The organism is Microvirga massiliensis, assembly GCF_001006805.1.
GTDB classification, from domain to species: domain Bacteria; phylum Pseudomonadota; class Alphaproteobacteria; order Rhizobiales; family Beijerinckiaceae; genus Microvirga; species Microvirga massiliensis.
In genome coordinates this window covers 563296-610653 of sequence record NZ_LN811352.1, presented here as the reverse complement: position 1 = coordinate 610653, position 47358 = coordinate 563296, and the positions used below count along the sequence as shown (strand labels likewise).

General features: G+C 64.1%; 42 protein-coding genes and 1 tRNA gene. 25 read left to right on the top strand and 18 right to left on the bottom strand.

Annotated elements, in window-relative coordinates; translation table 11 throughout:
- Window positions 1-140 precede the first annotated feature (140 nt).
- Both BN1233_RS11800 and BN1233_RS11795 read left to right on the top strand, forming a co-directional pair.
- Complete coding sequence (locus BN1233_RS11800; protein ID WP_425311705.1) at window positions 141-1259, top strand: Ppx/GppA phosphatase family protein; 1119 nt, start codon at window positions 141-143, stop codon at window positions 1257-1259.
- Window positions 1256-1963, top strand: a complete 708-nt coding sequence (locus BN1233_RS11795) for an RlmE family RNA methyltransferase (RefSeq protein WP_046863702.1) — start codon at window positions 1256-1258, stop codon at window positions 1961-1963. The genes BN1233_RS11800 and BN1233_RS11795 overlap by 4 nt, the downstream gene beginning before the upstream one ends.
- 102 nt (window positions 1964-2065) lie before the next feature.
- On the opposite strand, the gene BN1233_RS11790 is transcribed toward BN1233_RS11795, so the two are convergent.
- Window positions 2066-2962 (bottom strand): dienelactone hydrolase family protein, encoded by an 897-nt coding sequence (locus BN1233_RS11790; RefSeq protein WP_425311713.1) that lies wholly within the window; start codon window positions 2960-2962, stop codon window positions 2066-2068.
- A 22-nt stretch (window positions 2963-2984) separates the two neighbouring features.
- Complete coding sequence (locus BN1233_RS11785) at window positions 2985-4409, bottom strand: DHA2 family efflux MFS transporter permease subunit (protein WP_046863700.1); 1425 nt, start codon at window positions 4407-4409, stop codon at window positions 2985-2987.
- 254 nt (window positions 4410-4663) lie between these two features.
- Here BN1233_RS11785 and guaB point away from each other — a divergent pair, with 254 nt between their 5' ends.
- The 4 genes from guaB to guaA are packed head-to-tail and all read left to right on the top strand — an operon-like array spanning window position 4664 to window position 9551.
- On the top strand, window positions 4664-6157 hold the full coding sequence (gene guaB / locus BN1233_RS11780) for an IMP dehydrogenase (RefSeq protein ID WP_046863699.1): 1494 nt from the start codon (window positions 4664-4666) through the stop codon (window positions 6155-6157).
- A 47-nt stretch (window positions 6158-6204) separates the two neighbouring features.
- Entirely contained in the window at window positions 6205-6633 is a 429-nt protein-coding gene (locus BN1233_RS11775) for an MAPEG family protein (protein ID WP_046863698.1), read from the top strand.
- Window positions 6630-7934, top strand: a complete 1305-nt coding sequence (locus BN1233_RS11770) for an RsmB/NOP family class I SAM-dependent RNA methyltransferase (protein WP_046863697.1) — start codon at window positions 6630-6632, stop codon at window positions 7932-7934. The genes BN1233_RS11775 and BN1233_RS11770 overlap by 4 nt, the downstream gene beginning before the upstream one ends.
- A gap of 60 nt (window positions 7935-7994) precedes the next feature.
- A complete protein-coding gene (gene guaA, locus BN1233_RS11765) occupies window positions 7995-9551 on the top strand; it encodes a glutamine-hydrolyzing GMP synthase (protein WP_046863696.1) in 1557 nt (518 codons plus the stop codon).
- Window positions 9552-9569: 18 nt separating this feature from the next.
- Here guaA and BN1233_RS11760 read toward each other — a convergent pair whose 3' ends face one another.
- Together BN1233_RS11760 and BN1233_RS11755 are read right to left on the bottom strand one after the other, a co-directional pair.
- On the bottom strand, window positions 9570-9983 hold the full coding sequence (locus tag BN1233_RS11760) for a type II toxin-antitoxin system VapC family toxin (RefSeq protein ID WP_046863695.1): 414 nt from the start codon (window positions 9981-9983) through the stop codon (window positions 9570-9572).
- A 5-nt stretch (window positions 9984-9988) separates the two neighbouring features.
- Window positions 9989-10246, bottom strand: a complete 258-nt coding sequence (locus BN1233_RS11755; RefSeq protein WP_046863694.1) for a type II toxin-antitoxin system Phd/YefM family antitoxin — start codon at window positions 10244-10246, stop codon at window positions 9989-9991.
- 174 nt (window positions 10247-10420) lie between these two features.
- Here BN1233_RS11755 and BN1233_RS11750 point away from each other — a divergent pair, with 174 nt between their 5' ends.
- The 3 genes from BN1233_RS11750 (at window position 10421) to der (ending at window position 13134) form a co-directional block, all read left to right on the top strand.
- Entirely contained in the window at window positions 10421-11011 is a 591-nt protein-coding gene (locus BN1233_RS11750) for an NnrU family protein (protein ID WP_046863693.1), read from the top strand.
- Window positions 11012-11100: 89 nt separating this feature from the next.
- On the top strand, window positions 11101-11775 hold the full coding sequence (locus BN1233_RS11745; protein ID WP_046863692.1) for a tetratricopeptide repeat protein: 675 nt from the start codon (window positions 11101-11103) through the stop codon (window positions 11773-11775).
- A gap of 18 nt (window positions 11776-11793) precedes the next feature.
- A complete protein-coding gene (gene der, locus BN1233_RS11740) occupies window positions 11794-13134 on the top strand; it encodes a ribosome biogenesis GTPase Der (RefSeq protein ID WP_046863691.1) in 1341 nt (446 codons plus the stop codon).
- 85 nt (window positions 13135-13219) lie between these two features.
- Here the strand turns inward: der and BN1233_RS11735 are convergent, their stop codons facing one another.
- The 10 genes from BN1233_RS11735 to rpsF form a co-directional block, all read right to left on the bottom strand.
- Window positions 13220-13966 (bottom strand): SDR family NAD(P)-dependent oxidoreductase, encoded by a 747-nt coding sequence (locus BN1233_RS11735; protein WP_046863690.1) that lies wholly within the window; start codon window positions 13964-13966, stop codon window positions 13220-13222.
- Between the two features lie 3 nt (window positions 13967-13969).
- A complete protein-coding gene (purF, locus tag BN1233_RS11730; protein ID WP_046863689.1) occupies window positions 13970-15451 on the bottom strand; it encodes an amidophosphoribosyltransferase in 1482 nt (493 codons plus the stop codon).
- Between the two features lie 114 nt (window positions 15452-15565).
- The gene (locus BN1233_RS11725) at window positions 15566-16180 is read right to left on the bottom strand and encodes a CvpA family protein (RefSeq protein WP_046863688.1); all 615 of its coding nucleotides are present in this window, start codon (window positions 16178-16180) and stop codon (window positions 15566-15568) included.
- 77 nt (window positions 16181-16257) lie between these two features.
- A complete protein-coding gene (gene radA, locus BN1233_RS11720; protein ID WP_046863687.1) occupies window positions 16258-17673 on the bottom strand; it encodes a DNA repair protein RadA in 1416 nt (471 codons plus the stop codon).
- Entirely contained in the window at window positions 17673-18803 is a 1131-nt protein-coding gene (alr, locus tag BN1233_RS11715; protein ID WP_046863686.1) for an alanine racemase, read from the bottom strand. The genes radA and alr overlap by 1 nt, the downstream gene beginning before the upstream one ends.
- Window positions 18804-18847: 44 nt before the next feature.
- Window positions 18848-20341: a replicative DNA helicase gene (locus tag BN1233_RS11710; RefSeq protein ID WP_046863685.1), complete on the bottom strand. Its 1494-nt coding sequence runs from the start codon at window positions 20339-20341 to the stop codon at window positions 18848-18850.
- A gap of 215 nt (window positions 20342-20556) precedes the next feature.
- Window positions 20557-21126 (bottom strand): 50S ribosomal protein L9, encoded by a 570-nt coding sequence (gene rplI, locus BN1233_RS11705; protein ID WP_046863684.1) that lies wholly within the window; start codon window positions 21124-21126, stop codon window positions 20557-20559.
- 23 nt (window positions 21127-21149) lie between these two features.
- Window positions 21150-22103 carry a DUF2232 domain-containing protein gene (locus BN1233_RS11700; protein ID WP_046863683.1) on the bottom strand — a complete coding sequence of 318 codons (954 nt, stop codon included), beginning with the start codon at window positions 22101-22103 and terminating at the stop codon, window positions 21150-21152.
- 130 nt (window positions 22104-22233) lie between these two features.
- Complete coding sequence (gene rpsR / locus BN1233_RS11695; protein WP_046863682.1) at window positions 22234-22488, bottom strand: 30S ribosomal protein S18; 255 nt, start codon at window positions 22486-22488, stop codon at window positions 22234-22236.
- Window positions 22489-22490: 2 nt separating this feature from the next.
- Window positions 22491-22886: a 30S ribosomal protein S6 gene (rpsF, locus tag BN1233_RS11690; RefSeq protein ID WP_046863681.1), complete on the bottom strand. Its 396-nt coding sequence runs from the start codon at window positions 22884-22886 to the stop codon at window positions 22491-22493.
- Between the two features lie 318 nt (window positions 22887-23204).
- On the opposite strand from rpsF, the gene BN1233_RS11685 reads away from it, so the two are divergent.
- The 9 genes from BN1233_RS11685 (at window position 23205) to BN1233_RS11645 (ending at window position 32993) form a co-directional block, all read left to right on the top strand.
- The gene (locus BN1233_RS11685; RefSeq protein WP_046863680.1) at window positions 23205-23963 is read left to right on the top strand and encodes a pyridoxine 5'-phosphate synthase; all 759 of its coding nucleotides are present in this window, start codon (window positions 23205-23207) and stop codon (window positions 23961-23963) included.
- The gene (gene acpS, locus BN1233_RS11680; protein ID WP_046863679.1) at window positions 23960-24361 is read left to right on the top strand and encodes a holo-ACP synthase; all 402 of its coding nucleotides are present in this window, start codon (window positions 23960-23962) and stop codon (window positions 24359-24361) included. Before BN1233_RS11685 ends, acpS begins: the two co-directional genes overlap by 4 nt.
- 161 nt (window positions 24362-24522) lie before the next feature.
- Window positions 24523-25278, top strand: a complete 756-nt coding sequence (lepB, locus tag BN1233_RS11675) for a signal peptidase I (protein WP_082145402.1) — start codon at window positions 24523-24525, stop codon at window positions 25276-25278.
- A gap of 5 nt (window positions 25279-25283) precedes the next feature.
- Entirely contained in the window at window positions 25284-25997 is a 714-nt protein-coding gene (rnc, locus tag BN1233_RS11670; protein ID WP_046863949.1) for a ribonuclease III, read from the top strand.
- Window positions 25984-26901, top strand: coding sequence for a GTPase Era (gene era / locus BN1233_RS11665; RefSeq protein ID WP_046863677.1), 918 nt, complete (start codon window positions 25984-25986; stop codon window positions 26899-26901). Before rnc ends, era begins: the two co-directional genes overlap by 14 nt.
- Window positions 26902-27047: 146 nt before the next feature.
- Window positions 27048-27791 carry a DNA repair protein RecO gene (gene recO / locus BN1233_RS11660; RefSeq protein ID WP_046863676.1) on the top strand — a complete coding sequence of 248 codons (744 nt, stop codon included), beginning with the start codon at window positions 27048-27050 and terminating at the stop codon, window positions 27789-27791.
- A 52-nt stretch (window positions 27792-27843) separates the two neighbouring features.
- On the top strand, window positions 27844-30087 hold the full coding sequence (gene parC / locus BN1233_RS11655) for a DNA topoisomerase IV subunit A (RefSeq protein ID WP_046863675.1): 2244 nt from the start codon (window positions 27844-27846) through the stop codon (window positions 30085-30087).
- Window positions 30088-30454: 367 nt separating this feature from the next.
- Complete coding sequence (gene ilvD / locus BN1233_RS11650; RefSeq protein WP_046863674.1) at window positions 30455-32185, top strand: dihydroxy-acid dehydratase; 1731 nt, start codon at window positions 30455-30457, stop codon at window positions 32183-32185.
- Window positions 32172-32993, top strand: coding sequence for a tetratricopeptide repeat protein (locus tag BN1233_RS11645; RefSeq protein ID WP_046863673.1), 822 nt, complete (start codon window positions 32172-32174; stop codon window positions 32991-32993). Before ilvD ends, BN1233_RS11645 begins: the two co-directional genes overlap by 14 nt.
- Before the next feature lie 188 nt (window positions 32994-33181).
- Here BN1233_RS11645 and xth read toward each other — a convergent pair whose 3' ends face one another.
- Entirely contained in the window at window positions 33182-33967 is a 786-nt protein-coding gene (gene xth / locus BN1233_RS11640; protein WP_046863672.1) for an exodeoxyribonuclease III, read from the bottom strand.
- Window positions 33968-34051: 84 nt separating this feature from the next.
- Here xth and BN1233_RS11635 point away from each other — a divergent pair, with 84 nt between their 5' ends.
- The 4 genes from BN1233_RS11635 (at window position 34052) to BN1233_RS11620 (ending at window position 38169) form a co-directional block, all read left to right on the top strand.
- On the top strand, window positions 34052-34756 hold the full coding sequence (locus BN1233_RS11635; RefSeq protein WP_046863671.1) for a ceramidase domain-containing protein: 705 nt from the start codon (window positions 34052-34054) through the stop codon (window positions 34754-34756).
- A 100-nt stretch (window positions 34757-34856) separates the two neighbouring features.
- On the top strand, window positions 34857-36668 hold the full coding sequence (recJ, locus tag BN1233_RS11630) for a single-stranded-DNA-specific exonuclease RecJ (RefSeq protein WP_046863670.1): 1812 nt from the start codon (window positions 34857-34859) through the stop codon (window positions 36666-36668).
- 83 nt (window positions 36669-36751) lie between these two features.
- Window positions 36752-36827, top strand: a tRNA-Glu gene (locus BN1233_RS11625).
- Window positions 36828-36903: 76 nt separating this feature from the next.
- Window positions 36904-38169 (top strand): DUF6538 domain-containing protein, encoded by a 1266-nt coding sequence (locus BN1233_RS11620; protein WP_046863669.1) that lies wholly within the window; start codon window positions 36904-36906, stop codon window positions 38167-38169.
- A gap of 580 nt (window positions 38170-38749) precedes the next feature.
- On the opposite strand, the gene BN1233_RS11610 is transcribed toward BN1233_RS11620, so the two are convergent.
- The 3 genes from BN1233_RS11610 to BN1233_RS11600 form a co-directional block, all read right to left on the bottom strand.
- Window positions 38750-40129: a hypothetical protein gene (locus tag BN1233_RS11610; RefSeq protein ID WP_048707819.1), complete on the bottom strand. Its 1380-nt coding sequence runs from the start codon at window positions 40127-40129 to the stop codon at window positions 38750-38752.
- Window positions 40129-40791, bottom strand: a complete 663-nt coding sequence (locus BN1233_RS11605) for a hypothetical protein (protein ID WP_046863667.1) — start codon at window positions 40789-40791, stop codon at window positions 40129-40131. Before BN1233_RS11605 ends, BN1233_RS11610 begins: the two co-directional genes overlap by 1 nt.
- Before the next feature lie 306 nt (window positions 40792-41097).
- Window positions 41098-41646: a recombinase family protein gene (locus BN1233_RS11600; protein WP_046863666.1), complete on the bottom strand. Its 549-nt coding sequence runs from the start codon at window positions 41644-41646 to the stop codon at window positions 41098-41100.
- 232 nt (window positions 41647-41878) lie between these two features.
- Here BN1233_RS11600 and BN1233_RS11595 point away from each other — a divergent pair, with 232 nt between their 5' ends.
- The 3 genes from BN1233_RS11595 (at window position 41879) to BN1233_RS11585 (ending at window position 47351) form a co-directional block, all read left to right on the top strand.
- Window positions 41879-44650: a TIR domain-containing protein gene (locus tag BN1233_RS11595; protein ID WP_046863665.1), complete on the top strand. Its 2772-nt coding sequence runs from the start codon at window positions 41879-41881 to the stop codon at window positions 44648-44650.
- Between the two features lie 372 nt (window positions 44651-45022).
- Window positions 45023-45331, top strand: a complete 309-nt coding sequence (locus BN1233_RS11590) for a hypothetical protein (protein WP_046863664.1) — start codon at window positions 45023-45025, stop codon at window positions 45329-45331.
- A gap of 337 nt (window positions 45332-45668) precedes the next feature.
- Window positions 45669-47351: a site-specific integrase gene (locus BN1233_RS11585; protein ID WP_046863663.1), complete on the top strand. Its 1683-nt coding sequence runs from the start codon at window positions 45669-45671 to the stop codon at window positions 47349-47351.
- The last annotated feature ends 7 nt before the right edge of the window (window positions 47352-47358 follow it).

The window sequence follows — 47358 nt, the reverse complement described above, 5'->3', positions numbered from 1 at the left end:
TCTCAAGTACCAAAGCATCGGACCCAAAAGTGGATTCCACTTTTGGGTCCGATGCTAAAGCGCCCTTTGCAGATCGATAAGGCCACGGTTACGATCAAGGGGAGTGGCGCATCGCGGCGCCACGCCGGAGGACATTGCGTTTGGCGAGCCGGAGTGACACCGCGGCCGATGTCGAGGAGCAGGATGAAGGCCCGGCGTTGCCGAGGTCACCATCTCTCTCTGCACAAGCGACTGCCTCGAGCGGGTGGCGGGGAAGGCACGGCCCGGGGAGATCCGGAAGCTACGCGGCTCTCGACCTCGGCACCAACAATTGCCGGCTCCTCATCGCGGAGCCGACCCCCCGCGGATTTCGGGTCGTCGATGCCTTTTCGCGGATCGTGCGTCTGGGTGAGGGCCTCGGGCGCGGAGCGCGGCTGAGCGAGGCTGCGATTGGCCGCACAATCGAGGCGCTCGCGATCTGCCGGGACAAGATGATGGCTCGCGGTGTCACGCGCGCGCGGCTCGTCGCAACCGAGGCATGCCGCTTCGCGGAGAACGGGCCAAATTTCATTGCCCGGGTCCGGAGTGAGCTCAACCTCCAGCTCGAGGTCGTCGATCGCCGCACGGAAGCCTTTCTGGCGGTGACCGGCTGCGCCTCCCTCGCGGATCCATCAGCTCAATCGGTGGTTGTCTTCGATATCGGCGGTGGGTCTACCGAGATCGCCTGGCTCGAGGGACCTGCACCCGGCGTGCTGGCCGATCCGAGCAAGCGCATCCGCGCCTGGGATTCGCTCCCCGTCGGAGTCGTGACGCTGGCCGAAAGATATGGGGGCGTCGAAGTCAGCCCCACGGTGTTCGAGGCTATGGTCGAGGAGGTGGCGGAGCTTCTCCTGAGCTTCATGACGGTCGCGGCGCGGGCCGGAGATGGCGCGCGCTTTCATCTGCTCGGCACTTCCGGCACGGTTACGACCATTGGTGGAATTCATCTTCGATTGCCGCGCTACGACCGTCGGCGTGTGGACGGGCTCTGGATGAGAAATGAGGACATCACCGATGTCGTGGATCGCCTGCTCGGCACGCCATACGAAGCAAGGGCTTCGAATCCGTGCATCGGCCGCGAACGAGCCGATCTGGTGCTCGCGGGATGTGCGATCCTCGAATCAATCCGCCGTGCTTTTCCGAGCGAGCGCCTGCGCATTGCGGATCGCGGCCTGCGAGAGGGTATCCTCATGAACCTGATGCGTGAGGACAGGGTCTGGCGTGATGGGGGGCACTCGTGAGCGGAGGCGGCGAAACCGGCGCTCGCAACCTGAAGCAACGGCTGAAGACCGCGCGCAAACGGACCCTCTCGTCCCAGAAGTGGCTGGAACGTCAGATCAATGATCCGTATGTCGCTCGGGCGAAGCGGGAAGGGTATCGTTCCCGTGCCGCCTACAAGCTGATCGAAATCGACCAGAAGTACAAGGTCCTCAGGCCCGGGCAGCGCATCGTCGATCTCGGCGCCGCCCCGGGCGGCTGGTCCCAGGTCGCGGCCCGCAAGATCGGCCTGGGTGAGGGGAGAGGTCGGATCGTCGCGATCGATCTCCTTCCGATGGAGCCACTCGCAGGGGTCGACTTTCTCGAGCTCGACTTCCTCGACGAGAAAGCGCCGGAGATCCTGGTGTCCAGACTGGGCGGCGAGGCGGATCTCGTCATGTCGGACATGGCGGCCAATACCACCGGGCACAAGAAAACCGACCACCTTCGCATCATGGGGCTCGCCGAAATGGCGGCAGATTTCGCGAGACAGGTCCTCGCGCCCGGAGGGGCATTTCTCGCCAAGGTTTTCCAGGGAGGAACGGAGGGGAGCCTTCTGACCGCCCTGAAGCAGGATTTCGCGCAGGTCCGGCACGTCAAGCCGGCGGCCAGCCGAGCGGACTCGGCGGAGCTGTATGTGCTCGCGACAGGGTTCCGAGGCAGGCAGGACACTCGAGCCGAGGCTTGAGCTCGGCTCCCGAGCCTTCCAGCAGGGGAGGCCGGTGTCGACGGGCCTCCTAAGTGTTGGAGCCGTCCGTTTCCTCGAGACTCGAGCGGCCTTGGCCGATCGTCAGGCCACGTATTTTCTGAGAAACGCGACTGTCCGACCCCAGGCCTGCTCAGCGGCGGCCTTGTCGTATCGGGCTGCGTTGGTGTCGTTGTTGAACGCGTGGTTCGCGCCCTCGTAGACGTAGAGCTCGTAGGTCTTTCCCGCCTTCTTGAGCGCCTCCTCGAACGCGGGAATGCCTGCATTAATGCGCTCGTCGAGACCCGCATAGTGCAGCATGAGCGGCGCCTTGATCTTCGGGACGTCTGCGGCGTCGGGTTGTCGGCCGTAATAGGCGACCCCGGCGGCAAGATTGGGCTCGGCCACGGCAAGATCGTTCACGGCGCCGCCGCCCCAGCAGAACCCGACGGCTCCGGCCTTGCCGTTCCCCTCCGAGTGGGATCGGAGGAAAGCGATGGCCGCTCGCCCCGATGCGACGACATCAGGATGTTTGAGCTGACCGATCATCTCCCGCGCCTTGTCCTCGTCGGCAGGCGTGCCTCCGATCGGTGACAGGTAGTCGAGCCCGAGGGCGAGAAAGCCTTCAGCGGCGAGACGGCGGGTCACATCCTTGATGTGCGGGTTGAGTCCTCGGTTCTCGTGGATGACGAGAACGGCGGGCGATCTGCCTCCGCTCCTCGGCTTTGCGAGATAGCCCTGGAGGTCGTTCACGCCCGGGACGGCAACCATTCCGGCCGAGAGCCGTGGATCATCCTCGGAAACGGTCTGCGCTTGCGCGTAGTCGTTCTGCAGAGCGCCGAGAAGCACCGAAGCGGCTGCGGTGCTGCCTGCAAGCGTGGCCAGACGATCGAGGAACAGCCTGCGGCTGATCCCGCCATGCGTATATGCGTCGTAGAGATCGATGACCTTCTGGTCCATGGCGCGTGCCTTCGTGTCTCGACGAGCCGAACTTAGGGTAATGCCTCGGAAAGAGGAGCCGGATTCACGGACTGGTCTGCTCGTCGCGGTCCGCCTGCCGTGACTTCAGCCGGTGTCCGGACATTTCGGCACCGGCATCGGGCGGAAGCCGGACGAAGACGAAGAACGACAAGGCGGCAATGGCGGCAACGAACCCGAAGGCCGGAGCGAAGTCCTGGGCTGAAATCTCGGATGCGCCTCGAAATGCTGTTGCAGCATCGAGCGCGAAACCGCCGAGAGCCACCCCGATGCTCAGGGAGAGCTGCTGCGTGGCGCTCGCTAGCGCGGTGGCATGGCTCATGTCCCGGTTGGTCATGTCGGCATAGGCGAGCGCGTTCAAGCTGGTGAAGAGCAAAGACCTGAAACATCCGCCGGCGATCAGAACGGTGATGATCAGCCAATGCGGGGTCGACGACGTGAACAGGCCGTTGGCGGCCAGAAATGCCGACCCCGCCAGAGCAGTCACCGTCAACACTCTCCGAAAGCCGAAGCGTTCCAGGGTCCTCTTCGCGATCGTCTTCGAGAAGAGCGCCCCGACTGCAGCGGCAAAGGTCAGAGATCCGGACTGGAAAGGATCCAGCCCGAAGCCGAGCTGAAACAGGAGCGGGAGGAGAAAGGGGATCGCTCCGATGCCGATCCGGAAGAAGAGCCCTCCGAGTATGCTGGCACGGAAGGTTCGGATCCGCAGGAGACTCAGGCGGAGGAGAGGATGCCGGTTACGGCTTGCATGGAGCAGGTAGCTGAGCAGAGCGGTCGCGCCGATCAGAGCTGACAATGCGGATGCCCAGAGGGGCAAAAGATGACGACCTCCGGTCGCGACGCCCAGCATGAGGAAAGCCAACCCGCCGCCCGAGAGGAGAAATCCACGCCAGTCCAGGTCGGGAATATCGGGTTCTCGGACGTTGGGAACGTAGATCGTGGAGAGGACGATCCCGGCGATTCCGATCGGGATGTTGATCAGAAAGATCCATCGCCAGTGGAAATAGGTCGTGATGAAGCCGCCGAGCGGCGGCCCGATCAGCGGCCCCATGAGGGCCGGGATCGTCAAGGTCGCCAGGGCCTGCACGACCTCATTTCGCGGAACGCTCCGCAGGAGCACGAGCCGTCCCACCGGGGTCATCATCGCGCCGCCCATGCCCTGAAAGAAGCGAGCCGCCACGAATGCCCCGAGCGAGCCGGATACCGCACAGGCGAGCGAGCCCAGCATGAAAACGCCGATCGCGGTCCGGAACACCGTGCGCGCGCCGAACCGATCGGCCATCCATCCGGAGACCGGAATGAACACGGCGAGGCTCACGAGATAGGAGGTGAGCGCAAGCTTGAGCGCGACGGGATCCGTACCGATGTCGCGGGCGATCGCGGGCAGGGATGTCGCGATCACCGTGGAGTCCATGTTCTCCATGAAGAGCGCGGTGGCGATGATCAGCGGGATCAGGCGAGAGGGGCGCATGGCGTGCGGGATTAACGCATGATCTCGAGCCGGGGGAATCAACTGTTCGGAATATCCAATCGAGACCTCCAGTCGGTCGTGGCAGCACGGCGGCCCGGAGCAATCCCGCTCGAAGGCTCCGGGCAGCATCCAGGCCGGAGCTTGGCCGCGTGGACCCGATTCGTGCCTATGCAGGTAGCCACGCGCGTGCTACGGACCCGCGCCAACTCATGGCGGCCAATCGGTCGTCCGGTCCCCTATTCAAGGAGTTGGTGATGGCTCGCATCGTCGTCGGACATCTCGTCGAAGGGCTGACTTTCGACGATGTTCTGTTGCGCCCCGGACGATCCGAGGTTCTCCCGAGCGAGGTCGATCTCGGCACGCGCCTGACGCCGACGATCTCCCTCAACCTTCCGATCATCGCGTCCGCGATGGACACCGTGACGGAAGCGCGAATGGCGATCGCCATGGCGCAGAACGGTGGGCTCGGCGTCATTCACCGGAATTTCGAGCCGGAGGCCCAGGCCGATGAGGTCCGGCTCGTCAAGAAATACGAATCCGGGATGGTGATGAACCCGATCACCATCCACCCCGACGAGAAACTCTCGGAAGCGCTCGCGATGATGAAGCGCCATTCGATCTCCGGCATCCCGGTGGTCGAGCGGGGACCGGGCGGATCCCGCGGCAAGCTGGTCGGTATCCTGACGAACCGCGACGTGCGCTTCGCGACGAACCCGGCGCAACCTGTCGCCGAGCTCATGACGAAGGACCGGCTCATCACGGTTCGCGAGGGAGTTTCGCAGGACGAAGCCAAGCGTCTCCTCCATCAGTTCCGGATCGAGAAGCTTCTCGTCGTCGACGATCATTTCCGGTGCATCGGGTTGATCACCGTGAAGGATATCGAGAAGCAGGTGACCTATCCCAATGCCGCGAAGGACGAGCAGGGCCGCCTCCGGGTCGCCGCCGCCACCACCACCGGTGAGCAGGGCTTCGAGCGATCCGAACGACTGGTCGATGCCGGGTGCGATGTGATCGTCGTGGACACGGCGCACGGGCATTCCGTGCGCGTTCTCGAAAGCGTGACCCGCGTCAAGAAGTTGTCGAATGCGGTGCAGGTCATTGCGGGCAATGTCGCGACCCGGGATGGGGCAAAGGCGCTCATCGACGCGGGCGCGGACGCCATCAAGGTCGGGATCGGGCCAGGCTCGATCTGCACGACCCGGATCGTCGCCGGAGTCGGGGTGCCACAGCTCACTGCGATCATGGAGGCCGTCGAGGCAGCCGCCGAGACGGACACGCCGGTCATCGCCGACGGTGGAATCAAATTCTCGGGCGACCTCGCCAAGGCGATCGCGGCCGGAGCGTCCTGCGCCATGGTTGGGTCGTTGCTCGCCGGTACCGAGGAGGCGCCCGGAGAGGTTTTTCTCTATCAAGGCCGGTCCTACAAGGCATATCGCGGCATGGGATCGGTCGGCGCCATGGCCCGAGGGTCGGCCGACCGCTACTTCCAGGCCGAAGTCCGGGATACGCTCAAGCTCGTGCCGGAAGGCGTCGAGGGCCAAGTGGCGTACAAGGGGCCGGTCGCCACTGTGCTCCATCAGCTCTCGGGCGGGTTGCGCGCAGCCATGGGCTATGTCGGAGGCGCCAACATCCGTGAGTTCCAGGATCGAGCACAGTTCGTGCGGATTACGAACGCCGGATTGCGGGAAAGCCATGTCCACGACGTGACGATCACGCGTGAGAGCCCGAACTATCCTACGAGGTCCTGAGACGTGACGATCACACGCGAGAGCGCGACTCGCATTGCGAGGTCTTGATGGGCGTTGGGAGTATTCTGGCGCCGGTCTTCGTCCGGGTCGCGCTGACCCTCGTGCTGCTCGCAGCCCTCGGCCATGCGCGTGTGGGAGCGCTCAGGGCGGGTCTGGTGCGGATGGACGAGATCGCTCTCGGCGAGCGGCGTTGGCCGACTTCCGTCCAGAAGCTCGCGAACGCGTTTCACAACCAGCTCGAGCTGCCGGTCCTGTTCTATCTCGTTGTCGTAATCGCTCTTCTGACACGCCAAGCAGATGTCCTATTCGTGATTCTGTCCTGGTGCTTCGTCCTCATGCGCCTCGTGCATGCCGCGATCCACATCACGACGAATGTGGTCGCACAGCGGTTCCAGGTCTTCTCGGTCGGCGTCATTCTTCTCGCGATCCTCTGGATGCTTCTTGCCTGGCGTATTCTCGCGGGTGATACGCCATGACGCCCGCTGCTCGAATCGCCGCGGCGATCGATGTGTTGTCCGAAATCGAGGAGCGCCGTCGCCCGGCATCGGACGCCTTGAAAGAGTGGGGAATTTCCCACCGGTTCGCCGGCTCGAAGGACCGGGCCAATATCGCATCGCTCGTCTACGATGCATTGCGGCGGAAATCGTCTGCGGCGTGGATCATGGGCGATGCTACGCCCCGGGCCATCATGCTGGGTGCCCTGCGCCTCCAGAGGAACTACACGATCGACCAGATTGCGAGCCTCTGTTCTGGAGAGCGATATGCCCCGGCGCCGCTCTCCGAGAGCGAACGGGAGCGGCTCGATCGTCCGGATCTTTCGCAGGCACCTGCCTGGATCGCGGGAGATTTTCCGGAATGGCTCGAGCCCTCGCTCCGCCGCGCGTTCTCCGGCAATGTCGCGGTAGAGATGCAGGCGCTGGATGCGCGCGCACCGCTCGATCTCAGAGTGAACCTTCTGAAGGCGGCCGGGCGGGAGGAGGCCCGTGAGGCCCTGTCGCATTTCGGTGCAATCGACACGCTGATTTCACCTTTGGGCCTTCGCATCATTACTGCCGAGGACGGGCGCGGGCCGGCCGTGCAGACCGAGCCGGCCTACATCAAGGGCTTGATCGAGATCCAGGACGAAGGCTCCCAGCTCGCGGCACTCCTGACGGGAGCCCAGCCGGGCGAGCAGGTCGTCGATCTCTGCGCCGGCGGCGGCGGCAAGACGCTCGCCCTCGCGGCGATGATGGAAAACCGTGGCCAGATCTATGCCTCCGACCTCGATCCACGTCGTCTGGCGCCGATCCACGCGCGGCTCGCACGAGCGGGGGCACGCAACGTCCAAGTGAGGACTCCGCGAGCGGGTTCCGATGTGCTTGCGGATCTGGACGGCCGGATCGACCTCGTCCTCGTCGACGCGCCTTGCACCGGCACTGGGACATGGCGGCGAAACCCGGATTCCAAATGGCGCGTCAGGCCGGGAAGCCTGGAGATCCGCTGCCGAGAGCAGGCAACAGTCCTCGACCGGGCCGCGCGACTCGTCCGGCCCGGTGGCCGCATCGCCTATGTGACCTGCTCGGTCCTGCCGGAAGAGAACGACGCGGCGGTGGCCGGCCTCTGCGAACGTGAGCCATACATCGTGGCACTCGACCCTGCCGAGATGGTCGCCCGGTCGGGCCTCCCACTCGATGCGGGGCGGATTCGGACCACGAACGGTCTCCAACTCTCCCCGTATCGGACCGGCACCGACGGCTTCTATATCAGCGTCCTCGAGCGACGGAGCAATCCGGCGTGAGAGGCAATACGTGACCCCGCAATCATTGCTCCCAAAGGCCCGGTGCCCTAACGACCCGCCATGACCCAGACGCACGACAAGATCCTGATCATCGACTTCGGCTCGCAAGTCACGCAGCTCATTGCCCGGCGTGTCCGGGAGGAGGGCGTGTATTCCGAGATCGTGCCCTTCAACAAAGCCGAACAGGCCATCCGGGACATGAAGCCGAAAGGGATCATCCTGTCGGGCGGCCCGGCCTCCGTGACCGGGGCAGATGCTCCATCGGCACCGGACACCGTGTTCACCTCCGGGGTTCCCGTCTTCGGGATCTGCTACGGCCAGCAGACGATGGCGAAGCAACTCGGAGGCGAGGTCGAGGGTGGACATCACGCCGAGTTCGGTCGTGCCGAGGTCGAGATCCTCTCGGAGAGTGCGCTTTTCCGCGGCGTCTGGCACAAGGGTGAGCGCTATCCCGTCTGGATGAGCCATGGCGACCGCGTGACGAAGCTGCCGGACGGCTTCGAGCCAATCGCCGTGTCGGAGAACGCCCCGTTCGCGATCGTCGCCGACGAGGGGCGTCGCTATTTCGGCGTGCAGTTCCACCCGGAGGTCGTGCATACGCCGCATGGCGCGCTGCTGATCCGGAACTTCGTGCGCGACATCGCGGGCTGCCGTGGCGACTGGACGATGGGCTCGTTCCGCGACGAGATGGTGGAGCGGATCCGCGAGCAAGTCGGCAAGGGCCGTGTGATCTGCGGGCTATCCGGTGGCGTCGACTCCGCGGTTGCCGCAGTCCTGATCCATGAGGCGATTGCGGACCAGCTCACCTGCGTGTTCGTGGATCACGGGCTGATGCGGGCTGCGGAAGCCGAGCAGGTCGTGAGCCTCTTCCGGGATCACTACAACATCCCGCTCGTGCACGTGCAGGCGCAAGATCTGTTCATCGGTGCCCTCGAAGGCGTCAGCGACCCCGAAGTTAAGCGCAAGACGATCGGTCGCCTCTTCATCGAAGTGTTCGAAGCGGAAGCCAAGAAGATTGGCGGAGCCGATTTCCTCGCTCAAGGGACGCTCTATCCGGACGTGATCGAAAGCGTCTCGTTCAGCGGCGGACCGTCGGTGACGATCAAGAGCCACCACAATGTAGGCGGATTGCCCGAGCGCATGAACATGAAGCTCGTCGAGCCGCTTCGGGAACTCTTCAAGGACGAAGTTCGCGAGCTCGGACGCAAACTGGGACTGCCCGACGCATTCGTGGGCCGACATCCGTTCCCGGGCCCCGGACTTGCCATTCGCGTTCCGGGCGAGATCACCCGCGAGAAACTCGACATCCTCCGCAAGGCCGATGCGATCTATCTCGAGGAGATCCGGCTCGCCGGCCTCTACGACGACATCTGGCAGGCCTTCGCGGTTCTCCTGCCCGTGAAGACCGTCGGCGTCATGGGCGATGAGCGCACCTATGATTATGTCTGTGCGCTACGCGCCGTGACATCCGTCGACGGAATGACGGCGGATTTCTATCCCTTCGACATGAAATTCATCGGCCGCGTTGCGACCCGCATCATCAATGAGGTGAAAGGGATCAACCGCGTCGTCTATGACGTCACGTCGAAGCCGCCCGGGACGATCGAGTGGGAGTGAATGTGTGCAGGCGACACATCACGTTTCTGCTGCCTCAAAGGGATTGAGGGTTTGGACTCCGAGCTGTTCAAAATCTCGAACATTGCGAGTAACGACAGTGAGGTTGTGCACCAGGGCAGTAGCGGCGATCATCGCATCTTCGATGAGATCGTCGGAACGATGATGCATGAGCTTCGCCCACCGGCGGAAGACCCGAGCATCCATTGCTAAGATATTGTATGATTCCGCCACCGTTTCGAGCCAACTCTCGATCTCGGCAGCCTTGGCCGAATCCTGCTCGCGAGTGATCTCGACGCCAGCTTGAGCCTCGCCGATAGTAACTACCGACAGGTAAAGGTCAGCGTCGGCGACGCTGTTCAGCCATGACAACACTGCACCGTGGGGTCGCGGACGACGAAGCTCGGAAACGATATTTGTATCGAGAAGATACATAGGCGTCAGTCGAGATCAGAGGGGCGTCGGCGCCGAAGGCGGCCTCGTGGAGGTACCGCAATGTCATGCCGCGGCCTGTCGGCGAGAAGCAGCTCCTTCAGAGTCGGGCGAACTGCTTGCTGGAGGCGCTGCCAATCCCTCACGGGAACGAGCACCGCTGCCTCCTGTCCGCGCTTGGTGACCAGCTGAGGACCTTCCGTCAGACACGTGTCGAGGAGTTCACTGAAGCGAGCTTTGGCATCCTGAACCGGCCAACTCTTCATATTTCATCAGTCCGTTCTGTTAGGCCTAGTCAGGTAACTAGTCATGGACGATCTGGAGTTCAAGCCGGAGCACCTGGCTGGAGCGGGCGCGATCTTGCATGACCGAGCGTGCATAGGTCCGGGACTCCCGGTCTTGGCTTTCTGCCGCTATAGGGGCAGCCCTCGGAGGCTCCAATGACGCTTCTTCTTCTCGGTCTTGTGATCTTCATCGGCACGCATCTCTCCACAACCGCTCGCGGAAACCGGAGAGCGCTGATCGCCCGGCTCGGGGAGGGCGGCTACAGGAGCCTCTACTCCCTCCTGTCGCTCATCGGGATCATCCTGATCGTCATCGGCTACGGGCAGTACCGCGCGAACGGGTACATTCCGGTCTGGGAGCCACCGGTTTTCACCCGCCACCTCGCGCTGCTGCTGGTCTGGTTCGCCTTCGTTGCCTTTGCCGCTGCCTACCTTCCCGGGCGCATCAAGGCGCGGCTCAAGCACCCGATGCTGGCGGGCGTGAAGATCTGGGCCTTTGCGCATTTGCTGGCAAACGGCGATCTCGGCTCGATCCTTCTCTTCGGCTCCTTCCTCGCCTGGGCCGTAATTGCCCGGATCAGCACCCGCTATCGGGACGAGGTCGTCGTGCATGGTGGGCCCGCCGCTCCACCGGCGGGCTGGCGCAACGACGTGCTCGCCATCGTCCTCGGGACCGTGGCCTATCTCGCCTTCGCGTTCTGGCTGCATCCCTGGCTGGTCGGCGTGCCCGTGCTTCCGGGCCGCTGAGTTCGACGGCCAATCCGCCCTCTCGCCTTGCGAAGTGGCCTGTGATACCCGACCCCCGTTCCGGGGGACGGCCCGGCCGTTGAGGACCCATGGCAGCAGAAGACGAACAATTCATCCGAGAGGTCGAAGAGGAATACCGCCGGGATCGCATCGCGCAGTTCTGGCGCCGCTACAGCACCCTCATCGTGGCCGCTCTGCTGCTGCTGCTCGTTGGAGTCGGCGGCTGGCGCTATTGGCAGCACTCGCAGGCGCAAACCGCACAGGCCGCCGCGGTCCGGTTCTACGAGGCGTCGGAACTCGCGGAGCAGGGCAAGCACGACGAGGCGCGGGCCGCCTTCGAGTCTCTGGCGGCCGATGCGCCCGGTGGCTACGCCCTCCTGACGCGCTTCCGCCTTGCCGCCGAACTGGGCCGCACCGATGCCGAGGGTGGCGCGACGGCCTATGACGCCCTCGCGGCAGACGGCAACATCAATCCTGTCTGGCAGGATCTCGCCCGATTGCGGGCATCGATGCTGCGCTTCGATAACGCAGATCCTGCCAAGATCCGGACGGATCTCGAGCGTCTTGCCGGCCCCGAACAGATTTGGCGCCATACTGCGCGTGAACTTCTCGGCCTCTCCGGGCTTAAAGCCCGCGACTATGAGTTTGCGAGCCAGTGGTTCGACCGGATCGCCGCCGATCGAGAGACGCCTGCGGGCCTGCGCCAGCGCCTGGAGATCTATACGGCTCTCGTTGCAGGTGGTCCCGTCACGAGCACGCAATAGGATTGGATCGGTGCCTCGATGCTGACCGTTGCAATCGTCGGGCGGCCGAACGTCGGCAAGTCGACGCTGTTCAACCGGCTCGTTGGAAAGAAGCTCGCCCTCGTCGACGATCGGCCGGGCGTGACGCGGGACCGGCGCGAGGGCGAGGCGAGACTCGGAGATCTCACCTTCCGCGTGGTCGACACGGCGGGGATCGAGGAGGCCGACGAGGGTACGCTGCTCGATCGGATGCGGTCACAGACCGAAGCCGCCATCGAGGATGCCGATGTGATCCTCTTCCTGGTGGACGCGCGGTCGGGCATCCTGCCGACCGACCGCCCCTTAGCCGACCTCGTCCGCCGCTCCGGAAGGCCAGTAATCCTCGTCGCCAACAAGGCGGAGGGTGGGGCCGGCCTCGCAGGGGCCTACGAGGCCTACTCGGTCGGCTTGGGCGATCCCGTGCCACTATCCGCCGAGCACGGGGAGGGGATGGCCGATCTCTTCGAAGCCCTGATGCCGTTCTTCCCGGAGCCGGGGGACGAGGAGGACGAACGGGAGGAGGGCAAGCCCCTCCAGGTCGCGATTGTGGGACGGCCCAATGCCGGAAAATCCACCCTGATCAATCGCCTGCTCGGCGAGGATCGGCTTCTCACCGGCCCCGAAGCCGGGATCACGCGCGATTCCATCGCCATCGACTGGTCCTGGCGTGGAAGACCGCTGCGGATTTTCGATACCGCCGGGTTGCGGAAGCGCTCCCGCGTCGAGGACAAGCTCGAGAAGCTCTCCGTCGCCAACGCTCTTCGCGCGGTCCAGTTCGCCGAAGTCGTCGTGGTTCTGCTCGATTCTACGATCCCGTTCGAAAAGCAGGATCTCTCGATCGTCGATCTCGTCGAGCAGGAGGGCAGGGCGCTCGTCATCGGTCTCAACAAATGGGATCTCGTCGCAGACCAACCCGGCCTGCTCCGGGAACTGCGCGAAAAGGCGACGCGGCTGCTCCCGCAGGTCAGGGGTGTCGCCGTCGTGCCGATATCGGGACTGGCGGGGACCGGGTTCGATCCGCTGATGCAGGCCATTTTCGCGGCCTTCGAGACCTGGAACCGGCGGATCTCGACCGCAAGACTGAATCAGTGGCTGGCGGATGCCATTGCCGCCAACCCGCCGCCGGCCGTCTCCGGTCGGCGGATCAAGATCCGATACATGACCCAGGTGAAGGCGCGCCCTCCGCACTTCGCCGTCTTCGGCAATCAGCTCGACGCCCTGCCGAAGAGCTACACGCGCTATCTCGTGAACAACATTCGCGACGCCTTCGATCTCAAGGGTGTTCCGATCCGGATGTCGCTCCGAACCGGCGAGAACCCTTATGATCGCGGGAAGCGGTAGGATCGGCGCTGCGGGCCCGGTGGCGGGCGCTCGATCACCGTGCGTTCAGCCCCTGGAAAAGTGGTGTCGAAGCTGCTCCTGGCGATCAATCGGCGGACTGTCGCCGGACCGTCATCAGAGCCCCGGTCTGAAAATCGAGGATCTTGCCGGTCTCGGTCCAGGCCGGGTCCGCCAGCCTCACGATCTCCGGGGCGAGCTCCTCGGGCGTGCGCAGCTTCAACGGGTCTTCGCCCGGCATGGCCTTTTGGCGCATAGCGGTGCGAAGGGGCCCCGGGCTGATGAGCATCACGCGGACCGGGGTCGTCACCGTCTCTGCGGCATAGGTGCGGACCAGGGCCTCCAAGGCGGCCTTCGAGACGGAATAGGGTCCCCAATAGGCCGTGCACTTCTCGGCAGCGCCCGAGGTCAGAAAGATAGCCCGGCCTGAATCGGATGCGCGCAGGAGCGGATCCAGCGAGCGGATCAGGCGCCAGTTGGCCGTGACGTTCACCGCCATGACGTCGTCCCAGACCGGCGGGTCGATGTGGGTGATCGGCGCTAGCTCGCCGAGAATCCCGGCATTGCCGAGCAGGATATCGAGCTTGCCCCAGCGCTGGTGGATTGCGGCGCCGAGCCTGTCGAGGGCCGGATAGTCCTTGACGTCCACGGGCACGAGCGTTGCGGACCCGCCGCGCTCCCGGATCTGGTCATCGAGCTCTTCGAGAGCACCCTGCGTACGGGCGAGGGCGATCACGTGAGCACCGGCTTCGGCCAGTGCGAGCGCGGCTGCGCGCCCGATACCCCGGGATGCGCCCGTCACCACGGCCACGCGGCCCTGCAGCTGCTGCGCCATGGCTCAGTCCGCCTCGGCCAAAACCGCGAGACGCCGGGGCGTTGCGACGGCAAGGTCTGTCAGCTTCGTGGGATAATCCCCCGTGAAGCAATGATCCGTGTATTGCGGCTGCAATGGATTGCGCGGTGCGTCTCCCATCGCGCGGTAAAGTCCCTCGATCGACAGGAAGGCGAGGGAATCGGCGCCGATGTAACGGCGCATCTCTTCGAGATCGTGGGTCGCCGCGAGCAGCTTTTCCTTTTCCGGCGTATCGATTCCATAGAAGTCTGGATGCGTAATCGGAGGGCTCGCAATGCGGAAATGGACTTCCGTGGCGCCCGCTTCACGCATCATCCGGACGATCTTCACCGAGGTCGTGCCGCGCACGAGGCTGTCGTCGACGAGAACGATACGCTTGCCCGCGACCGCGGCGCGGTTTGCGGAATGCTTCAACCGGACGCCGAGTTCACGAACCGATTGGGTCGGCTGGATGAAGGTGCGCCCGACATAGTGGTTCCGGATGATCCCGAGCTCGTAAGGCAGTGCGCTGGCCTGGGCGAAGCCGAGGGCGGCCGGTACGCCCGAGTCCGGAACGGGAATGATGACGTCGACATCCGCCGGCGCTTCCGCCGCGAGCTCACGCCCCATGGCCTTGCGCACGTCGTAGACGCTTCGCCCGTTCACGATCGAGTCGGGCCGCGCAAAATAGATGTATTCGAAGACACACGGGCGCGCCGGGCAGGCCGGCGCGAACCGGAAGGACTCGAGGCCCTCGTCCGAAATCACCACGACCTCGCCGTTCTCGATGTCGCGAACGAAACGCGCTCCGATGATGTCGAGTGCGCAGGTCTCGGATGCCAGGATATAGCGGCCATCGAGCTCACCCAGCACGAGCGGCCGGATTCCGAGAGGGTCGCGTGCGCCGATCAGCTTCTTGTTCGTGAGGGCGACGAGGGAATAGGCGCCTTCGATCTGCTGGATGGCCTCGACGAACCGGTCGATGAAGCGTTTGCGGCGGCTGCGCGCCACGAGGTGCACGATCACCTCGGTGTCGGTCGTTGACTGGCAGATCGCGCCGTCGCGAATGAGATTGCGGCGAAGCGTGAGGCCGTTCGTCAGATTGCCGTTGTGCGCGACTGCAAAGCCGCCACCGTCGAGCTCGGCAAAAAGCGGCTGGACATTGCGCAAGACGGTCTCGCCGGTGGTCGAGTAGCGCACGTGTCCGATGGACGAGAGGCCCTCGAGCCGCTCGATCGTCGCCCGATCGGAGAAGCTGTCGCCGACGAGGCCGAGCTTCCTTTCGAGATGAAAAAGGCTGCCATCGAAGGAGACGATGCCCGCTGCCTCCTGCCCGCGATGCTGCAGGGCGTGCAGCCCGAGCGCGGTGATGGCGGCAGCATCCGGATGCCCGTGAATTCCGAACACGCCGCACTCCTCGCGCAGTGTATCCCCGTCCAGGTCGAATGCGTCGGTCGGGAAGGATCCCGTCTCGGACGATGCAGACATGTCGATATCCCAGTGGCGCCCGATCCGCGAGCGCAACGGTCTTATGTAAGCGGCCCGCCGGCCTGCACCAGCAACCAGATCAGGCAAGGCCTCGGCGATGATCTCACGTTGACGTCAACTGCGCGGCGCCGGAGGTCTTGCAGGGGCACCCTGATTTGCCGGCGCCGGAGCACGCTGCGGATCGGGCTCGGCGGGCTCGGCAGGATCGCCCTCGGGCTGACCTCTCTTGCGCAGGTCCTGCAGGAGGCCTTCCGGATTGTCCGGGAGCATCGCGATCAGGCTGCTTCCGGTGCTTTCGAGGGCGGCCCGCGTCCGCGCCGACTCTGCCCATTCAGGGTTCTTTCCCTGCAACAGCCAGCCCAGGAACACCCAGCCGATCACACAGATCAGAAACCCGCGCGCCGCCCCGAACGCGAAGCCCAGCGTGCGATCGAGAGCGCCGATCCTCGAATCGAGGATCAGGTCGGAGACCTTCACCGTGATGATGGTCACGACGATCAGCGTCACGATGAACACGGCAGCGATCGCGGCCACGAGGGCCACCGTGTTGTTGTCGATATAGGGTTTCACATACGGGAGTGCGAGGGGATGGAAGGCCCAGGCCGCCGCGGCTGCCGCGACCCAGGCGACGATCGCGAGCACCTCCCGCGTAAAGCCGCGCACCGCAGCCAGCAGGGCCGAAATCAGCACGACGCCGATGACGACAAGGTCGAGGATCGAGACAGGCATGGGAGGGGCCTAGATAGAGGGCAAAGGAAAAATCGCTGGAGAGGATGCGCGCTGTATAGCGGCAAGTGTCGAGGTCGTCACCCTTCGCCACGCGCCAGAGCCGGCCGCTGGCGGGGCTTCGATGCGGCGATGCCGGCAACGAGATCAGTGATGTGGGCCATTGGATTGAGACGAAGCGGGGAGCGCTCGGTACCGTCGCGGGGCGGGGGCGCCACGGCGCGCTCGAAGCCGAGCTTCGCGGCCTCCTTGGCCCGCGCAGCTGCATGGGCGACCGGCCGGATGGCTCCCGAGAGGCCAAGCTCGCCGTAATAGACGGCATCGGAGGGGAGCGGCACGCCCGAAAGGGACGAAACCAGGGCCGCAGCAGCGGCCAGATCCGCGGCCGGCTCCGTGATGCGGAGGCCGCCTGCCACGTTCAGATACACGTCATGGGTTCCGAGCCGCAGCCCGCCATGGGCTTCGAGAACGGCGAGCACCATCGAGAGGCGGTTCTGATCCCAGCCGACAACCGCCCGGCGCGGCATGCCGAGGGGCGAGGGGGCGACCAGAGCCTGAATTTCGACGAGAAGGGGACGCGTGCCCTCCATTCCGGCGAAGACCGCCGCGCCGGCGGTACCTTGGTCGCGTCCCGAAAGGAACAGCTCGGACGGATTCTGAACCTCACGCAGCCCGCTGTCGGACATCTCGAAGACGCCGATCTCGTCCGTCGGACCGAACCGGTTCTTCGAGCCGCGCAGGATCCGGAAGTGGTGGGCGGCATCGCCCTCGAAAGAGATCACCGCGTCGACCATATGCTCGACGACTCGGGGGCCCGCAATCTGGCCGTCCTTGGTGACATGGCCCACCAGGATCACCGCGCTTCCCGTCGTCTTTGCGAACCGGATCAGGGCCTGGGCGCTGCCACGCACCTGCGTGACGGTGCCCGGGGCCGATTCGACCGTCTCGGTCCACATCGTCTGGATCGAGTCGATGATCGCGAGCGACGGGACCTTTCCGGTCGAGAGCGTTGCGATGATGTCCTCGACGTTCGTCTCCGAGGCGAGCTCAACGGGCGCGCCCGAGAGACCAAGTCTCTCCGCGCGGAGCCGAACCTGTGCAACGGCCTCCTCTCCGGAAATGTAGGCCACGCGATGCCCGGCGCTGGCGAGCGCCGCGGACGCCTGCATCAGGAGCGTCGACTTGCCGATGCCCGGATCACCCCCGAGGAGAATGACGGAGCCGCGCACGAAGCCGCCGCCGGTGACACGATCCAGCTCGCCGATGCCGCTCGCCGTGCGCGGTGCCTCGTGCGTATCGCCGGAGAGAGGCTCGAGCGGAAAGACCCGCCCCTTTGCGCGGGTTGGCCGGGTCGCCACTGGTCCCACCATGGGGTTTGACGACGCCGTCTCCTCGGCAATGGTGTTCCAGCCGCCACAGGCTTCGCACTTGCCCTTCCAGCGGTTGTAGACCGCACCGCAGCTCTGACAGATGAAGTTTGGGGTACGCTTGGCCATTACCGGGATGTATCGATGTAATTTCGGGCGTATCGCTGGCCCAGGCGCGTGAGGATCTCGTATCCGATCGTGCCGGCCCGGAAGCCGACCTCGTCAATTCCGAGGCCATCGCCGATGAGGGTGGCCATCGTGCCGCGCCGGACCTGATCGGGCGGGACATCCGTCACGTCGATGATGATCAGGTCCATCGAGACGGTGCCTGCAAAGGGGCAGCGCCGCCCTGCGACGACGGCCTCGCCGAACGGCGCGCTCGCAGCGATCTTCTCGTCACTGACGCTGCCGTTGCGCGGATAGCCGTCCGCATATCCGACCGACAACGTCGCGAGACGCCGCCGCCCGCGAGCGGTCCAGCGACCGTTGTATCCGGCAGCATCGCCTCTCTCGATCCAGCGTGTCTGGAGGATGCGGGCCTGCAGGCGGACGACCTCTCTCATGGGATTCGGAAGCCCAGGCATCGGATTGCCGCCATAGAGGGCGTAACCGGGACGGACGAGACTGAGATGGGGGCGTTGCGGAAGAAAAATCCCCGAGGAATTCGCGAGGGAGGCCGGAATGCCAGGGAGAGCGGACCGTACCGCTTCGAAGGCTGCGATCTGCTCGGCGTTCTTGGGATGATCCGGCTCCTCGGCCCGAACGAGATGGCTCATTACGAGCGATGGCATGAACGCCACGAGGCGCGGATCTTCGGCGAGGGAAAGTCCTTCGCTGATAGAAAGGCCGAGGCGGTTCATCCCCGTGTCGACGTGCAGCGCGGCGGGGAGGCGCACACCCCGGGCCGTGCAGAACGCGGCCCATTCGGTCATCTCTTCCTGAGATCCGAGAACCGGCCTGAGACCGGATATCGCAAAGCGGGAGGCAGTCCCGGGCAGAAGTCCGTTCAGCACGTAAACGGTTGCCCGGGGCGCAACGGCCAGTGCGCGCAGGCCTTCCGAAATTTGCGCGACGAAGAAGGTTTCGCAACCGGCCTCCGCGAGTGCGGGCACGGCGCGCTCGATTCCGAGGCCATAGGCATCCGCTTTGACGACGGCGGCAGTCGCCGCGTCCGCTGCGTGTGCGGCGAGGCGGCGCCAGTTCTCCGCCAGAGCCCCGAGGTCGATCGTGAGATGCGCGCCGGCCTCCTCGACCGACATTGATCCCGCTTCCAAGGAGGCGGGCTTCTGTGGCTGTTCCGCGTTCAATCGCCTACGCGCTCCGGCAACTTGTCCTCGTCGGCCAGATTCCCGAAGCGGGTGACATCGGCCTGGAAGGCGAGTTGCACCGTTCCCGTCGGGCCGTGACGCTGCTTGCCGATGATGACTTCCGCCTTGCCGTGGACCTGATCCATTTCGGTCTGCCACTTGAAGTATTCTTCGGTGCCGGGCTTCGGCTCCTTGTTCTTCAGATAATACTCCTCGCGGAATACGAACAGCACGACGTCCGCGTCCTGCTCGATGGACCCTGACTCACGCAGGTCTGACAGCTGTGGCCGCTTGTCGTCTCGCGCCTCGACCTGCCGCGAGAGCTGGGACAGCGCGAGCACCGGGACGTTGAGCTCCTTGGCGAGGGCCTTGAGGCCGGTCGTGATCTCGGTGAGTTCCTGCACGCGGTTCTCGCCCTTCTTCGACGCACCTGAAAGGAGCTGAAGATAGTCGACCACCAGCATGTCGAGACCGCGTTGGCGCTTGAGCCGCCGCGCACGCGCCGCAAGTTGCGCAATCGAGATGCCACCCGTTTGGTCGATATAGAACGGGATCGACTGCATCGCCCGCGCGGCTTCGGTGATCTTGTAGAAATCGTCCTCCCGCATGTCGCCGCGCCGGATCTTATAGGAGGGCACGCCCGACTGCTCCGCGATGATACGCGTCGCGAGCTGCTCCGCCGACATTTCGAGGGAGAAGAAGCCGACGATGCCGCCGTTGACCGTCTTGATGCTGCCGTCCGGCTGCTTCTCGCCCTCATAGGCCTTCGCGATATTGAAGGCGATGTTGGTGGCCAAAGCCGTCTTGCCCATGCCGGGGCGGCCGGCCAGGATCACGAGGTCCGAAGACTGCAATCCGCCCATCATCCGGTCGAGGTCGGCAAGGTTGGTCGCGATCCCCGAAAGCTGGCCGTCCCGCTTGTAGGCCGCGGCGGCCATGTCGATCGCATGGGTCAGCGCATCGGCGAAGCGCTGGAAGCCGCCATCGTAGCGGCCGGTCTCGGCGAGTTCGTAGAGCCTCCGTTCCGTCTCCTCGATCTGGTCGCGCGGCGACGACTCGACGGGCGCGTCATAGGCGGTATTGACCAGTTCCTCACCGATCGTGATGAGGCGCCGCCGGATGGCGAGATCGTAGATGGTGCGGCCATAGGCTTCGGCATTGATGACCGTCGTCGCCTCGGCCGCAAGGCGCGCAAGATATTGCGGGATGGTCAGCCCGCCGAGATCCTGCTCGCCGAGGAAGGTCTTGAGGGTGATAGGTGTCGCGAGCTTCCCGGCCCGGATGAGCGTCGTCGCGACCTCGAAGATGCGCCGGTGGACATCCTCGTGAAAATGCTGCGCCTCGAGAAAGTCCGACACCCGGTAGTAGGCGTCGTTGTTGACAAGGATGGCGCCCAGAAGGGCCTGTTCGGCGTCGAGGTTGTGAGGCGATACACGGTAATGAGCCTCGCCGGTCTCGATACGTGCAATCAATGCGTTCGAGCTGGCCATGCGAAGCTCCGGATCAGTGAAGGGAATCCTTCTAAATCCATCTTGGGCCTAAACGACCATCGGCTTTTTGTGTCTCGCCCCCGCTGTCCCCGATTCTCACACCGCCCGTTTGGGTCGCGGACAGGTACGCATACCGCCTAAATCAGTCGGCCACCGGACGATTCGAATTAGCCCGGTGGCCGATACTAGAACAAAAGAAGAACGCGAACAATCGTTCAGCGTGCCTCCTCTTCGCCGCCCGCCTCCGCGAGAGCGGCTCCGACCTCAAGGCCGAGATCCTCCAGGTTCATCTCCTCACGGGTCGAGACGGCCTCGCCGCGAGCCTGACGCTCCGCCTCTTCGGGGCTCCGGGCGACGTTGATCGTCACCTTCACCTCGACCTCGGGATGGAGGACCACCGGGACGGTGTGGAGGCCCAGGGTCTTGATGGGCTGGCCGAGAGCGACTTGGCCGCGATCCACGGAGAAGCCGCCGTTCGTCATCGTCTCGGCGAGATCACGCGTCGACACGGATCCGTAGAGGACGCCGGTCTCGCCCGCCTGGCGGATGATGGTGAAGCTCTGACCGTTGAGCTTGGCAGCAACCGCCTCGGCTTCCGTCCGACGCTCCAGGTTCCGCGCCTCGAGCTGCGCGCGCTGAGCCTCGAAATGCTCCTTATTGGCGCTGGTGGCGCGAAGCGCCTTGTTGCGCGGCAGCAGGAAATTGCGCGCGAACCCGTCGCGCACCTTCACGACGTCGCCCATCTGTCCGAGCCGTGGGACGCGTTCCAGCAAGATCACTTCCATCGTCTTCTCCTATTGTATGTTCGTTACCGGGAGGGTGAGCCGGGACTGCCGGTCCCGGATTTCAGGCGTTGGCGCATAGTCGTTGCGGAATCGATCGCGCCGAGCAGGGCCAGCATCGGCAGCATGAGCTGGCTCATCAGGAAGGCGAGGGTGTAGACCCCCGTCAGGATCATGGGGCGGGCCGGGCGCCCCTGCGAAACGTCATGAACGACCGCCAAGCCCTGCAAGGCCAATGCACCGAGGAGCGCACCGCTGAACGCGAGACCGGCCACGCCGAGATAGCCGGGCAGGAAGGAGATTGCGGCCGCTGCGGCGGTCAGGAGCAAGGCGCTTCGGGGCAGCGTCATGCTTGCGATCACGGGCCAGGGCCGCGGCAGGCGCTCTGAGATCTTCACGACCTTGGCGGACAGCCACAGGTTCAGCGTCAGGATCAGGACGAAGTTGAAAGCGAAGAAGAACGGCAGCGCGGCGATCAGGACGAAGGCGAGGCTCTCCGTCGGCGGTGGAGCGCCTCCAGCATCGGGAGGGTAGACCCGCACGAAGCTGTCGAAGGCATGCTTCAAATTGGCCTGATAGGCCTCGTAGCTCCCGTCTCCGAGGGCCACGGCCCCCATGATGGTGATGAGCGCAGCCGTCGCGCCGATCCAGAGGAGCAACCGCCCCAGAGGATACCATTCGAGTTCGCCGCGCTCGTCGGCCCGGCCCAGCAATGCGAGATAGGCGAGCCACCAAGCGGGCAACGCCCAGCCGAGAGTAAAGGCGATTCCGGCCGTGGGGTTGAGGGCCAGAGCCATCGTGGCGCCGCCCGTGACGGCCGCGATGAGGCCGCTTCGATGGTTCCAGCCGAGCGAAGCGATGAAGATCGGCAGCGGAGCGACGAGAGACAGGATCATCGCGAGCGGGGATCCGGCGATCACCACTCCGAACAGAAGCGCAGAGACGAGGCCTGCGCCGATCCCGATTGCCAGAAACATCATCTCGTCGTGCTGTCCCGCTGCTCGATGCAGGGTTAGGGGATCACCCCAACGAACCCGGCAGGCTTACACTGCCGGGCGACCATCGTTGCAGGGAGCTGAGCCGGAGGTCCCGCTCAGCTCCCCGAGAGTATCAGCGGATCACGTAAGGAAGGAGGCCGAGGAAGCGGGCGCGCTTGATCGCCTGGGCGAGTTCACGCTGCTTCTTGGCCGAGACGGCCGTGATCCGGGAAGGCACGATCTTGCCGCGCTCGGAGATGTAGCGCGAGAGCAGCTTCGTATCCTTGTAGTCGATCTTCGGAGCATTCGCTCCCGAGAACGGGCAGGTCTTCCGACGGCGGAAGAACGGGCGACGACCGCCCCCAGCACCACCAGCACCGAACGCCATGATCAAGCCTCCTCGGTTTCGGCGGCGTAGCCGCCATCACGGTCGCGACGCTCGCGCTCCTTGCGCTCGTCACGGTCCCGCTTTTGCATCATCACGGACGGCTCGCTGTCGAGCGCGTCCACACGGATCGTCATGAAGCGCAGGATGTCTTCATTGATCCGCATCTGACGCTCCATCTCGGCAACCGCCGCCGCGGGAGCATCGAGGTTGAACATCGCGAAGTGGGCCTTGCGGTTCTTCTTGATGCGATAGGCGAGGGACTTCACGCCCCACATCTCGGTCTTCTCGACCTTGCCGCCATTGGATTCGACGACGCCCTTGTACTGGTCGATCATCGTCTCGACCTGCTGCGCCGTCACGTCCTGACGCGCCAGGAATATGTGTTCGTAGAGAGGCATAGAGGGCCTTTCCGGAGTTTGCGATAAGCTCTGTCAGATCTGGTCTGAGGAGAGCCGGTTCCCACGTCCGAACGGCGCCAAGCCCTTCAAGCCCCTTCAGGCCCGAGCGGTTGTTCGAAGGCGGAGACACGGGACGACGGGACTCATCAAGTCCCTGCGCGGGATCGCGCCGTCCGTTCAGCCCCCGGCCGGAGCGAACGTGAAGCCGGGCACATACGCGCTCGGGAGGCGAAAAGCAACCTCTTGCCTGAGGATCGTTTCGTGCGGCGTCTTGGCCGCGGCTCTCACCGGGCATAGATGGCAGCACAGGAGACTGCCATGAATCCCGAAACTCTCCGCCTCGGCGTCAATATCGACCACGTCGCAACGATCCGGAACGCCCGCGGCGGATCCCATCCCGACCCGGTCCGCGCCGCGCATCTCGCGATTCTCGCCGGCGCCGACGGCATCACGGTCCATCTCCGGGAGGATCGGCGCCACATCCGCGACCGCGATATCGAACGGCTCAAGAGCGAGCTGTTCGCCCCCATCAACCTGGAGATGGCCGCGACGGACGAAATGGTGGCCATCGCTCTTCGGATCCGGCCGAACGCCGCCTGCATCGTTCCGGAGCGCCGGGAGGAGAGGACGACGGAGGGCGGGCTCAAGCTTCTCGGTGTCGAGCCACGCCTCAGGCGCATGGTGGGCGGGCTGGCGGATGCGGGGATCCGCGTCTCGCTCTTCGTCGAGGCCGACCGGAAGACCCTCGATGCAGCCGCGGAGGTCGGCGCGGCTGCCGTGGAACTCCACACCGGCGAGTACTGCCATGCGGTTCTGGACGACAGCGGAGCTCGCGCGGATGCAGAGCTGGCGCGACTCCAGGAGGCGGCGGCCCATGCCTCCGGACTGGGTCTCGAGGTCCATGCCGGCCATGGGCTCGACTTCACGAGCGTCGGGCCGGTCGCGGCCATCCCGCAGATCGTTGAGCTGAATATCGGTCATTTCCTGATCGGCGAAGCCGTCTTCGTCGGCCTCGACGAGGCGATCGGGCGTATGCGGTCCCTGATGGACCAGGCTCGGGCGGGGCAGCCGGCGTGATCATCGGGATCGGCTCGGACCTCTGCGACATCCGCCGCATCGAGCGGTCGCTGTCCCGCTTCGGCGACCGGTTCACCCACCGCATTTTCACGGAGGGCGAGCGGCAGCGCAGCGACCGACGCGCGGCACGAAGCCCGTCCTATGCCCGGCGCTTCGCGGCCAAGGAGGCCTGCGCCAAGGCGCTCGGAACGGGGATGAGCTGCGGGGTCTTCTGGCGCGACATGGAGGTCGTGAACCTGCCCGGAGGGCGGCCGACGCTGAGGCTCAGCGGCGGCGCGCTCGAGCGCCTGAAGGCGATGACCCCGGAAGGACACGAGGCCGTGGTCCATGTCTCCCTCACGGACGATCCGCCTCTCGCGCAGGCTTTCGTCGTGATCGAGGCGCGCCCGATTTCGTGAAGGTGGCCGGGTCGTCACGGCGACGTGTGTTGTCGCGGCGCGCAAGGCCACGTACCTCAAGTCGCGTTGCGGGAGTAGCGGCCATGGGATAGACCGCGCCACGACCGGGCCAGCGCGGCGCCCGCCGAAGAAGACCGGGTTTCCTCAAGATCGTGGACCAGATGAACGTGAGCGAGAAGGTCAGGCGCGAAGAAGGCGGCCTCTGGGAAACCGTCAAGGTCATCATTCAGGCGCTTCTGATAGCCGTCGTCGTCCGAACCCTGTTGTTCCAGCCCTTCAACATACCGTCCGGATCGCTCATCCCGACGCTGCTCGTCGGCGATTACCTGTTCGTCTCCAAATACTCCTACGGCTATTCCAGGCACTCGATCCCATTCAGTCCGCCGATTTTCTCCGGCCGGATCTGGGCCTCGGAGCCGCAGCGCGGCGATATCGCGGTCTTCAAGCTCCCGAAGGACAATTCCACCGATTACATCAAGCGCGTGATCGGCCTTCCCGGAGACCACATCCAAGTCCTGAACGGGGTCCTGCACATCAACGGCGTGCCCGTGAAGCGCGAGAGGGTCGAGGATTACCGGACGACGGATCTCTTCGGCCGGATGCAGTCGGTGCTGAGCTACCGCGAGACCCTGCCCAACGGAGTGTCCTACAGGACGATCGAAAGGGACGGCGACCGCGGCTACTGGGACAATACCAATCTCTATACGGTGCCGCCCGGTCATTTCTTCATGATGGGCGACAACCGGGACAATTCGACCGATTCCCGGGATGAGGCCAGTGTCGGCCCCGTGCCATTCGAGAACTTCGTCGGTCGTGCGGAGATCATCTTCTTCTCGATCGACGAGAGTGCATCCTGGCGGTTCTGGGAATGGCCCGGGCTTATCCGTTGGGGACGCATGTTCCAGCCGATCCGGTGACGCCGATGTCCCTTCGGAAGGCCGATCCTGCAGCGCTTCAGGAGAGGCTCGGCTATCGCTTCCGGAACCCCGTTCTCCTGACGACCGCGCTCACGCATGTCAGCGCGGCGCCCGGCGGCGAGGCCGAGAGTTATCAGCGCCTCGAATTCCTGGGCGACCGGGTCCTCGGCCTTGCCGCAGCCCGCTGGCTCTACGCGAAATTCCCGGAGGCGACGGAAGGAGAGCTGTCGCGGCGCCTCGCAGAGCTCGTCCGGCGGGAAAGCTGCGCGGAAGTCGCGGCCGCATGGGATGTCGGGCCCGAGCTCAGGCTCGGGCCGAGCGAGATCAGATCCGGCGGGCGCCGCAAGGAAACCATCCTTGCCGATGTCTGCGAGGCGATCATCGGAGCGGTCTGTCTCGACGGCGGCTTCGATGAAGCCGCTGCCTTGGTCGAACGATCCTTTGCGGATCTCATGGCTACGCCCAGGCGTCCTCTTCGCGATGCGAAGACGGCGCTGCAGGAATGGGCCCTTGGGATGGGGCTTCCGACCCCGGGCTACAGCATCGTCGAGCGTACTGGCCCGGACCATCGGCCCAGCTTTCGCGTTCTCGTGAAGGTCTCGGGCCATGAGGGGGCTTTCGGCCTAGGCCCCTCGAAGCGTGCGGCGGAGCAGGAGGCGGCGCGGACCATTCTGGTGCGCGAGGGTGTCTGGACGGAGGAAATCGATGCCAGAGGATGAGCAGAGCCCGACCCGCGCTGGCTTCGTCGCCCTGATCGGCGCCCCGAATGTCGGGAAATCGACGCTCGTCAACGCGCTCGTGGGGACCAAGGTCTCGATCGTATCCCGGAAGGTGCAGACCACCCGAGCGCTGGTCCGCGGGATTGCCATTGTAGACCACACGCAAATAGTTTTCGTCGATACGCCGGGGATCTTCGAGCCGCGGCGGCGGCTCGACCGGGCGATGGTGACCTCGGCCTGGGGCGGCGCAGGCGACGCCGACGTGGTGAGCCTTCTCATCGATGCACGCCGCGGTCTGGATGAGCCTGCCGAGGCGATCCTGACGCGCCTGCCCGAGTTGCGGCAGCCCAAGGTGCTGATCCTGAACAAGGTCGACCTCGTCGACCGTCCGAAACTCCTGACGCTCGCTGCGGACCTGAATGCGAGGGTCCCCTTCGCACATACCTTCATGGTCTCGGCGCTCACCGGCGACGGCACGGATGTGCTTCTGCGGGATCTCGCGGCCATGATGCCGAAAGGGCCATGGCTCTACCCGGAGGATCAGGTTTCTGACGCACCCTTGCGCATGCTCGCCGCCGAGATCACGCGTGAGCAGATCTACGACCGATTGCACGAGGAACTTCCTTACGAATCCACCGTGGAGACGGAATCCTGGGAGCAGCGGCCGGACGGCTCCGTCCGGATCGAGCAGACGATCTATGTCGCCCGCGACAGCCAGAGAAAGATCGTTCTCGGGAAAGGAGGCCAGACGATCAAGCTCATCGGACAGGCTGCACGGCGCGAGATTTCCGAAATCGCCGAGGCGAAGGTTCACCTCTTTCTTTTCGTGAAGGTGCGTGAGAACTGGTCCGACGATCCGGAACGCTATCGCGCGATGGGGCTGGAGTTCCCCTCGGCGAGGTGACGTCCCACGCGTCGGACCGGCTTCCTGACCGCGCCCCCATTCGACGGGCGCCATGCGAGACGATGCATTCCGGAGGCGGAATTCCTATATGGGGTAAGGTATCTGAACGACGGCCGAAACGGTCCGTGCTTTTCTGATCGACTCCCATGCAATGGTCCGACGACGGCATCGTGCTCGGCGTTCGCCGGCACGGCGAGGCCGGCGCCATCCTGGAACTCATGACACGCTTGCACGGACGGCATCTCGGCCTCGTGCATGGCGGCCGCTCGGCGCGCCTCCAAGCGGTGCTGCAGCCCGGCAACTCGGTGCATGCCGTCTGGCGCGCACGGCTCGACGAGCATCTCGGAAACTTCACGATCGAGGCGGACGAACTACGGGCCGCCGGATTTCTGTCCTCACCGCTTGCCCTTTACGGAATTGGAGCGGCGGCCAATCTCCTGCGGCTCCTGCCGGAGCGCGACCCCCATCCTGCCCTCTTCGAGAGCCTGGGTGTCCTGCTCGAGCATCTGGCAGACCGCGATCTGGCACCTCCGCTTTTCGTTCGCTTCGAGATTGCCGTTCTGGCCGAATTCGGCTTCGGCCTGGATATCGCCCGGTGCGCAGTCACCGGGAGCCACGATGATCTGACCTTCGTCTCGCCGAAGACGGGACGCGCAGTCACGGCCGCCGTGGGCGAGCCCTACGCGAACCGTCTTCTGCGGCTGCCACGCTTCCTGATCGGGCAGGCGGGCGGGGAGGGGACTCCGCCCGAGGACATTCAGGCGGGGTTTACCCTTACGGAGCACTTTCTGAGGCTCCATGTCTTCGAGCCGCGCGGGCTGCCGGTCCCCGAAGAGCGGGCGCGTTTCATCGCATTGGCCGCTGCTCGGGACCGGGAGCAGCGTTTCTGATATGTTCTCGCTTTTCGGGCCGAAAACAGCGATTCGCACGAGGTATTGATCTATGGGCAAGCCGGTCACGCCGCCGTCCGGCGGCGCGGTGGAGACGATTCACCTGAAAGAGGCGCTCGAGGAGCGCTATCTCGCCTATGCGCTCTCGACGATCATGCACCGGGCGCTCCCGGATGCGCGCGACGGCCTGAAGCCAGTTCACCGCCGCATCCTATACGCGATGCGCCTTCTGCGTCTCGATCCAGGGGCCGCCTACAAGAAATGCGCGCGGATCGTCGGCGACGTTATCGGCAAGTATCATCCGCATGGCGACGTCGGCGTTTATGATGCGTTGGTGCGGCTCGCCCAGGACTTCGCGCAGCGTTATCCGCTCGTCGATGGTCAAGGCAATTTCGGCAATATCGACGGCGATAACGCGGCCGCCTACCGGTATACGGAGGCGCGGCTCACGGACGTTGCCCGCCTGCTCCTCGAGGGCATCGACGAGGATGCGGTCGACTTCCGCGACACCTATAACGGCGAGGACGAGGAACCGATCGTCCTCCCGGCGGCCTTCCCGAACCTGCTGGCGAACGGCTCCCAGGGCATTGCGGTCGGCATGGCGACCTCGATTCCGCCGCACAATGCCGCCGAACTCTGCGATGCAGCACTCTATCTGATCAGCCACCCGAATGCGAACGCCGAGCAGCTCCTGACCTTCGTGCCGGGGCCGGATTTTCCGACGGGTGGCGTGATCGTCGACCCGCCTTCGACGGTCGTCGAGACCTACCGGACCGGGCGCGGTTCCTTCCGGGTCCGTGCTCGCTGGCACAAGGAGGAGGTCGGCCGCGGCACCTGGGTGATCGTCGTCACCGAGATCCCCTACGGCGTTCCGAAGTCGCGGCTCATCGAGAAGACCGCGGAACTCCTCCAGGAAAAGAAGCTGCCGCTCCTTGCGGATATCCGGGACGAATCCGCCGAGGATGTCCGGGTCGTGCTCGAGCCGCGGTCCCGGACCGTCGACCCCGTCATCCTCATGGAGTCCCTGTTCCGGCTCACCGAGCTCGAGAGCCGGATTCCGATGAACGTGAACGTGCTGTCCGAAGGCCGCGTACCGAAGGTGCTCGGCCTCGCGGAATGCCTGCGCGAGTGGCTGAACCACCGGCGCGAGGTTCTCCTGCGCCGGTCACGGCATCGGCTGGCTGCGATCGACCGGCGGCTCGAGATCCTGGGCGGCCTGTTGATCGTCTATCTCGATCTCGACCGGGTCATCAAAATCATCCGCGAGGAGGATGAGCCGAAGCAGGAGCTCATGCGCGTTTTCGAGCTCACGGAGCTTCAGGCGAATTCCATTCTCGACACGCGCCTTCGCTCGCTGCGCAAGCTCGAGGAAATGCAGCTCAAGCGCGAGCGCGATGAACTCGCGGCGGAGAAGGCTTCGATCGAGAAGCTGCTCGACAACGAGAAGATCCAGTGGAAGACGATCACGTCGGAGATCCGCGAGGTCCGCAAGACCTTTGGTCCGGAGACCGCGATCGGCAAACGGCGCACGACCTTCGCCGAGGCTCCGGACACCTCCGACATCGACTTCGCTGAGGCGATGGTCGAGCGCGAGCCGATCACCGTCATCGTCTCCGAGAAGGGCTGGATCCGCGCCATGAAAGGGCACATCGCGGACCTCTCCAGCGTGCAGTTCAAGGGCGACGACGCGCTCAAGACCTCGTTCTTCGCAGAGACCACCTCGCGCATTCTCGTCATGGCGACGAATGGCCGGTTCTTCACGCTGGACGGCTCGAAGCTGCCGGGTGGGCGCGGCTTTGGGGATCCGATCCGCATTATGGTCGATCTCGAGGAGGGCGCAGACATCGTCGCCGCCTTTCCGCATCGGCCGGGCGCGAAGCTTCTGGTCGTCGCGTCAGACGGGCGCGGCTTCGTGGTGCCGGCCGACGAGACCCTCGCGAACACCCGCAAGGGCAAGGGCGTGCTCGGGCTCGATGGTTCGGCGCGGGCGGTCGTCTGCACCGAGGCGGACGGCGATCACGTCGCCATCGTTGGCGAGAACCGGAAGCTCCTGGCCTTTCCGTTGAAGCAGGTGCCCGAGATGGCGCGTGGCAAGGGCGTTCGCCTGCAGCGCTACCGGGACGGCGGCGTCGCGGATGCGAAGGTCTTCGCGCTCAAGGACGGTCTCACCTGGAAGGACACGTCCGGCCGGACGTGGACCGTCGACAAGGCGGATTTGCGGGACTGGATCGCCAACCGCGCCGAGGCGGGGCGTCTTCCGCCGAAGGGCTTCCCGCGCAGCAACCGATTCGGCTGAGCGAAGCGCAAAGCAGCCGAGTGAACCCTCTCACACGCGCCCGCAGGACGCGTGTGAAATGCTTGCGCCCGCTTCGGGGTGGTCAGGATGTTGCCGGGTCGCAACACCTTGGAATGTTCCTGAATACGCCGCTGTTGCTGCTCATGTTCGCCGCGATGCCGCCATAAAACTCGATGATCTCTTAAGGTGCGATAACTTCAGTGAAAACAGAGGATTAGGCGGTGCCGACACAGGTCGTCGATGTCCCGAGAGCAGCGTGGCGGCAGCCAGTTGGCCATGTTGCGCGGGTCGCGGCGCCGATGGCAGAGCACCATGGTTCCGTAACCGGTGGCGGCCTAACAGAGACGCCTAGGGAGCCGTGACGCCAATGGATGCACGCCTGATCGACAAGTCGAAACTGCCGAGCCGCCACGTCACCGAGGGGCCGGAGCGCGCGCCGCATCGGTCCTATTACTATGCGATGGGGCTCACTCGGGAGCAGATCGCACAGCCGTTCGTCGGTGTTGCGACCTGCTGGAACGAGGCGGCGCCCTGCAACATCGCGCTGATGCGCCAGGCGCAGGCGGTGAAGAAGGGTGTTGCTGCGGCGGGCGGCACGCCGCGCGAGTTCTGCACGATTACGGTGACCGACGGCATCGCCATGGGCCACCAGGGGATGAAGGCCTCGCTGCCCTCGCGCGAGGTCATCGCGGATTCCGTCGAGCTCACGATCCGGGGCCATGCCTATGACGCGCTCGTCGGCATGGCGGGCTGCGACAAATCCCTGCCCGGCATGATGATGGCGATGGTTCGCCTGAACGTGCCGTCCGTTTTCATCTATGGCGGATCCATCCTTCCGGGCTCCTATCGTGGCCGGGCGGTAACGATCCAGGACGTGTTCGAGGCCGTCGGGCGCTACTCCGTCGGCGAGATGTCCGACGAGGATCTCGAAGAACTCGAACAGGTTGCCTGCCCGTCGGCCGGCGCCTGCGGAGCGCAGTTCACCGCCAACACGATGGCGACAGTGTCCGAGGCAATCGGGCTTGCGCTGCCGTATTCGGCCGGGGCGCCGGCGCCCTACGAGATCCGTGATCGGTTCTGCTCGATTGCGGGCGAAACCGTGGTGGAGCTCATCCGGCGCAACATCCGCCCGCGGGACATCGTCACGCGGGAGGCGCTCGAGAACGCCGCGACGGTCGTCGCCGCGTCGGGTGGCTCGACGAATGCCGCGCTGCATCTGCCGGCGATTGCCCATGAAGCCGGCATCAAGTTCGATTTGTTCGACGTCGCCGACGTCTTCCGGCGCACACCCTACATCGCAGATCTGAAGCCGGGCGGACGTTACGTCGCCAAGGATCTGTTCGAGGCCGGTGGCATCCCGCTCCTCATGAAGACCCTGCTCGATCACGGCTTCCTGCACGGGGATTGCATCACCGTAACGGGCCGGACGATCGCCGAGAATCTCGCCTCCGTGCGTTGGAACGACGACCAGGACGTGGTTTTTCCCGCCAACGCGCCGATCACCCCGACCGGAGGCGTCGTCGGCCTCAAGGGTAATCTCGCTCCCGAGGGCGCGATCGTGAAGGTCGCGGGGATCCCGAACGAGAAGCAGACCTTCCGCGGCCCCGCCCGCTGCTTCGACAACGAGGAAGAGTGCTTCGAGGCCGTGAAGGAGCGGCGCTATCGCGAGGGCGACGTGCTCGTCATCCGCTACGAGGGTCCGCGCGGTGGTCCCGGCATGCGCGAAATGCTCGCGACCACCGCGGCCCTCTACGGCCAGGGCATGGGCGACAAGGTTGCACTCATCACGGACGGGCGCTTCTCGGGGGCGACCCGCGGCTTCTGCATCGGCCATGTCGGCCCGGAGGCTGCGGTCGGCGGCCCGATCGGGCTCCTGAAGGACGGCGACATCATCAGCATCGACGCGGTGGCCGGCAGGCTCGACGTCGAACTCTCCGAGGCGGAACTCGCGGACCGTCGCTCCCGCTGGCAACCGCGCGAGACGACCCTGACCTCGGGCGCGATCTGGAAATATGCCCAGACGGTCGGACCCGCGAAGGACGGCGCGGTTACGCATCCGGGCGGTGCGGCGGAAAAACAAACCTATGCGGATATCTAGCCTTTCCGGCCTGATCTGCTTTTCGCTCGCAGTGCTGTCGGGCGGCGCCATCGCGCTCGAGGCCTCGGTGACCGCGCGCCCGCAAGCCGTCGCACCGACGAAACCCTACAGCTCGGCCCTGGAAGCCTTGCGGAGCGGCGTCCGGGATTACAACAAGGGCAACAAGCTGGTCGCGGCCCAGGCGCTCGAATACGCGGCGACCCAGGGGCAGGCCCTCGCGCTCTGGAAGCTCGGGCGGATGTATGCCGACGGCGACGGCGTCGCCCACGACGACCTGAAGGCCTTCGAGTATTTTTCGCGCCTCGCCGATCAGAACGCTGAGGAGAGCCCCGACGCGCCGAATGCCGGCGTCGTATCGAGCGCTTTCGTGGCCCTCGGGACCTATTTCCTCGACGGGATCAAAAACAGCTATGTCGTGGCCGATCCGGTTCGCGCGCACGACATGTTCCAATACGCGGCGTCTTATTTCGGTGACCCGAATGCGCAGTACAATCTCGGCCGGCTCTATCTCGACGGCACAGGCGTCGCCAAGGATCCCCGCCAAGCCGCCCGCTGGTTCAACCTCGCGGCCGAAAAGGGGCATTACCCCTCACAGGCGCTCCTCGGGCACATGCTCCTGAACGGCAAGGGCGTTCCGCGCGAGCGCGCGAAGGGTCTGATGTGGCTGATTTTGGCGCGTGAGGCATCCGATCCCGTGAAGGATCCGTGGGTATCCGAACTCTACGATTCCGCGTTCACGGTGGCCGCGGATACCGATCGCAAGAACGCGCTCGCGCTGCTGGAGCACTACCTGCAGTCGCGGCATTGATGTGTGCGTTCAACAGAAAACGCGCAGAGTTTCCCCTTTCATCCGGCTGCTAACGCAGCCGACCTCTCCCGCAAGGGGCGAGGCGATGTGCAGGCCGCACCGTCCTCACCTCTCCCTTTGATGGGAGAGGTCGACGCCCGAAGGGCGGCGGGTGAGGGTGGTGGCGCCGACGTAACAAGCACCGCGCATTACTCGAAATCGAGATCGACCAGCACCGGCACATGATCCGACGGCTTTTCCCAACCGCGGACGTCTTTGCGGATCGACGCGCTGCGGATCCGGTCCGTGGCCTGCGGCGAGAGCAGGAGGTGATCGATGCGGATGCCGTTGTTTCGCTGGAATGCGCCCGCCTGGTAATCCCAGAATGAATAGACGCCCGGCGCATCGGTGCAACTCCGCACGGCATCGGTGAGGCCGAGCGAGAGCAGGGACCGGAAGTGCTCGCGGCTCTCTGGCCGGAAGAGTGCATCGTTCACCCAGGCGGCCGGATTCGCCGCGTCCTTGGGCTCAGGGATCACGTTGTAATCGCCTGCGAGAACGAGGGGCTCTTCCAACGTCAGCAGAGAGCGCGCATGCGCCCTCAGCCGCTCCATCCAGGCCAGCTTGTACGAGAATTTCGGCGTTCCGGTCGGATTGCCGTTCGGGAGATAGATCGACGCGACCCGCAGTACGCCAGAGCCGGCCGGCACGATGGCCTCGATATAGCGGGATTGCTCGTCGCTCTCGTCTCCCGGAAGGCCGCGCCGCACGTCCTCGAGCGGATGCTTCGAGAGGATCGCGACGCCATTATAGGTGCGCTGGCCATGGGTCACGATTGCGTATCCGAGCGCCTCGACCTCCTCCCGCGGGAACGCCTCGTCGGTGCATTTCAGCTCCTGTAGGCAGAGGACATCCGGCTCGGAGGTCCGCAACACCTCGAGCAGGTGGTCGTGCCGCTGCTTGACCGAATTCACATTCCAGGTGCCAATTCGCATTGTTGCCGTGTCCCTGCGCCCCGGATGTCGTCATCCGATGTTCGCATCGCCGTGGCAAGCCGCTGATCGCGGGAGGCGCCGAGCATGCCTTCGTCCTGGTTCGAACCGATCGATCTCTATTGTGAGCGAACGGATCCGAGCTTCTGGTCGGAACCGCTGAACGCGCTGTCCAATGCGGCGTTTCTCGTCGCTGCAGGAGCGGGGTTCGTGCTCTGGCGGCGCGCTGGCAGCAGGGATGCGGCAGGACTCTGGCTCGTCGCAGCCGTGGCGATCGTCGGGATCGGCAGCTTTCTCTTTCACACCTTTGCGAATCGCTGGTCGATGTTCGCCGATGTCATCCCGATCGCGGTGTTCGTCTACAGCTATGTGGTCCTCGCTCTGCGCCGTTATCTCGGCCTCGGGTGGCTTGCCATGCTCGTGGCGATCGGCGCCTTCGCGCTGCTCGATTCCTGCTTCGCGCCTCTCTGGGTCAAAATCTTTGGCGACGTCACCCTGAACGGCTCGATCCGTTATTTCCCGCCGGCCTTGGCGCTCAACGTCGTCGGTGCGCTCTGCGCAATGCGTAGGAATCCGACCGATCGATCACGAACGGCCGCGCGTGCACTGTTGGGCGCCATGGCGGTCTTTGCGGTATCGCTCACCTTTCGGTCAATCGATCAGGACATTTGCGGCAGCTTCCCGACCGGCAGCCACGTGCTCTGGCATCTGCTCAACGGATTCGTGCTCTTCCTGCTGATCGCAGCAGCCATTCGGGTCGGACCCTGGGACCGCCGCGCGGCGGCTGTCTGAGGTCGATCGACGCCCTCGCACCGAGCCGCTCATCGAGAGCAGGAAACCGCCGCGTCATTCGGGGCAGCAGATCGCACGCGAACCGGGATATGCTGCGCGCGTGACCGAATCGGCTTTGAACCTCGACCCCCGCCCGTTCCTTGGCGTCACCAGCTCCGCTCTCGGGCGGGTCTGGAGCGAACGCTGCGACCCGTCCCGCGCCGCCGTCGCGACCGCCATCGCGCAGACCCATGGTCTGCCGGACACGCTGGCGCGCATTCTGGCAGGGAGGGGGGTTACCCTCTCCGAGGTGCCCGGCTTTCTCGCGCCGCGGCTGCGTGATCTGCTGCCCGATCCCGATCGCCTGACGGACATGCGGGCTGCTGCCGAACGGCTGGCCGATGCCGTGCAGCGCCGGGAGCGCGTCGCAATCTTCGGGGATTACGACGTCGACGGCGCCTGCAGCGCAGCTCTTCTCGCCGGCTATCTCGCGGGCTTCGGCCTCGATCCGGTGATCCATATCCCGGACCGTATCACCGAAGGATACGGCCCGAACGTGGAGGCAATCCGACGTCTGCAGGAGGGCGGCGCCGAGCTGCTCGTGACCGTCGATTGCGGGACCGCGAGCCACGAGCCGCTCGAAGAGGCGCGGCGTCTCGGCCTTGATGCCGTCGTGTTCGACCACCACCAAGCGCCCGAGGATCTCCCGCACGCGCTGGCGCTCGTAAATCCCAACCGGCAGGACGATCTCTCCGGCCTCGGCCATCTCTGCGCGGCCGGAGTCGTTTTCATCGGCCTGGTCGCACTCAACCGTGCGCTGCGGGCGCGGGGCGTGTTCCAGGGCCGGCCCGAGCCCGATCTCCTGAGCGCGCTCGATCTCGTTGCGCTCGCGACCGTCGCCGATGTCGTGCCGCTCACCGGCCTCAACCGCGCTTTCGTGAGGCAGGGCCTCCAAGTGATGCGTTCGCGCCGGCGGATCGGCCTCGCAGCCCTGGCGGATTCGGCGGGCCTCTCCGATGCGCCCGAGTGCTGGCATCTTGGCTATCTCCTGGGCCCGCGCATCAACGCCGGAGGACGCATCGGCGATGCCGCCCTGGGCTCGCGGCTCATGCTGACAGAAGACTCGCAGGCGGCGGCAAGGATTGCCGGTGAGCTCGACCGGCTCAATCGTGAGCGGCAGATGATCGAACAGGAGGCCGTCGCCGAGGCCGAAGCTCAAGCCGTGCATCAACTCGATTCGGAGCCCGACGCGGCGCTTCTGATCACCTCGTCGGAAACTTGGCATCCCGGTGTCGTCGGCCTCGTCGCAGCTCGGCTGAAGGAACGCTTCCGCCGGCCCGCCTTCGCCTTCGCCTCGGGCCGGGAGGCCACCGTCACGGGGTCTGGACGTTCGGTGCCGGGCGTCGACCTCGGCCGTGCCGTGAGAGCGGCCGTCGAGGCCGGCGTCGCGATCAAGGGCGGCGGCCATGCCATGGCCGCGGGCGTGACGCTGGCGGCGGATGGTCTCGAGCGCTTCAAGGCCTTTGCGGGCGACGCCCTGGCCAGCGCCGTCGAGCAGGCCTGTGCGATCGACTGCCTGCTCGTGGATGCGACATTGACCGCCGGCGCGGCGCAGCCCGCCCTCGTCGCATCCCTCGAGAGTGCAGGGCCATTCGGCCAGGGCCAGCCCGAGCCGCTCTTCGTGCTGCCGCACCACCGGGTTCTCGACGCTCGCGAGGTCGGCTCCGGGGGCCACGTGAGAGTGCGGCTGAGGAGCGGCGATGGCGGGACCATCAATGCGATCGCCTTTCGGGCTGCCGGCCAGCCCCTCGGCCAGGCACTCCAGAACGCCGTCGGCAACGTGCTGCACGTGGCGGGAACGCTCTCGATCGACCGCTGGGGTGGAGGCGAGCGCGTGCAGATGAGAATCGTGGACGTCGCCGTTCCGGCCTGAGGACAAGGTGCAGGCTTTTGCTTGCCCCTCTCTTCAAACCCCTCTATACGTCCGCGCCATCGCAGGGCGACCCGCCCTTGCCGGCACCCTTCGTCTAGCGGTCTAGGACGTCGCCCTTTCACGGCGAAAACACGGGTTCGAGTCCCGTAGGGTGCGCCAAGACTTAGCGGATTTCCGGGTTTTCCTTGCCTACAGAACTTGCCTACAGGACTCCCTGAAGGCTACCGTCCAAGGCATGGAAACGACTACCCGCCGCACCCCTTCCAAGCCCGCCAGGTCTGCCCCAGACAACCGCTACCTCCAGCGTATCGGTAACCGCTGGTATGCCCGCATCCCGGTGCCGAACCAGCTCCGCAAGGAGATGGGTCCATACTACCGCAAGGCTCTCGACACCTCCGACGTGAACGAGGCCCGCCAACGCCGCTGGGATGTCCTTGAGGTGGCACGGGCGAGGTTCGCCAAGGCTGCTGGCAAGGAGGCTGTAGGCAAGGCTGATGCGGATCTGTCCTACGCTGCCTTCCGCGCCAAGCTGCGGGACGAGGTGGGTCCCGCGATCGTCATCAACGAGCTGACTGGGGAGGAGATGACCAACCCGGCTCTTGATGCCGTCATCGACCGGCTGGAGGAGCGTGAAGAGTCAGACCGCGGCGACATGGCGCAAGCTGTGCGGGATCATATCGCGGGACGGGAACAGGTCTCCGAGACCCTCAAGAGCTACCTGGAGGCCCGACCGAAGCGGAACCCGACTACCACCGCCAACTACGAAACGACCGTGAAGCTGTGGAAGGCCAAGCACGGAGACAAGCCCATCTATGGAGTCACCCGCAAGCAGGCCATCGAGTGGCTGGAGGAGGTCGGGAAGGGGAAGGCGCAGGACACCGTGAAGCGTTATTCCACGGTCATGGCGCATCTCTGGGCCTGGGCCCATCGCAAGGAGGAGGACCCACCTCGGAACCCCTTCGGAGATCTGTTGAAGGCTATTGGCACGAGGGGCAAGGCTACGCAGAGCTATGGGTTCTACGATGATGAGGAACTGACGCGAGCCTTCGCTGCTGTCGCTGACGACGATGAGCTACGGCCCGTCTTCCTGATCTCGCTGTATACGGGCTTCCGCCTTGAGGAGTGTCTGCGAGCCGAGCGGCAGAACCTGCACGGGGTGGAGTGCTTCGTTCTGAAGACCGGCAAGACCGACAACGCTGCGCGGGTGGTCCCCGTCCATCCACGGCTGAAAGATGTCGTTGCCCCGAAGGGTGCGAAGGCAAGCGCCCTCTCGGTGCGATACGGTCGCCACATGCGGAAGATCGGGATACCCGAGGGCAAGACCTTCCACTCCCTGCGGAAAGCCTTCACCACGGCTCTGGAGCGGGCTGACTGTCCCGAGGCCATCGCGGCGCGGATCGTCGGGCACGCACCCCTTGGGATGACATACAAGCTCTACTCGAATGGGCGGGAGGCAGCGGAACTCCGGGGTTGGGTGGAGAAGGTGAAGCTGCCTGTGTGAACGGCTGGATTAGGGCTGGGAATCGCCCGCACGACATCCCGCTGTCTTCTCGGTCTCGGCTGCGCACATGGCCTGTATCTCGTGGCGAATGATTTCGCGCACAGCGTATTCTGGGCTCTCTGGCACTGGGCCCCGCGCCGGAATACAAGCGACGGTCATCTTTGATTGCACGACCTTGGTAAGCTCGCCTCTCATCGTAGCGTCCAGATGCGTGATAGCTGAAGCGCAGTGCGCGGCGCTTTCGATCGGGATGACAGTCGGCGCTGCCAGACCAACAAACACGATGAGAGCCCAGTCCATGAGCGTCCCCTTCTGATCGATTACACGAGTGCTTCCATCGGCGAGACAGCACTAATAGCACGTTAGCAAACCCCGCGAGTCACCGGCCCAACAATCCGCTCACAGTTGGGCGTAGCACTCGATCTCGGTGAACTCCGCTGCATCCCAGTGTTGCCTGCGCTGCGGCCACGCGCATCAGCCCCATCGTGGTTATGACGGCAGGAGCAGCGCGACAACTTCACTCGGCTGGACTGGCTGCAACGGTTCTCGGTTATCAGATGAGAGGAGTGGGCAGATGAACTTACGAGTCCCTATAAAGGAGAGGTAGAACATTCCCTTGTGTAGGGTCGAGGGATGGAGTTCTTGTGATAACGGCCTCTATCCCAACCTTCTCAAGGAACACCTCACCCATCACTCTTCTCGTCGACTGCTCCGCAGAGGCAGGGATGATTACGGCATCGTGGACAGGAAGGGCTATGATGTCCTGGTCCCGAAGACGAAGGAGGACCTCCAACATCAACTGGCTCTCGCGGAACTGAAGGTGATGGCCGATCCCGGTCTCGAAGAAGTGAGCAACCGGTTGATGGAAGTCACGAAGCCTCTGGACGAGGACCTTGATGTTCTCCTTGGGGAGGAGGCTCTCGGTTCCCTGTGGCTTCCTCTCCAGAGGCTTCTCGGTGAACAGCAGTGCGTTGAACAGTTTCTTGAACCCGTCCCTGAACTGAGTTGGGTCTGCCGGGCCAGGAACTAAGTAGGCATCGGATGCTGGAGGCTTCTCGCTAACCATTCCGTAGAGCAGTCGAGGGGCCATCTGGCTGTAGTCCAACTCGACGACCTTCTCGCCTCCGATCTCCAGCTTCCGGAGTCGCTCGTGCTTGCCCATAGGCTGCCACCGACCTCCGAAGAGACGACCGCCCCTCTCGAAGGAGCCTTGGGTGAACACTCGGCGAAGGCGACGCTCCCTTTCGTCCAGTCCGCTGATCGTTAGGTTTCGGTCGTCGATGATGAAGATGTCGGCCTCATCGAGCCATGCGTTGATTTGTTTGAGTTGGGACCGCATCGCGTTGGTTTCTGCGGTGTCTTCGTATTCGATCCACGCGCCAGGGTCCCAGAAGTCCTCCTTGGTGGCCTTGAGGATGATGGTCTCCTCGTCCATCGACCATCCAATATCCGATAGTTCGAGATCCCTCTCGACGATCATGTTCTTGAGGCGAGGTCCCACATTGATGAGCGTCTGTTGGTTGCGATTGGCCAACGGGTTTCGATAGCCGAGCCTTTGCTTGACGAACGACATCTCGGGCGATGCCATGAGGTCGAGAGCTTCTGGAAACTTCTTGCCAAGAACCGGCGAGCGGTATCGTGACTTGACCCCTAACTCCCGGTTCGACCGTGAGACCGCGAGTCCTTCCTTGTGGTCCGACAAATGAGCATGAGCCAGGTTGCAGACGATGGCTGCAATGGTGGCCTCGAAGACCGCTTGGTCTTTCTGCTTCCGCTGCCGGTCTCGTGGCCTGCGATGTCGCTCGTAGCTCTCCACCTGCCGGGTCACATCAGCGACGAGGGTTCTCGCCTTGGGAGTTCGAGGGGCTCTCCAGGGGTCGAAGAACTGATCCTGTTCCAGCTTGATCGGCGCGTTGTCGTTAGGGGCGTCAGTCGGTTTGGTCTGCTGTGCTGCGGTCACTACGTGAGGTCCGATACGGCTTGATGGAAGGATGTGAGTTCTTTCTGACGGGCTTCTTGGTCGGCTCTCTCCAATGCGGCGAGCTTGATCCCAACGCCTCCGAGGACAGGCACGATCCAGTTCGCGAGGACTTGCACGACCCGAGGAGGCAACTCCCGATAGACCCGCTTCATCCTGTTGGTCTTGTGGTCGTACCACTCACCTACGTTTACGTCCGACAACCCCCGGACACGCCGGACGAGCTGAGTGGTGAACGCTTCGTCAGACCGAAACCGCCTCGGCTCCTGGTCGAGCATCACATACATGGCGAGGGCCATCACGATAACCGTGCGCGGCTCGACGGCTTCCCTGAGCTTCTTGATCTCATGTGCCGCCAGAACCTCCTGGCGAACCCCAGGACGCCCGTTGTGGTATGCGGAGAGGGTTGCCCCCGCTGCACTGGCCAACGCCAGCCACCGCTCTTCTAGCTGCGACCACACCGGGTTGGTAGCGTTCTTGACGATCCGCGCCTCGACGATCTTCACGTATGGCTCAAGGTGCGCCTTCGTGATGCCCTCTTGGAGGGGATCGCCGTGACGCCTCGTGATCGCTTTATGGGTGGTGCAGTAGGCCCCGAACTTCGTGGTTGTTTCGTTGCATCCTGGGACGCGGCAGGTTCTCAACTCAACGCTCCAGATTTGCGCCCGTCCTGGCACGGACAGACACGCAAACAAATGCGACGCGGGGCCGCGAAGGGGCTCGCGGAGCCGGAGCCGAGTCCTGCAGTGGTTCAATAGGTGCAGTCACTGCACCGATGATTAGCGGCCGGAGCGGATGTCTTGCAGTGATTGGATTGGTGCAGTCACTGCACCGATGGTTAGGTGAAGCCCTAATCCGCCTACCTCTGGGTCATCTGATCACCTCACCGGGCGGGCGAAGGACAATGCAGGTCGGGACGATAGGTGTCGTGCATGACACCTTGGGCGACTTCAAGCAGCCTTGAGAACCCGGTGCACTGACGCCTTGCCGATGCCGAGTTGGCGGGCGATGTTCGAGAGGCTTACGCCATCGGCAGCAAGAGCCTTGATCTCGTCCGTCTTCGCCCGTGCGGTGGGCTTCCGGCCCTTGTATTTTCCTTCGCCCTTCGCCTTGGCGATGCCCTCCCGCTGGCGCTCCAGCATCATCTCCCGTTCCCACTGCGCCACACTGCCGAGGACGTTGAGCATGAGCCTGCCGGTGGGCGTAGCGGTGTCGAGGTTCATGGCGAGGATCCGCAGGGACGCGCCCTTGCGCTCAACCATGGCGAGGGTGTCGAGGAGATCCCGCATGGACCGGGCCAGCCGATCCAGCTTGGTCACCACCAGCACGTCTCCTTCGCGGAGCCACTCCAGGGCAGCCGCAAGCTGCTCTCGAGGGGCGACGGAGGAGACCTGCTCGGCGAACAGCTTCTCGACCCCAGCCGCCTTGAGGTCTCGGGCCTGGGCCTCCAGTCCGGCCTCCTGTTCCACGGTAGACGTGCGGGCGTATCCAATGAGCATGGGCGAGGTCCTTCGTTCCAATGAAGTCATAGATGTTGTCTCCCGCAATGTTCCAGAAGTCAACAGCAATTCTTTTGGAACGGCTAGGCTGCTGGTCTGGAACGGTCCAGTAGGGCAAGCCTATGTGGAACAGGAGAGTCCGCTGCTCTGGCCCTGGTCCTGAATGGAGGCGCCCCGATCCTCCATCGTGTAGAATCAGGACCGGTGTTGGCTCCTCTGCAAGACCGTCCCGATGCCGGATAGCTCAAGCCCACGGATTTTTCTCTCCTACTCACGCAAGGACGGCGGAGCGTTCGCGGCGCGTCTCCGCCAGGACCTAGTGGCGCAAGGCTTCTCGCTCTGGCAGGACCTAGTCACCCTGCGCGGTGGTCGGGACTGGTGGAGCCAAATCGAGGACGCACTCAAGTCCAAGACGGTCGAGCACTTCGTGCTGGTGGTCACGCCGGCCGCTCTCGAGAGCAGCGTCGTGCGCCGGGAGATCCGTCTGGCACGGCAGGAGGGCAAGGAGGTGAGCCCCGTCAGAGGACCGGGGCTCGAGGACCTCAACACGCTCCCGCGTTGGCTTGGGCACCTCTACGACCTGAATATACCGGAGCAGAAAACGCGATTCGTACGTGTGCTCGAGGGGCCGAGCCAGCAGAAGCGTGTGCCGGCCATGGCGCCCGAGCCGCCCCCCGACTATGTGCAGCGCCCACGCGAGTTCGAGGCTCTCAAGCAGCAACTCCTCGACAGCAAGGGAGATGCAGTCGCGATCACGGCAGCCCTGAAGGGCGCAGGTGGCTACGGCAAGACCACACTGGCCAAGGCCCTGTCGCATGACCCCGACATCCAGGACGCCTACTTCGATGGAATCCTGTGGGTCGAGCTCGGCGGGAAGCCCGAGAACCTGCTTGCCATCATCTCCGACCTGATCGAGGTGCTCACAGGCGAGCGGCCGGGACTTCAGACCCTCAATGCGGCAAGCACCAAGCTCGGTCAGGCATTGGGTGATCGCCGCATCCTAATGATCGTGGATGACGCCTGGCGTGAGCAGGACCTACGGCCTTTCCTCCAAGGTGGACCCAATACAACCCGGCTTGTGACCACGCGCATCGACCGCGTGCTGCCGGGCAATGCAATCCGCCAACCAGTGGACGCCATGCGGGAGAAGGAGGCCCTCACACTCCTCGCGTCAAGTCTTCCGGAGACGGAAGTTGAGGCGGCACGCTATGCGCTGAACTGCCTCAGCACTCGTTTGGGCGAATGGGCACTGCTCCTGAAGATCGTCAATGGTTTCCTGCGGAACCGGGTTGGGCGTAATGAGCCGCTCAATCGGGCCGTCCAAGCAGCCAATAAGCGACTGGATGACAAGGGCTTGTTAGCGTTCGACCCAAGAAGCGAGCTGGACCGTCGCAATGCTGTAGCGCGGACGATCGGCATCAGCCTTGACCTGCTTACTCAAGAGCAACGAGATCACTTCAGCGAGCTTAGTATCTTTCCTGAAGACGCAGACATCCCGATCGGCATTATCGCACGGCTCTGGCAGAAGACGGGTGGACTCGATGAGTTTGAGACGGAGGAGCTGCTTATTGAGCTTTTTGGCCTTTCGCTGCTCCTGAATCTGGATCTCGCTCTCAGGACGCTGCGCTTACATGATGTCGTGCGTCACTTCCTGCGGGCTCAGGCCAATCAGGAAGGCCTCGCGGTGCAGCACAGACGGCTGCTCAGTGCCCTTAGTGACATTGGAAAGTCCGAAAGTGAGGACCCAGCCGATCGCCGCTACTACTACCAGTATCTTCCCAACCACTTGGCTGAGGCGGGAAACCGCGAGGCGCTAGATGCTCTCCTGCTTGATCCCACTTGGATGCGAGACAAACTTCTGGCGACCAGCAATCCACAATACCTCATCAGTGACTTCCGGCAGTATGCGCACGACCGTGCGCAAGAACTCACCGGCCGCACGCTTGACCTCATAGCTAACATTCTAGCGCAAGACCCCACTCAGCTTCCCGTGCAGTTCCTTGGGCGCCTCGCACCGGATGACGATTCAGCGCTGGCACCGATGCTCGCTGATTGCGAGCCCTTGATAAAGCGTCCGGCCTTGGTTCTGCGCCGGCCCACTCTAACACCGCCCGGCGCCGAGCTCCGCCGCTTCGAGGGTCATACGAATAGTGTGGATTTGGTGGTGCGGATTGACGAGCACCGGGTGCTGTCGGGATCGGGGGATAACACGCTGCGGCTGTGGGATCTCAACACCGGCGCCGAGCTCCGCCGCTTCGAGGGTCATACGGGTTGGGTGCGCATAATAGTGCAGATCGACGAGCACCGGGTGCTGTCGGGATCGGCGGACAACACGCTGCGGCTGTGGGACTTGGACTCTGGCACCGAGCTTCGCCTCTTCGAGGGTCATACGGATGATGTGACTGCGCTTCTGCGGATTGACGAGCACCGGGCGCTGTCGGGATCGGCGGACAAGACGCTGCGGTTGTGGGACTTGGACTCTGGCACCGAGCTCCGCCGCCTCGAGGGTCATACGAGTTTCGTGACTGCGCTTCTGCGGATCGACGAGCACCGGGTGCTGTCGGGATCGGGGGATGACTTGCTGCGGCCGGGATCAAGGGATTGCACGCTGCGGCTGTGGGACTTGGACTCTGGCACCGAGCTCCGCCGCCTCGAGGGCTATGTGGGTTGGGTGACTGCGCTGCTGCGGATTGACGAGCACCGGATGCTCTCGGTATCTCAAGACAACACGTTGCGGCTGTGGGATCTCAACACCGGCGCCGAGCTCCGTCGCTTCGAGGGTCATATGGGTTGGGTGCGCACAATAGTGCAGATCGACGAGCACCGAGTGCTGTCGTCGGGATCGGAGGACAAAACGCTGCGGCTGTGGGACCTCGACACCGGCGTGGAGCTGACGCGGTTTCATGGGGATGCAGAGTTCCTCGCTGTGGAGGTTCTTGATCCACAACACCTGCTCGCGTTCGATCGCGGCGGCCGTCTGCACGTCTTCAACATCAGGGGCTGAGGCGCGTCGGTCTCGACACTTCGAGGAGGCCGAAGGCTGATCCTTGCCCTTGTAAGTCCCTCCGGCGTCGTTTGGTGTGGCCGCTACTTGCCTAGCTTGATCGCCTCTCTGCGAGCCCGTGGCTCTCCCTGCGACTCATGGGATAGGCCCACATTGTGGCCTTGCTCCTGGACACTGTCCCCGTGGTGCACGGGCCATCCCGCCGCGCCTGCCTTGCTCTCGACCCACCCCCACCGGGGGTAATCTCGAAGTGCCGCGCTTTGATATGGGCTTTCAAAAGTTTGCACCAAAACATTGGGGAACCCCGCAGCGAACCCTTGTGTAGCGCCTGCTGTCCCTGCCTAGCGTGTTCGAGGGCAATAGGGGGCTACAGTGCTGGGTATTTACGAAGACACCTTCGGTTCCTCCGAGGGGCTCACGGGGGCTTACATTATCCTGGCGGTGGTCGCGTTTATGGTGCTTCGAGCAGCTCCGAGTTTCTTCCGGGAGGTGCGGAGCACCGGTATGCCTCTTGGGCTCCTCGCACATGCTGTAGGCTGCCTCGCGTTCTGGTGGTTCCTATTCCAAGCTGAGTTCCTCCTGGCGGTCCTGTCGGGGATCGGAGGGATGATCGTTGGGATGGTGCTTTCGCCTCCCGCTAATGAGACACCATCACCCGACAAGAACTCCGACCATCGCTAGCACGTTGGTCCAGTTGGATGTGTTGGTGAGGGGTAAACTGCTCTCGGCAACTGCACGGCTTCGGCACATGCCGCACGGCTTGGTGTTTGCCAGGTGTGTCGACCCGTAGCCTTGGGTAGTTTCCACAGGTTTCCGGCTTGACTACAGGGGTTGCCTACAGATCCCATCTAAGTCGTTGAGAACAATAGGGTTGTGGTGGTTGCGTCGCCCTTTCACGGCGAAAACACGGGTTCGAGTCCCGTAGGGTGCGCCAGCAAGCTGATAAACCGCTGCTGCGCCTTGAACTCCTTCTCTTCAGCGACGTTTTCGCGATCAGGTGCACAAAGCGATGGCTCGCATGACATACCTGCATCCTCACCCGAAAAACGGCGGTTACTGGTTCAAGCGCGGGATCCCGCTACGGCTCCGGACGCTCATAGGGCGTGGAACTACTTGGTACGAGAACCTGCATACGAAGGACGAAAGCATTGCCCGCTTGCGCGCCATTGAGGTGGCGGGCCGGGTAGAGGCTATCTTCCAACAAGCTGAACAGCGTCGTGCGGATCAAGGGCCGCAGGTGCTCACCGTGGCCACTTTGCAAGCGCTGGTGGCGGGGTGGCGAGACCGCGAACTTTATGAACGGGCGCAGCGGGTGCTTGACAACCCCAATGGGTCCATGACGGCCTTCGAGGCGGAATGCCGGTTGGCTGCCGGTGACGACGAGGAAGCCCATATCGAGGCCGTGTGGGACATCGTGAACCGGATCACCACCAAGGCCGGAGTTCTCCTCACCGCCAAGGAACCAGCCTACAACGTCCTTTCACAAATGGTGGCTGACACATGGCCCGAAATTCTACGGAGAGAGCGAGAGTGGCGGGAATTTGATTACTCGGATCTCCCCGCCAATGCGCCGGAGCCAATGACGGTGAGCACCGTCATCCCAAAGCCGAAACTATCGAAGCTCGGCGCAACCAAGCTCATGACGGTCCACGCGCTTTATGCGAGACAGGCAGGACTCTCTCCATCCGGCCTTCGGGCTCAAGCAACGACATTTCGCCTTTTGCGAGAGGTGGTTGGTGGTGATGTGGCAATCGGCACCCTGAGCAAAGACGACATAGTAACCTTCAAGTCACTAATCTCTCAGATGCCAAAGGTACTGTCTGCATCTGACCGGAAGCTTCCGCTTCCAGATCTAATCAAGGCTTTCGAAGGTAAGCAGGTGGAGAGAGTTTCGCTCACCACACTGGCAAAGCACATGCAGTTGCTCCACGCCTTCACCCGGTGGGCGCATGCACACAACTACACAACGGAGAACATCGCGGCGGGACTTATCCCACCGAAGTCCAAGATTAAGGCAGCCTCGCAGAAGCGGCTCTCCTACAGCCCAACTGATATCCATACGCTGTTCACATCGCCGATCTTCACAGGTTGCGCGAGCGCGGCGCGGACACGTCAGCCGGGCAATTTTCTGGTTCGCGATGAGCGCTACTGGCTACCGATCCTCGCCCTCCACCAAGGATGCCGCCTTGAGGAGTTGGGCCAGTTGAAGCGCAGTGACGTGCGAGAGGAGAACGGCATCTGGTATCTGGACGTTACCACCATCAGTGAGGAGGGCGAAGGTCACCAAAAGCGCCTGAAAACCGATAGCTCACATCGCATGGTCCCGCTCCACCCTACTGTGATCGCGCTCGGGTTTCTTGACTATGTGCGTCGGCACTCGGGGCAGATCTTCCCCAATCTGAAACCCAATAGGGAAGGGCGGCTAACCCAAGCGTATTCGAAGAAGTTTGCTCGGTATTGTGATGCTATCGGGATGAAGGACAAGCGCAAAGTCTTCCATTCTTTCCGGCATACTTTCAAGGACACCTGCCGCAAAGCCAAACTCGGCGAGGAAATTCATGATGCGCTCACTGGGCATGCGAAGGACAGTGAGGGGCGGAACTATGGGAGCTTCGGCATCGACCTAGAGAACCGAGCCGACGCAATGAACAGGCTCCAGTTCGCTGGTTTTCCTTTGCCACGGATCCTCGTATCCGGCTGAGTGGCTG

What these genes read in the sequence shown, in the direction of transcription:
- BN1233_RS11760 (WP_046863695.1), bottom strand. Translation starts at nt 9,983, where the DNA reads ATGTATCTTCTCGATACAAATATCGTTTCCGAGCTTCGTCGTCCGCGA.
- BN1233_RS11585 (WP_046863663.1), top strand. Translation starts at nt 45,669, where the DNA reads ATGACATACCTGCATCCTCACCCGAAAAACGGCGGTTACTGGTTCAAG.
- BN1233_RS11755 (WP_046863694.1), bottom strand. Translation starts at nt 10,246, where the DNA reads ATGAAGAGTTGGCCGGTTCAGGATGCCAAAGCTCGCTTCAGTGAACTC.
- rplI (WP_046863684.1), bottom strand. Translation starts at nt 21,126, where the DNA reads ATGGAAGTGATCTTGCTGGAACGCGTCCCACGGCTCGGACAGATGGGC.
- BN1233_RS11745 (WP_046863692.1), top strand. Translation starts at nt 11,101, where the DNA reads ATGGCAGCAGAAGACGAACAATTCATCCGAGAGGTCGAAGAGGAATAC.
- radA (WP_046863687.1), bottom strand. Translation starts at nt 17,673, where the DNA reads ATGGCCAAGCGTACCCCAAACTTCATCTGTCAGAGCTGCGGTGCGGTC.
- alr (WP_046863686.1), bottom strand. Translation starts at nt 18,803, where the DNA reads ATGTCGGTCGAGGAGGCCGGCGCGCATCTCACGATCGACCTCGGGGCT.
- BN1233_RS11725 (WP_046863688.1), bottom strand. Translation starts at nt 16,180, where the DNA reads ATGCCTGTCTCGATCCTCGACCTTGTCGTCATCGGCGTCGTGCTGATT.
- parC (WP_046863675.1), top strand. Translation starts at nt 27,844, where the DNA reads ATGGGCAAGCCGGTCACGCCGCCGTCCGGCGGCGCGGTGGAGACGATT.
- lepB (WP_082145402.1), top strand. Translation starts at nt 24,523, where the DNA reads ATGAACGTGAGCGAGAAGGTCAGGCGCGAAGAAGGCGGCCTCTGGGAA.
- BN1233_RS11700 (WP_046863683.1), bottom strand. Translation starts at nt 22,103, where the DNA reads ATGATGTTTCTGGCAATCGGGATCGGCGCAGGCCTCGTCTCTGCGCTT.
- recO (WP_046863676.1), top strand. Translation starts at nt 27,048, where the DNA reads ATGCAATGGTCCGACGACGGCATCGTGCTCGGCGTTCGCCGGCACGGC.
- xth (WP_046863672.1), bottom strand. Translation starts at nt 33,967, where the DNA reads ATGCGAATTGGCACCTGGAATGTGAATTCGGTCAAGCAGCGGCACGAC.
- BN1233_RS11750 (WP_046863693.1), top strand. Translation starts at nt 10,421, where the DNA reads ATGACGCTTCTTCTTCTCGGTCTTGTGATCTTCATCGGCACGCATCTC.
- BN1233_RS11645 (WP_046863673.1), top strand. Translation starts at nt 32,172, where the DNA reads ATGCGGATATCTAGCCTTTCCGGCCTGATCTGCTTTTCGCTCGCAGTG.
- der (WP_046863691.1), top strand. Translation starts at nt 11,794, where the DNA reads ATGCTGACCGTTGCAATCGTCGGGCGGCCGAACGTCGGCAAGTCGACG.
- era (WP_046863677.1), top strand. Translation starts at nt 25,984, where the DNA reads ATGCCAGAGGATGAGCAGAGCCCGACCCGCGCTGGCTTCGTCGCCCTG.
- BN1233_RS11785 (WP_046863700.1), bottom strand. Translation starts at nt 4,409, where the DNA reads ATGCGCCCCTCTCGCCTGATCCCGCTGATCATCGCCACCGCGCTCTTC.
- BN1233_RS11735 (WP_046863690.1), bottom strand. Translation starts at nt 13,966, where the DNA reads ATGGCGCAGCAGCTGCAGGGCCGCGTGGCCGTGGTGACGGGCGCATCC.
- BN1233_RS11775 (WP_046863698.1), top strand. Translation starts at nt 6,205, where the DNA reads ATGGGCGTTGGGAGTATTCTGGCGCCGGTCTTCGTCCGGGTCGCGCTG.
- ilvD (WP_046863674.1), top strand. Translation starts at nt 30,455, where the DNA reads ATGGATGCACGCCTGATCGACAAGTCGAAACTGCCGAGCCGCCACGTC.
- BN1233_RS11595 (WP_046863665.1), top strand. Translation starts at nt 41,879, where the DNA reads ATGCCGGATAGCTCAAGCCCACGGATTTTTCTCTCCTACTCACGCAAG.
- BN1233_RS11600 (WP_046863666.1), bottom strand. Translation starts at nt 41,646, where the DNA reads ATGCTCATTGGATACGCCCGCACGTCTACCGTGGAACAGGAGGCCGGA.
- BN1233_RS11635 (WP_046863671.1), top strand. Translation starts at nt 34,052, where the DNA reads ATGCCTTCGTCCTGGTTCGAACCGATCGATCTCTATTGTGAGCGAACG.
- guaB (WP_046863699.1), top strand. Translation starts at nt 4,664, where the DNA reads ATGGCTCGCATCGTCGTCGGACATCTCGTCGAAGGGCTGACTTTCGAC.
- BN1233_RS11710 (WP_046863685.1), bottom strand. Translation starts at nt 20,341, where the DNA reads ATGGCCAGCTCGAACGCATTGATTGCACGTATCGAGACCGGCGAGGCT.
- rpsR (WP_046863682.1), bottom strand. Translation starts at nt 22,488, where the DNA reads ATGGCGTTCGGTGCTGGTGGTGCTGGGGGCGGTCGTCGCCCGTTCTTC.
- purF (WP_046863689.1), bottom strand. Translation starts at nt 15,451, where the DNA reads ATGTCTGCATCGTCCGAGACGGGATCCTTCCCGACCGACGCATTCGAC.
- BN1233_RS11620 (WP_046863669.1), top strand. Translation starts at nt 36,904, where the DNA reads ATGGAAACGACTACCCGCCGCACCCCTTCCAAGCCCGCCAGGTCTGCC.
- BN1233_RS11685 (WP_046863680.1), top strand. Translation starts at nt 23,205, where the DNA reads ATGAATCCCGAAACTCTCCGCCTCGGCGTCAATATCGACCACGTCGCA.
- rpsF (WP_046863681.1), bottom strand. Translation starts at nt 22,886, where the DNA reads ATGCCTCTCTACGAACACATATTCCTGGCGCGTCAGGACGTGACGGCG.
- rnc (WP_046863949.1), top strand. Translation starts at nt 25,284, where the DNA reads ATGTCCCTTCGGAAGGCCGATCCTGCAGCGCTTCAGGAGAGGCTCGGC.
- guaA (WP_046863696.1), top strand. Translation starts at nt 7,995, where the DNA reads ATGACCCAGACGCACGACAAGATCCTGATCATCGACTTCGGCTCGCAA.
- BN1233_RS11770 (WP_046863697.1), top strand. Translation starts at nt 6,630, where the DNA reads ATGACGCCCGCTGCTCGAATCGCCGCGGCGATCGATGTGTTGTCCGAA.